Here is a 45,750-nt window from a genome sequence, read left to right on the forward strand (position 1 = left end):
GCCCGTCCTTTTTGGACGGGCGGGACGCCCATCCCACTTTCAAGAGTGCAAGTTATTTAATTCTCATTCCTAAGCATCGATTATCTAATTGTTTGCCGTCAGCTTTTGAAGCTTTTGAGGAGTTGCGTCAATCGATTTTAGATTTTAGATTTTAGATTTTAGATTTTAGATTGACTTGCGCGAGATAAATGCTCTTTCTTGAGGATTTTAGATTTGAGATTTTGGATTGATTCCACGGATAAATTACGTGGCGAGTACCACCTTTGAAATTCTTGGTCATCACGACAAACCGGACTAATTCTTTTTTAACAAAACTCGCTCTCATAAACTGCGGAGCATATAAATTGTATGTTGTGGCAATGGGGTGAAGGGGAGAAGATTTGATGCTTTTCCCGCGTTTGTGAAAGATGCTTAAAAAATGCGCCAGAAATCATAACTTGGAAGTTTTGTCTAATTTGCAGCTTTGGTGATAGGGATGTGAAAATTGGCAGCGGCTAAGCCAAAAATCGATCCAAAGCCGCTTTCAACTCTTCGATTTCCGTATCGATATTACCTTCTTTAGCGGCTCGGGCAATGCACTCGGTTAAGTGTTCGTCAAGAATGATTCTCGCTACGCGATCGAGCGCGCCTCGAACTGCAGCAACTTGCACGAGAACTTCGGGACAGGGACGGTTTTCTTGCACCATTGTTTTAATGCCGCGGACGTGTCCCTCAATCCGAGACAAGCGATTTACCAGCCGCCGCATGGATTCTTCATCGTGATGGTGAGGGTGGACTGATTCATCGTCGTGATGGTGGTGGGAATTTGAAGGCAAGGATTTGTCAGTAGAAGTATCAGATATAATCATCGGGGTTACGAGGGCCATTTTAAAAGTTAGAAAAAGTTAGAATTCAGAATATGTTGAGTTGGTGCGGTCTCATGACTCATGTATTGTAACTGTCAAAATATATTTAGGATCTTCATAGTGGCAGATTATTGAGTCCGCACGATCGCACACCCTTACCAGACTAACCCAGACTAACAAAGATTGACGCTATGCGACTATTTAAGTTTTTTCGGCCCGCACCTCGAACCGGTGCTCGTTGGTTCGCCCTAATTTTAGCAATGACGATCGCCCTGAGTGCGTTAACAATCACTCCTGCACCCGCTGCCGCTGATGGCACCACTCCGCCCAACTTACAGTTCCAGAGTTTCCCAGCCACCGCCGCGAATCCGCAACTGTTAGCGCTGCGGAGTCCTGAACTCCCAGGGGATACCGGAAGTTTTGTGACAGCGGCTGTCGATCGAGTCGGGCCAGCAGTTGTCCGCATTGATACCGAGCGCACTGTCAGTCGCAACCTCGACCCCTTAATGGAAGACCCATTCTTCCGCAGATTTTTGGGAGAAGATTTACGCAGCATGACCCCCAGACAAGAACGCTTACGCGGTCAAGGTTCCGGCTTCATCATCGACAAAAGCGGGATTGTTTTAACCAATGCTCACGTAGTTGACAAAGCCGATCGAGTGACTGTCACCTTAAACGACGGCAGGACATTTCCAGGAGAAGTGCAAGGTACTGACGAAGTAACAGATTTGGCTGTTGTCAAAATTAATACCAAGGAAGTTAACTTGCCCGTGGCAACGCTAGGAGATTCCGACGCGGTGAAAGTGGGAGATTGGGCGATCGCCGTGGGGAACCCCCTGGGATTTGACAACACCGTCACCTTGGGCATTATCAGCACCCTCAAACGATCCAGTGCAGCCGTCGGCATTCCCGACAAGCGGCTCGATTTCATTCAAACCGACGCCGCCATCAATCCCGGCAATTCCGGTGGCCCGCTGTTAAACAGCAGAGGAGAAGTGATTGGCATCAACACGGCGATTCGAGCTGATGCAATGGGTATTGGGTTTGCGATTCCGATCGACAAAGCCAAGGCCATCTACGCGCAGTTAGCCAAGGGAGAACAAGTCAGCCATCCGTTTTTGGGGATTCAGATGATTGCTGTGACTCCTGAAATGGCCAGAGAGAATAATTCTGACCCCAATGCTCCTTTAATTGTGCCGGAAGTGAAAGGGGTGTTAGTGATGCGAGTTGTGCCAAATACGCCTGCTGAGGAAGCAGGGATTCGCAAGGGAGATGTCATCGTTCAAATTGACGGCGAGGGAGTGACTGAACCCGAACAGTTGCAAAATTTGGTGGAAAACAGCAAAATCGGTCAAATTCTAAAACTGAAGGTGCGCCGCGGTGTCCTGATTAAAGAACTTGCGGTTCAAACTGCTCAATTGAGGGATTTTTAGGGAATAAGGGGAAGGGGGGAAACTGTTAGAAACCCTTTCCTTCTTCCTTCTTCCGACTTCCCTCGGACTGACATCCGTTACATCCGTTACATCCGTTACATCCGTTACAGAATCCGTTGCCGAACTTCCTTCCTCTATATGACACGAGTTCAACTTGCCTATCCCAAAATTCCCGATAGTAAAAATTGCCCTCATGAACAATGTATAGCTTTCGAGAAGTACGATGGTACTAATTTGCATTGGGTTTGGGAAGTTGAACTTGGTTGGTATGCTTTTGGTACGCGCCGCAGTAGATTTGATTTGGATGAGATGGGAATTGCAGAATTTAACGCTGCACATCCAGGTTTAGAAGCAGCACCTGAAATATTTAAGAGAGACTTTGCTAGTCCGTTAGAGTCTATCTTTCGAGAAAATGAACAGTATCACTGTGCGGAAATTACTGTGTTTACAGAGTTTTTTGGTGCTAGCTCGTTTGCGGGAATGCACCAAAAGGACGATCGCAAACAATTGGTGCTTTTTGATGTGGAAACCGATCGCGGTATGGTTGTTCCCGATCGGTTTATTCAGGATTTTGGTAAATTAAATATTGCGCGAGTGATTTATCGCGGCAAACTGACGGGCAAGTTTATGGATGATATTCGCCACGGAAAATACGGTGTGGATGAAGGTGTTGTGTGCAAGGGAGGCCGCAATGCTAATAATCTGTGGATGGTGAAGATTAAGACTGATGCGTATATGCAGAGATTACAGGAAGTTTTTAAGGATGATTGGGAAAATTACTGGGAGTAATATCAAACTGATAGATCAACTGTCACAAGCCAAAGTGGGAGATATCGGCAATCCCCTTGGATTTGACAATATCGTTGCGTAAGTCATCAGGAATTAAAGTATATTGGTCGTAAGCTGTGGAGCATTTAAAGCACTAACGAGGCTTGTATGGTGCGTCAGGAGTGAACACTTACAGGACTTGGGAAACACTTCTGTACTGACGCACCCTACTATCGTCTTTTAAATGCCGAACAGCTTAATCAATAGACAGCCAATAAAAAAATCAGGGAGGATTTAGTGATGACATCTGTGCAGCTTGAAAAAAAAGCCATGACTGAAGAAGAGGTGGTAAAGTTATGGGAAGCTTTTAAAGTATTTGACGCGGACGGGAGCGGTGCTATTTCATCAGAAGAACTGGGTCAAGTGATGCGATCGCTAGGCCAGAGTCCTAACGAAACCGAGTTGCGCGACATGATCAAGGAAGTGGACGTAGACTTGTCGGGCAGTATCGATTTTGAGGAATTCAAAATGCTGATGGTGTCCCAGCAGGGCGATCGCCAGAGTCGTCTCAAAATGGCATTTAGTGTATTTGATGAAAACGGTAGCGGTCAAATCACCAGAGACGAGCTGCACGGCGTGATGAGCCAGTTTGGGCTGACAGAGCAAGAACTCGATGAGATCATTAAAGAGGTAGATCATGACGGCGATGCCTCAATTGACTTTAAGGAATTCTGCAAACTGGTACCCGATGAGTCAGAGATCACAACAGGATATCAAGACTCGCCGGTTCCGATTGTCAGTACACAGACAACGGAGGTTTCAGATAGTACAGCGGCTGCGATCGCAACTACAGCAACTGCTATCAATGAGGCAGCTTCTGCCACTATTGAACCTAATTTACAAGAAGCACCCACCGATAGCAATCCAGAAATAGCGCGGCTAAAAGAACTACTCGCGCAACACCCACAAGCTGAGAGCAAGCGCGGTACCTCCCGCTTGCAGATGCAGATTGGTTTGTTTCGTCTGATCCAGGGAGCAGCCTACCGCAGTTTCCGCGAGAGTTTTTCCGCAAACCACGAGACTCACCTGCGCGTGAGAAACTTGCCATACAGAATCGTTGATTTTGTGCAATTTGTCAGGACTGCGATCGCGCTTTATAAAGGATTGGGTGTAGTAGAGTCGGCGTGCAACCCTTTACTGGATGCAGTAGTGAAGTCGATCGAAGATGAATATGCCCGACTGCAAGATCGCATCAAAAACTGGAAGACTATAGAAAAAACTCCAGAAATGTTGGCTGAACAAAAAGCCATGTTGGAGGCGCGGGGTAAGTCTGCAACTGCCAAGGAAAAGTTTGCGGCGGGAGTGGAGTTTGCCATCACCATCAAGAAGAAAAGTCTTAACTTGCGGGACATCGCCGAGGGCGTGCTTGCCGTCAACGAACTCAACCGATTGAGAAAAATGGAACTGAGTGAGGAAATGGCACCGCCACCAGCCAAATCTGAAGGAGATCCCAAAGAGTACCTGAAGAAGTGGAACCGCGTCATCCTCTCGGATGCCTCAGAGGAAATCGATGGTGCGATGATGCCAGTGGCATATTGGTATGAAGACTTTATGCCGAAGCTTTTGGCTGCCTTCAGCGTCAGCACAGCAGCAGACATCCCCTTGAACACGGTGCCTGACGAAGTGGCTTTAAACCAGTGGTACGAAGCTACCAAGGCGTCAGGGGAATTTGGGCGCTATGGGGCGGATGTTGTAGAAAGCTTTCCCAAATGCGCTCCAAAACAGAAGTTGATGCTTCAACAGGCATGGCGCTTGACGCACAACTACCTGAATGGGGTACAGAAACGGCGGGAACGCTTGGAGTTTGGGCGCGAGTCTGGGGAACTCTCGCAATATGTATCGTTCATTGACGTTTATATCGATCGCAGTGAAATAAAGAATTCACAAATGCGCGTCAGCTTCCCTTACTATATTGGCCCTGCGGTGTGGCGTTTCTTCCACACTACGGCTGAAATCGTCTCTACCAAGACCCCCCAACAGCAAAAAACTCTGGTGGCAATCTTCAAGGACTTCTTCAAGCTGTTTGCCACTATGTATCCCTGCCCCTACTGCCGCCACCACCTCAACGCCTACGTGGTGCAGAATAAAGAGGTGGAAATGTACCCTGTAGAGTACCTCGTGCTTGGGCGCGACCCGCGTCTGAATGACTTTGAGGTATCAATGGAGGCGAAGTTATCGACCGTAGTAGATGGCGCTTCCCTGCGCTTATTCTTCTGGAAGTTGCACAATACTGTCTCCTCATCAATTGCGCGATCGGAGGAGTGGTATCACAAGGATGAGAAAGCATTTTATACCACTCGTTATTGGCCCAGCATTGACTCTGAGCTAGCACGAGCCAAAGCCCTCAAACACATTAGCATTGCCACCGATCGGATGTACCGCCTCTACGGTATGCTCAAGCCCGCGGCACGACTGACAGGGGTGAGAGCAACTTTGCAAAAGCTGTTGGATAAGCGCGATGAGGAAGGCATCAAGGAGGCCTGTTTAGTTGCCCAAGATTACATCAAGGAGTTGGAGGAGGCGATCGTCACCGGACAATTTCTACAAGAGACATATTACTTTGATCCTGACCTTGTGGATCAAGCTCCAGTCTTTAGTCCTGAAGAAGAGGAGTTTGCTCGCAGCGGTGTGTTTGTAGAGGTTGCTTAGATATTAGTGAGTAAAAAGTTAAGTTTTTAAGCTTAACTTTTTACCGCTCCTAGAAAAAATTAAAATATTAACGATCGCTCAATGCCTAAGCCGAATACCCATGCCAAAAAGGCTCAAATCATTGAGGTACTAAAGCAGGATTATTTTCAAATGACCGCGCCGCTTCAGAGGAACTGGACACCAGAGCAACATGAAAAAAATCGATTGAGCCGTTCTTTGGCTGCATTTGCGATCGCCAATCTTGCCGATCTTACCCCTGCTCAAGCGGCTAACTCAATAGTCAATGGGGAAAATGACAATGGGATTGATGCCATTTATTTCGATCTGATGAAAAAATTGCTTTTGTTGGTACAGGCTAAGGCGGGGAATGCTCCGAATATGGGTGATAATAAAAAATTTTGTGATGGGATTAGAGATTTAGTCCATCAACGTTTTCAGAAATTTAATGATGGCTTTGCGCGGTTGCAGCAAGATGTTGAAGATGCTTTAAATACTAACGGGGTAAAAATAGTTGGCTGTAATATATATCTTGATGAAAGCCTGAGTTCTCATGTGATTACGGATCTTAATCAATTAAAAAGTGAACTGAATCAGTTCGATCAACGTTTTGAATGGCAAGATTTAAATATTAGCATAACACATGGTTGGTTGACCGCAAAACAAGCGATTGCCCCTGTTGATGTAGTCTTGACCTTGGAAAACTGGCATTGTTTAGATCAGCCACGTAGGGCATTTTATGGATTGGTTAAGGCTTCGGAACTGGCATCTTTATATCAACAGCATAATAAGTCGCTTTTTGAGAAAAATATCCGTTATTACCTAGGTGCAGAGGATGTTAACTTAGCGATTGCGGAAACTGTCAAAGAGCAACCATCTGAACTATTTTATCTCAACAATGGTCTGACGATTACTTGTTCGCTAATTAGTCTGCCATCAGGACATAAACAGGAATCAACTCAATTTACTTTAAAAGATTTTTTCGTCGTAAATGGCGCGCAAACGGTAGGAGCTATCGCTTCTGTTTATCAGGTTAGTGGCTCAATATCTGCTGATGCAAAGTTATTAGTTACAATTATTGAAGTGGGGACGGAGACTGATAATATTGGCGAAAAAATTACTGGGGCAAGAAATACGCAAAATGCTGTGCGCGATGTTTATTTTGCCGCGTTAGATTCCAATCAAGAACGTTTGCGACAGGAATGTATGGTATCGAATATTGTTTATGAATATCGACCATCGGCGGAGCGGAGTCAGGATGCGATTACGATTGAACAGGCGGCAGTTGCCCTTGCTTGTTTTAGCGGTGATACGGAAATAGTGGTTGCAGCAAAGAGAGAAATTAGTCAGCTTTATAAGCGTTATTATGATATATTGTTTAGTGATGGGATTTCAGGAGTTACGCTTTGTCGTTATGTGCGAATCTTTCAATATCTGGATGAAATTTTTTCGGCTTCAGAAAATGCTGCAACAGGTCAACAAAAGAAGTTTTATAAGCACGGTAGATTTTTTATTCTAGATATTCTTGCAAGACGCTATAAACCTTTGCTCAATAAGCATGAACTTTATTTGTCTGAATATGATAAAATGCAACTTTCACGAATTGGGTTAGAGCTTGCTGAGGTTGTTTACACTGTTGCTGAATCGAACTTTGCTAGTGACAATAAGGGATATCTTGCTATTTTTAGGAATATCACAGATGTTATGCCTTTAACGAGTGAAGTGATGCAGGAGTTAGATCGCAGGGATGCTCAGGCTTAAAATCCGAATATACCTACAGTTTAACTTGTGAGATAGATATTAATTATGAATAAGAAGCCGAGACTAGAATTAACCTGGATTGGTAAGGATATTCGCCCCAAGCTGGAGCCGCGAATTTTGCTGGAAGATCCAGAAATATCTTATCATGCTGCTCATCAGGTGAGTGAAAATGATATTTTTGATAATCGCTTAATTTTTGGGGATAATTTGTTGGCTCTCAAGGCTTTGGAGTCAGAGTTTACAGGAAAAGTTAAGTGTGTTTTTATCGATCCGCCATATAATACAGGATCAGCTTTTGAACATTATGATGATGGAATTGAACATTCTCTTTGGCTTGGTTTAATGCGCGATCGTTTAGAGATTTTGCGTAATCTATTGTCGAATGATGGTTCTTTATGGATCACAATTGATGATAATGAAGCGCATTATCTGAAGGTGATTTGTGATGAGATTTTTGGGCGCGTAAATTTTGTTGCGAATGTAGTCTGGCAGAAGAAGTATGCGGCATCGAATGATTCACTATGGTTCAGTAACGATCATGACCACATTTTAGTTTATGCAAAACTTAAAACCTCTTGGAAACCCAATAGACTTCCTCGAACTGAAAAATCAAACTCAGCATACAAAAACCCTGACAATGATCCTCGTGGTGCTTGGCAATCAGACAATTATACTTGTAACAAATCTATTGATGAGCGTCCTAATCTATACTATCCAATCACTAATCCAAATACTGGTGAAATTATTCTCCCTAAGAAAACGGCAGTATGGAGATATTCGCGTGAGAGACATGAAGATAATGAACAACAGGGCTTAGTGTATTGGGGAGTAGAAGGAAAAAACTCTGTACCTCGCTTCAAGAGATTATTAAGTGCGGTTTCTGACAAAGGAGGAGTACCACAAACAATATGGACATGGGAAGAAGTGGGTCATAATCAAGACGCTAAACGAGAGCAGTTGCAACTTAATTCACAAGAACCCTTTTCAACTCCTAAACCTGAAAAGCTACTAGAACGTATTCTTCAACTTGCCACTAATCCCAAAGATATTGTTCTTGATTCATTTGCCGGATCAGGAACAACAGGCGCAGTAGCGCAGAAAATGGGAAGACGCTGGATTATGATTGAACTCGGCGAACATTGTCATACCCATATCATTCCCCGACTCAAAAAAGTAATTGATGGCGAAGATATAGGTGGAATTAGCAAAGCATTTAACTGGAAAGGCGGCGGTGGGTTTCGGTACTATCGTCTTGCACCATCCCTACTAGAAAAAGACAAATGGGATAATTGGGTTATCAACAAAACCTATAACGCCGCGATGCTTGCCGAAGCACTCTGCAAAATCGAAGGTTTCACTTACGCACCATCAGATACCTTCTATTGGCAACATGGCTACTCCACCGAAAGTGACTTTATCTATGTCACCACCCAAAATCTTAGTCACGAACAACTATCCAAACTTGCAGACGAAGTAGGACAAGAGCGCACCCTACTTGTTTTATGTAGCGCCTTTCGAGGTCAAACCGACATCTTCCCAAACCTCACCGTTAAAAAAATTCCTAAACAAATCCTTTCACGGTGTGAATGGGGACATGACGATTACAGCCTCAAAATTGAAAACTTGCCAAAAGCACCTCCAAAGTTCGGACAACTAACACTATTTGACATGGATACCTATGATAAATAAACTGGTTAATAATATTTCTAATCGTCTCAGTCTGCGCCATCCCCAGCGCCAATCATTAGAAATTATCGATCGCATTTGTAAACTCTTATCCCTCCCAGACATCATAGATAGAGAAACAAGTTTAGTTGCCATCAAAAAAGAATTCCCAACGTTTACTGACTTCGAGCGCGACTTTCCATCCCTATGTTTTGCCCTAGCCACAGGTGTTGGTAAAACTCGACTCATGGGCGCTTTTATTAGTTACTTATACCTAGCATATAACATTAAAAACTTCTTTATCCTTGCCCCAAACCTGACCATTTATAACAAACTAATTACCGATTTCACGCCCAACACCTCAAAGTATGTATTTACGGGTATCTCTGAATTTGCGCTCTCTCCACCAGTCATCATCACAGGTGACAACTATGAAATGAATGCGCGAACGATCTTAGATCAACAAATTTCATGCAAAATTAATATTTTCAATATCTCAAAAATTAACTCAGAAGTACGCGGCGGTAAAAGCCCCAAAATCAAACGACTATCCGAATATATTGGCGAAAGCTATTTTGATTACCTGTCTCAATTAAAAGACCTCGTAATTCTAATGGATGAATCGCACCGATATCGCGCATCAGCAGGAGTTCGCGCTATTAACGAATTAAAACCATTAATAGGGCTAGAACTTACCGCCACACCCTTTATCGAAACCAATAAAGGTTCAGTAGCTTTCAAAAATGTCATCTATGACTATCCCCTCGGACGTGCCATAACCGATGGATTTATTAAAGATCCAGCAGTCGTCACCCGCAAAGATTTTAACCCTAGGGCAATGTCACCAGACGCGATCGAGCGTCTTAAACTAGAAGACGGCATCTATCTCCATGAAAATATTAAAGCTGAATTAGAAACCTATGCTATTCAAACTGGAAAACAAATTGTTAAACCCTTTCTGTTAGTGATTGCCCGTGACACTACCCACGCCTCAAAACTCATGGAACTCATTCAATCTGATGAGTTTTCCGAAGGAAATTATAAACATAAAGTTATTCAAGTTGATTCTAGTAAAACGGGCGCTCAAGAAGATGAAATGGTAGAGCGATTGCTCAAAGTAGAACATACCGATGAACCTACTGAAATAGTTATCCATGTAAATATGCTCAAAGAAGGTTGGGATGTCACCAACCTCTATACAATTGTCCCTCTGAGAGCCGCAAATTCTAAAATCCTGATCGAGCAATCTATTGGAAGGGGCTTGCGTTTGCCCTATGGAATGCGTACAGGTGTAGAAATTGTCGATCGCCTAAATATCGTCGCCCATGACAAATTCCAAGAAATTGTCGATGAAGCAAAGCGCCCAGAATCCCAAATCCGCCTGAAACAAATTATCCTCACAGATGAAGACTTACAGCAAAAGACACAAACAGTAATTTCCCGATCGCAACTAGCCCAAAATCTAGGACTTCACCCCGAACAACCCATTAATTTACCTGATAATTTACCTGCAACAGAACCCCAAAATATTCAACAATCCCTATTTCAATCACCTATAGAACAAAAGATTGCACAGCTTACATACCAAGAAATCCTAAAGCTTGAAAGCCGCCCCGAAGAAGTCCCAACCACCGCCCATCTTGCATCCCCAAAAGTTCAGGGAAGGGTGCGCGAAGCCGTAGCTAGAGAATATCAACCCGCACAAATGGAACTTGAAGGTATAATAGCACCTCCAGATATTGAAGCGATCGTTGCGAAAACAACGAATTTAGTTATCCAGCAAACCATCAATATTCCTAAGATTCTTGTTATTCCTAAAGGGCAAGTGCGATCGGGTTTCAGGTCTTTTGCCCTAGATATCACAGGCTTAAATTATCCCGTTCCCTCCCAAGAAGAATTACACATTCAATCGCTAACAACGAATAAAGTTGAATTTATGGGAATTATCAAAGAAAACTTTGAAGAATCACGGCTAGAAAACTATATTGTCAAAAATTTAGTCAACTTCGATGATATTGCCTATGACGAACACGCTGATTTACTCTATGACCTTGCGGGTCAAGTTCTTAGTCATTTTATGACCTACTTATCCGAAGAAGATACACACAAAGTTTTACGCTTTTACCAAAGGGAAATTGCCAATTTTGTCCATAGCGAAATGCAGCCAAATTTCTGGGAAGAAACAACAGGTTATGAAGTCGAAATCAGTAAAGGCTTTACAGCCCTAAAAGAGAGCGCCTACACTAAAAATGCTAAGAATTGCCTTGATTATCAATCTTCGCCACGAGACAAAAGCAATATGTCCAAATATCTGTTTACAGGCTTCTCCAAATGCCTCTATCGAGAACAGAAATTTGAATCGGAAGCAGAAAGAATACTAGCACTGATTTTAGAACGGGATGCAATCAAATGGTTTAAACCCGCAAAAGGACAATTTCAGCTTTATTACAAATGGCATGGAAAATATTCAGAATATCAACCAGATTTTGTGGCTGAAACAGAAGAAGTTATCTATATGCTGGAACCAAAAGCTCGAAATGAAATTGACAATCCTCAAGTGCTTGCTAAGAAAGATGTCGCAGTTCAATGGTGTCAATATGCTTCGGACTATATGCTAAAGCACGGTGGCAAACCTTGGAAATATGTCTTAATTCCCCATGATGAGATCAAAGAAAATATGACACTCCAAAAACTAAGCGATCGCTATACCGCCACTACTAAGGGTTAATTTCAGGGGCGATCGGGCTCTAAAAAGTAATCACTAGCCATGCTACCAACCGATGCCAAATGGCGAAATCTAGGAAAATATTTCAACTATCCAGAAATCCTTGATTACTTGATGCTATATTTTTAACCCTCCAGCTTTGGCCTTCCCCTACTCTTAAAGTTCTAAATATCGAGCTAAAATCAGTTGAATTTCTTGTATTTGTTGCAACTCCAATTGCCCAAGACAGCGCACAAGTCTGCGTTTATCAAACGTCATCGGATCGACGCACACGATAAAACTCTCGGTACTCAGACCATTGAGAGTCGAAGGAATCACAGGCAAAACAACAGCTCGTAAACCCTCGTTGGGAACAGCAGAAGTGATGGGTAGAACAGTTACCTTGCTGCGTTGATTAAAAGCAGTTCCTGAAATAATTACTGCTGGTCGAGTCTTGCGGATTTCTGTACCAACTGAGGGATCGAAATTCACGAGCCAGATGCTTCCCAGTCGGTAATCGCTGCTTGCTGCCATGCTTCATCCTCATCGGTTAATTGATCGCTCAGTTCATCCAGCAATAAACAGGCTTCTACCATTGCCTGCTGTTCTTGTTGTTTGCGCCACGCTTGCAATAAAAGCTCAATTAGCCGACTGCGATTTTCTACACGATCGTCAATGTAACGCACTAGCTCATCTGGCAAAGAGATAGATACTTTCATATTATTTATGCCACTTTTAATACTACCAATGGTAGCAGAAATATCGAGCAGATAGCAAACTTATGAAGTAGAGCAGCAGCAACGCCCATTCCGTCTGATTCCGATCGCCCCCTACACAAAATTAGCCGGATCTTGATCTCGCCGATGCTTCAGCAGAATCGGAGAACCTTGGCCATCACCCACCAAAGCCGCCGTTTCCTCCAAGGCTTCCCTCAGCCGCTTGGCCGCGTAGATCGACATATCCCGGGGCACATTCACCCGATCGCGCAAATACCGCAAAGCCGCATCAGAACCAGCCGGCGGCGTACAAACTTCGCCAGTCATCATCAAAGTTAAAGCACAACGCAAAGCCTCATCAAATAAGTTGTCATCAGCAGGATTGACTCGAACGATGTTGCGGTGGTGCTTAATGACGCGATGAAGTGCTTCAGCGCGGGAGGTTTCCGGTTCTGGATACATCACATCCGGCAGTCCAGCCCAAGGCCCATTATCCACGCGGGCTTTATTGAGTAGCATCTGAGGTTCGCCGTTTTCATAACACCCGCCCATCTGAGGTGGTAAATCGTGGACGTGGGTGTGAAAATCGCTCTGAGTGCCGCGATAGGTAGGGCGGGTTTCCATCGCCGCAAACCAGTCAGCAAAGCGCGGGTTTTCTTCCCGCATCGAGTAGCCTTTGTAGTAGTAAAGACTGGCATTCATCCGTTCGACGTAAGGCGTAAAGATGACATCTGCAGTGCCAAATTCATCGAGGAAATAAGGCCCCGGAGTGCTAGCCAGGGCCTTTTCTACCTGGGCGACGACGCTGATAAATTGGTTGCGGTTGTGCTGTTCTACTTTGGCTGAACTTGCTGGGTAGCACAGCCAAGAGCACCAGGCTCTAAATAGCAGTCGCTCTAACCGCCGCATGGGTATTACTGCCGGGTTTTCCATGCCCAAACCCAAGGGGCCGTAGACTCGTTCGAGGGCGATTAAAATGTCATCGCTTTCGGTGATGATGCGGCCGTCTAGTTCGATCGCCGGTAGCATTCCCGATGGCACTTTGCGCTTGTACCAGCTTTCTTTTTCCCCATAGCAGAACATAGTAACTTTCTCAATGCGGTAGGGGATTTGTTTTTCTTCCAGCCACAACCAGATTTTTTGGCAGTAGGGACACCAAGCATGGTTATCGCGGTACAGGATGACTCGCACATCGGATTCGGTTTTACCAAACAGGCGCAAGCGGGATTGAGCGTTGGTGGGGCCGTTTGTGCGATCGACTTGAAAGTCTGTAAGGGCTTCTAATTCTGTCCAGCTTAGTGGGGTCATGCGATTTTAGATTTTAGATTTTAGATTTTAGATTGGAGAATTGAAGACAGCGACTGCTTCGTGGCAATAATAAAACTTACGCAACAACTGTATCTGTAGGGTGCGCTGTGCGCGCACCTTAACGCTACCCATAAAGTATTCAACTATTTTTTGGTTTTACTCCTGAATAATATAGTTGGTTATCAGTTAAAAAAGGCTTTGAGGACTGAAGTCCTCACTACAAACTTAACTACAATTAAGGCGACAGTTGGGGAGGGGGTGGCGCGTCTTGAATTTTAGTCAGTGCTGCTTTCATTTCAGGAGTGGCTAGCAACTTTTGGGTATCTGCGATTAAACGATCGCCCCAGAGGTTTTCTTTGAGATATTCTACGGTAGCATAGCGTTTGTCAAGTTTCAGAGCTGCTTCTCCCATCGCTAATCCTTTTTCTTTGTCACCTTTGGTGTAGAATGCTACTGCTAGAGCTAGCATTGCTTCTGCTGCTTTGTCGTCGATCGCGATCGCCTGTTCCCAGCGTTTGATAGCGCCATTGGCATCTCCCATTTCGTATTTGACTAATCCGATATTGTTGACAGCAGGCCACAGGTTTTTTTCTAAAGCAAAGGCTTTTTCATATTGGGCGATCGCCTGATCAAACCGCTTCAGCTTATAAAAAGCATTGCCTAAATCAAATAATGCACCTGGAGTGTCTGGTTTGAGTTTTAATCCTGCTTGCAAATATTCAACTGCTTTCTCGTAGTTCGCTTTCCGAAAGTAAGCTTCTCCCAAGACAAATTTAATTGATGGATTTTCTGGTGACAGAGATTGAGCTTGTCCCAAAGCTTCAATGCCTTTGTCAAACTGCTCGACTTGAAGGTACAAGCTACCTAACAAAGTCCAAGTTTGAGCATTTTTGGGGGCTAACTGTGTGGCGAGTTCGGCTCTAGGTACCGCTAGTTGGTACTGCTGCAGTCTGGCTAGCTGGACGGCTTCTTCTGCAAGGCTCAAGGCCGTTTGGTCGAGCTGGGCTGAGTCGATTTGCAGGGTGTAAGGCAGGAGTGCCTGTGCGACAACTGGTTTGGGCATTGTCCACAAACCGAGTGCGAGCACCAGAGATAGTAAAGGAATGCGATTAGGCACTGTACAGCCCCAGAAAAAAATATAAGGGTTTCTCGATCGCCTATAATAACTCATATTTTTGAGTTTTGATATTGCTTCTTGACTCGGCACACTTCGGGGTTTTCATTTAAATATTTCTCAAATTATGTTTACATTCAGGCTTGTCGTTTTTATTCACTGTTTTAGACACGACTGATTACCTCACTACCACTAGGCAAACTTCTGAGTTATTAGCAACTTGAATCAGTTAATAAATAAGGCTTCGCGGTTGTCAGTTAAAGCTCTACAAAATTATGTTTTAGCTCATAATAATAGTTTATTTTTACTGATTTATAAACGAGTTAATTCCGCACTACAAACCTGGTAAATCCTTCATTTTCAAGAACTTGAGTGAGTTAATAAAGCCTGTTGAATTTTGTCTAACAATTGTGCTGCAGATAAGGAAGAAGGCAAAATTTTGGCAGATACTTCTTGCAGGAGAAAGTCGATCGCCTCGGATTCCGAATTTACAGCAGACCGATAATCCCAGACTAAAATTGGCAGTTTTACTGCCATTTGGCGCAAGTTCGATAGCGCCTGCAGCATAGCGGTTGATTCTGAGGGCGCATCTCGCAAACACAGCAAAACTAAGTCAACGCTTTGATATTGCAACTGCTGCAAAACTTCTGTCCAAAAGGGAGCGATCGACCCTCGAAATCCTGCGGTGTGGACGTACTGAATCAAAGCTTGAAAGTTGGGAGTAGAAAACTGGGAATTGGGGAGGGGAATCTCGGCCGCGGTCGATCGAGCGCAATGTTCCAATTCTCCCGTCGGGTTCCCCCCAGAAGAGGAGTGCAAATCCGGTAAAGTCGAAATGTCGGCAAATAAAATGCTGGGCTTCCAACTCATGCCCGCAGCAACTTGAATCACTTGCCACAAAGCACTTGGCATTAACCCGGTTGGTGAAGTTTCACTGTCGTCGGGACTGCTAGTGGCTAAACAGGGAAATACCGACAATCCTTTGACTTGATTTGCCAGTTGGGTAGTTCGAGGGTCTAAAGTCACCAAGGGGAGAGAACCCAAATTGCGAGACCGACTTAACTGTTCGATAAAAGCTAAGGGGTTTTGCAGTTGACTTGTACCATCCAAGACGATCGCGTCGGGTCGCCAAATTCGGGCCACGAGTTCTGCTTGGTCGAGGTCGTCTGCTTCTAAAACCCGGCAGTAGTTGGGGTTGAGCAGTAAAGCGGAACCTTGAGAGGAACTGTTTTGCGGGCTGAGCCACAATACGGTTAAAGAACTCCTCACTTTGCTGGTACTGGCATTACTGTGACCGATCAAGTCTGCCAGCAGCCTCCGCAAAGCGGGTTCTTCCACCGGCAAGCTCAAAAAGCCTTCGGCTCTGTTGACACTGGCCCGTTCTTTTTCGCCTCTGGTGGCCGTGACGATCGCCGGAATCGATCGGGTATCCGGGTCACTCTTGAGCAGCGTCAGCACGTCCCAACCGGACAGCAGCGGCAGCAGCGGGTTGAGGAAAATCGCTTCGGGACTGAACCTGCGGGCTTTTTCCAACGCTTCGGTGCCGGAACGGGCGACTATTACTTGGTAGCCCAAACCTGAGATGACGTTGGTTAAATCTTCGATATATTTGGGAACTGCTTCGACTATTAATACTAAACGAGAGCGAGAATGGGCGGTCAGAATCGGATATTGGGGTTTTAATAATTCTTCCTCAGCGGTTCCCGGTGTCGAGACTTCTTCACTGTTGTTTCCCGGAGGAGTTGGTGGCAGCAGCAGGGTAAATTGAGAGCCTTGGTTTTCGGAGGAAATAAACGAAACGTCTCCGCCGTGGAGCCGAGCTAGGCGTTGAGTTAGTACCAGTCCCAGTCCGGTTCCTTGAAAGCGCCTGGTGAGGGGGCTTTCTAGCTGTTGGAATTTCTGAAAGATTAGGTGCTGTTTGTCGGCGGGGATGCCGATGCCAGTGTCCCAAACTGTGAATGCGATCCAGCCTTCCCAAACATTTACTTTCAATCCGATTTTGCCACCGAGTTCGGTGAATTTTAGGGCATTGGAAAGGAGGTTAACCAGCATTTGCCGCAGTCGCAGTTCGTCGGCAATTAAGTGGCTCAGTCCCGGTTCTATTTCGAGTGTAAATTCAATTTGGGCGGAGGGTTCTGCGTTGGCTGTACCGTCAGTTTTGCTGGGGGCGGGAGGGTTTTTTTCTTCTTGCTGTTGCAGTTGTTTTGCTTGTTCAAAGGCTCTTTGGCAGGTTGATGCTATTTCGACTGCTTCGGGAATTAGTTCTAGCTGCCCGGTTTCCATCCGGGTCAAGTCTAATATATCGTTAACAATTGTCATCAAATGCCGCCCGCTTTTATGGATTAGTTTGGCGTAGCGTGTTTGGCGATCGTTGAGTTCTCCGATCAATTTATCTTTGAGGAGGCTGGACAAACCGAGGACGGCGGTGAGTGGGGTTTTTAGTTCGTGGCTGATGCAGGATAAAAATTCGTCTTTTAGTCGGTTGAGGTGGATTAAATCTGCGTTTTTCGCTGCTAGTTCTTTGGCGACTAAATGTTCTTCCGTGACATCTTGTCCCATTACTAAAATTAGCTGGTCTGAGAGCGGCTGTTTGACAAATTGCCAGATCCGTTCTTGCCCTTTTTGTACGGGGCACTCGCAAATGTAGGTGTCTGGTTTGCCGGCCATGGGACACCAAGCTGGAGCGGTTAATGTTGAGGGGGAGGCTGCAGCGTACAAGGGCAGCGGGCAACTGGTGGCTGCTGTTGAATCACGCGCGGCGAAGCTATCCCGCAGGGAATCGCCCGATCTACTTGCTCCTACTAGGCTCCTGCAGTCTTTGGTGATGGCCTCAAACTGCACGCTCTTGTATTCGCTTGTTAAATTGCTTGGTTTGCGGGGCGAGTGTTTACCCAAATTTGCTGCTGGTTCTGGAACTGGTTCTGGGCCTGCTCCCAGCAAAATCCGCCACGCTGCGTTTTGGCTGACTATTTGTGCGGTAGGGGTTTGCAATCTCAGGGGCAGGGGCAGTTTTTCCAACAGTTCCACTAGGGAGTTCAGGTTTTCCGAAGGTTTCAATCCTGCTTCTAGAAAGCGCACTTGAGCGCCTAGGGCCGTGGCGATGGCTTCGGAAATTGGTTTTTTTAATTCGATTTCTTTGACTGCTGTTCCCTGCTCTGTGAGGCTGCAGAGCGAGCTGCTGTTGAGTGCGGCGAATTGCAGCAGGCTCAGGCTGTCTAGCATTCCTAAAAATTGACCACTGGCATCTGTGAGGGCGATCGGGTTGTTTGATGAAATGCCTGCGGTTTGACGGTTGGGCCGGGCTGGGGTGTTCAGTTCGTCTGTTTGCAGGTACTGCCAGAATTCGCTGACGCTCATAGCAGCAGGTAATGCCCTGACTGGTTCGATCGCGATCGGGCTTTCTGACAAAGGTTGCTGCCCGTCGTTTGTGCGATCGGCCGCGCGGGCCCAAAGGCTGCGGAGGTAAACTAATCCCAGCGGCTGTAGCTGTTCGTTGACTACAGCGACTCGATCGCAGTTGCAGGAGCTGAAAATTGACTGCAGCGATTCTAGCGCACCCGTTTGGAGGCACAGCGGCACTGGCTCGATAAAATTTTTGAGACTGGGGGTGGTGAGTGGCATAACAAACCTGAGAGTCTGCTCGGGAGAGCAGTAATATTTTTGATGCTCAATGTAGCTGCGAATTTCTGTATCTTATTTGTTTTATATCAGTTCGCTATCAGGCTCGGTATCCGCACCGAGACGGGGGAGTTCGATGCCTACGCCTGATTTGAGGCGACTAGCAATTATTTTAAGGCTTAAGCTTAATTGCAGAAATCACGCTCAGGGTGCTTGACACCAACACCAAGGAGTACACTTTGATTCTTCCTCTGGTAGAAGCACATCACTTATTTTGCGGTTAAGATTGGTTAAAATAAATGTTGAGATGATTGTTAAAATGTTAAGTTTTTTGTAAAGGAGATATCAACTCTGAGCGATCCAGCACTTTCAGGCAACTTAGGTGGTGCACCTACAGCTTTGCTTCCTCAACTGTCTATCGGTATTTTTGTCCGCTCTGAGGAAATCGCAGCCTCTGCGATCGAGCTTTTGAGAGGCGAACGCTATGCTTTAACGCACATTAAGTCGGCAGTGGAGCTTTTGGGGTTCCTTAAGCACAATTATCACCTTGATTGTTTGGTTTTGGAGGTGGATGGGGATCTGCGATCGCTTCTGGGCAAGCTGCAAGAACGATCGATCTTTTTGCCTGCTGTGATTTTTTCGGCTCACGCGCACGTAGATGGAAGATCCGAAGCACCCTATTCAGATGGTTTTGAGGCCGCAGCCAGTACCGCCAACCAGAGTCAAGACGAAAGCTGTGCTTTTTTTTATCACCCTGCTGAGGTGCAACTGGCAATCGATCGATCGAGCTCCATAGCTGCCGGTATCGATCGGGCGATCGCACAATTTCTGAAGCTTTCAACTCCGGTTCCTGTCAACTACCAATCCGTAACGGTCGATGCGACAGCCCAATTGACTGCTCAAAGTTTGCTCAGCCGACAGCAGCGGCGGCTGGCGGAAAAATTACGGGAGCGATTAGGATACTTAGGTGTGTATTATAAAAGAAATTCCCAGATTTTTTTGAAAAATCTGTCGGCAACCGAGAAGCAAAAGTTTTTGGAGCAACTCAAGTCAAGTTATCGCGACATCGTTTTGAATTATTTTTCTCAAGATACTGCGGTCAACAATCAAATAGATGAATTTGTGAATTTGGCTTTTTTTGCTGACGTTCCCGTGACTCAAATTGTGGAAATTCACATGGAATTGATGGACGAGTTTGCTAAACAGCTAAAAATAGAAGGGCGCAGCGAGGAAATATTGCTCGATTACCGCTTGACTCTGATTGACGCGATCGCTCATATGTGCGAAATGTATCGGCGATCGATTCCGAAAGAGACATCTCAAGGTAGAATGTAGAAGGGATTCGGCATAATTGAAGAAAGAAAAGGTAGAAGGTAGAATCTAACAAAAAATAAAGGAGCCGACAAACGGTCGCGCGAGCGCTAGGCTGAAATTATTATAAAATAACAAAGAACAGCGGATTTAAGACAAATAACAACTACAACTAACATCTGACAACTAATACTCAACATTTAAAAAAGTTCATGAGTCCTCTGAAGAAAACCTACGTTCTGAAGCTATACGTTGCGGGGAATACTCCCAACTCAGTCCGAGCTTTGAAAACCCTAAAGGACATCCTAGAACAAGAATTTCAAGGTGTCTACGCGCTGAAAGTCATAGATGTTCTCAAAAACCCTCAGCTAGCAGAAGAGGACAAAATATTGGCAACCCCGACGCTGGCCAAAATCCTGCCGCCGCCGGTGCGAAAAATTATTGGCGATTTGTCCGATCGTGAGAAAGTTCTGATAGGATTAGATTTGCTCTATGAAGAACTTCGCGAAGAAGACCTGAATTCATAAGATAATCAGGTAAGAGTCAGTCGATTTTAGATTTGAGACTTCGGTTGGGCGTGAAACGTTCGGCGAGCGCGAGCGTCGAAGCGTCGAGTCGCGCGAGCGTCGAACGATTTTAGATTTGAGATTTACTCCACAGATGAATCTGGGATGTGGCACAAAAGTCTAAAATTTTTATCTTTCCACGACAGGAGTACGTGGCACGGTATCGGTTTTTGGGCGGGGTCATTAGTCAGCATTCAGCAGTCATTAGTTATTGAGCAAGAGCCAAAACTAAAAGCTGGGTACAAAGACTCATGATCGGCGGTTAATGAGTGACAACTAAAGAATACTGAGAGTTGACAAAAATCGACATGAATGAAATTAGTCAAACGGTTAAACGAGAAGGATTGGTAACGGCAGGAGTTGAAAAAATTCGCACGATGATTGAGGGTTTTGATGACATCAGTCACGGCGGAATGCCCATCGGCAGAACCACCCTAGTCAGCGGCACATCAGGAACGGGAAAAACTTTATTTGCCGTACAATTTCTCTATAATGGAATTACCCATTTTGACGAAGCTGGAGTGTTCGTAACTTTTGAAGAATCTCCGACAGATATTATTAAAAATGCTTGCAGTTTCGGTTGGGATCTGGCACAATTAATCGAGGAAGGCAAGCTATTTATTTTGGACGCTTCCCCCGATCCAGAAGGTCAAGATATCGTAGGAAATTTTGATTTATCAGCCTTAATCGAGCGAATTCAGTACGCCATTCGCAAGTACAAAGCCAAGCGGGTTTCAATAGATTCTGTTACCGCCGTATTTCAGCAGTACGATGCTGCATCGGTGGTGCGCCGAGAAATTTTTCGCTTAGTTGCGCGCCTCAAACAAGTCGGAGCAACTACAGTTATGACGACGGAACGGGTGGAAGAATACGGCCCGGTGGCTCGGTTTGGAGTGGAAGAGTTTGTGTCGGATAATGTGGTGATTGTTCGCAACGTATTGGAAGGAGAACGCCGCCGCCGCACCATCGAAATTTTGAAGTTGCGCGGTACAACTCATATGAAGGGCGAATATCCTTTTACTATGACTAATGACGGAATTAATATTTTCCCATTAGGGGCGATGCGATTAACTCAAAAGTCTTCCAACGTGCGGGTTTCTTCGGGCGATAAAACTCTCGACGAGATGTGCGGTGGCGGCTTCTTCAAAGACTCGATTATTTTGGCTACGGGTGCAACGGGAACCGGCAAAACGCTGTTGGTGAGCAAGTTCTTGCAGAATGCTTGTATGAACGGCAATCGGGCGCTGCTTTTTGCCTATGAAGAGTCCCGGGCTCAGTTGTTCCGCAATGCTTATTCTTGGGGCATTGATTTTGAGGAAATGGAACAGAAAGGAATGCTGAAGCTGCTGTGTACTTACCCGGAATCTGCTGGTTTGGAAGACCACTTGCAGACTATTAAATCAGAAATTGCGGAGTTCAAACCTTCTAGAATTGCTATAGACTCGCTGTCGGCATTAGCTAGGGGTGTCAGCAATAATGCTTTCAGGCAATTTGTGATCGGAGTGACAGGTTTTGCGAAGCAGGAAGAAATAACTGGCTTTTTTACGAATACAAGCGACCAGTTTATGGGTTCTAATTCGATTACGGACTCCCATATTTCTACGATTACTGACACGATTATTATGCTGCAGTATGTAGAGATTCGAGGAGAAATGTCGCGGGCAATTAATGTGTTTAAGATGCGCGGTTCCTGGCACGATAAAGGAATTCGGGAATACACAATTACTGAAAGAGGCCCACAAATTAAAGATTCGTTCCGTGGTTACGAACGGATTATCAGCGGTTCTCCGACTCGGATTACGATTAATGAGAAGAGTGAGCTATCGCGGATTCTCCAGGGTGTGCAAGGTCAAGATGACGAGGATATTTGAGAGTTAGCAGTAATTCGTTGTTAAAAGTAGGTTGGGTTGAGCTAGGAAACCCAACTTTTTTAATTTGAGGAGTTTGTGAACATTTATAGCAACCGCGACAATGTTTGGCAGGTTCTTAATTGCTGAAATATGAGCTTTTATTGCCTATCGATCCCAATACCTAGAGTTGTTACACAGCAACAATACCTTGGGTCAAATCCAATACCTTGGCGATCGCAAATCTCTTGAATTGTGCTTGGAAAGCCAATACTTGCTGTACGATCGACCTCAGCTCGATTGGCAAACAGGTAGCCTTGCTGGTGTTAAAGTTATAGTAGGAGTGTATTCTCCTGAACTAGGTTGGATTCATCGCCATCGATGTATTCCCCTCGCCGAAAAAACTGGATTGATGTGGCCCGAAGAGCAAATGGATTTTAGAGCAAGCTTGCTGGCAATATCAGCAGTGGCTAGCAGCAGGACTAATTCTTCCTAATATCGCGGTGAATCTGTCGGCACGTCAACTCACCCAACCGACTTTAATCGCTAAGAGCGATCGCATCCTCGATCGCACCGAGATGAAGCCGAAATATCTATAGCTACAGATTACGGAAACTGTAATGATGCTTAATGTTGACATTACATACCATGTTTTGAGCAAATTATCAAAGCATGGTATTGGGATTTTTGTCGATGATTTTGGGACTGGCTATGCTGCTTTTAATAACCTGAAAAATTTTCCGGTGAAGTCGCTCAAAATTGCTCGCTCATTTGTCCGCGATTTAGCCAGCGCTCCGAGCGATCGCGGACTTCACAAACCCATAGTTGTAATCACACATGGCTTAAATCTGAGCACAATTGCTGAAGGAATGGAAGCCCCAGCGAAATGGGAATCGTTACAAGCGATCGCCTAGGAAATCGGGCAGCGTTATATGTTGAGGAAGCCTGCCATTGCTGAGGTTGCCATTCAATTAATCCGACATCCTGAATTGTTATCTACCACTATGTGGAATCAGCAATCGTCCCTCATGAAAGCGCGCAAAAGTCTTATAATTAATTTAATGCTCGTCTCGCTCAAATGACTAAAAAAATTTTCTTACGGAATAATATAAAAGTGTTTGGACAAGGCGCCCAGACGATGATGTTTGCTCATGGATTTGGGTGCGATCAAAATATGTGGCGTTTCGTAACACAGGCCTTCGAGAAGGATTACAAAATTATCCTATTTGATTATGTAGGTTCGGGACAGTCTGATATTAGTGCCTACAGTTATGAACGTTACAGCGACCTCAATGGCTATGTTCAGGATGTCCTCGATATTTGTGAAGAATTGGCGTTGACTGATGTGATTTTTGTAGGCCATTCTGTCAGCAGTATGATCGGCCTTCTGTCCTCAATTCAAGCTCCTAATTACTTTAATCGCCTGATTTTCGTAGGGCCTTCACCCTGCTACATCAATGATTTACCAAATTATTACGGAGGGTTTGAGCGCAAAGATATTGAGGATCTCCTCGATATCATGGAGAAAAATTACATTGGTTGGGCAAGCTTTCTGGCGCCAATGGTGATGCAGAATCAGGATCGTCCTGAGCTAAGTGAGGAACTTGAGACAAGTTTTTGCTCTACCGATCCGGTGATTGCAAGTCGCTTTGCCGAGGTAACTTTTTACTCTGACAATCGCAGTGATTTACCCAAGGCATCAGTACCTACACTGATATTGCAATGCGCTGATGATGTGATTGCTCCCACCGAGGTAGGGCATTACCTTCAGCGCCACCTACCTAAAAGTACGCTACGGCTGATGAAAGCTACGGGACATTGCCCGCACCTGAGTCATCCACAAGAGACGATCGAGATGATTAAGGAGTATTTGAGTGCACCTCATACTACCTGATTTGTATGGCAAACATGACCTACCAGATAGACGAGCTACTCAACACGTCACCCTGTGGATTCCTCTCGTTTGCTGACGATGGTACGATCGTAATGGTCAACGCCACATTACTGCAATTACTCGGATACGAAACCGATGAACTGCGGGGACAGAAGATGGAGTCCATTCTGCCAATGGCCAGCCGGATTTTCTATCAAACCCATTTCTTCCCCCTGTTGAAGCTCCACGGTAAAGTAGAGGAAATTTACTTCTCATTAAGGTCAAAGCAGGGTAGTGATATACCGATGCTGATCAACGCTGTGCGTCGGGAGAAAGGAGGAAGCTTCGTCAACAATTGCATCTTGATCTGTATCCGCCAGCGTATCCTATACGAAGGTGAAATTATTAAAGCAAAAAAAGCAGCAGAGGCAGCTATTCTCGCCCAAAAGCAAGCGGAAATCGCCCTGCGGCAACAGTACGACAAGGCTATATTACTTCAAGAGATTACTCAACACATCCGTCAATCTCTTGATTTGTCTACAATTTTTGAGATTGCTTCGCAGGAGATTCGCTTGTTTCTTGATGCCGAGCGCGTCGGCATATTTAAGTTCGATCCTGATAGTAAATTTGGATATGGTGAGTTTGTTTCAGAATCCGTAGGCGAAGGATGTAAATTGGTAAGCAAAAATCAATTTAACGACCAGTGTGGTGGTGAACAAGGTCTTGATTCATATCAAGAATGGAGAACGCAGGTAGTAGAAAATATCAATAATATTGACCTTCAACACTGTTACCGCGCTCTTTGGAAACAATTTCCGGTTCGGGCTAATTTAGTTGCGCCGTTGCTCAATGGACAAGATTTGTGGGGGTTGTTATGTATTCATCAATGTTCTGCGCCTCGGCAATGGGAAGAATTTGAAGTTGACCTTGTTAAACAGATTGCTAATCAGTTAGCGATCGCCATTAAACAAGCGGATATTTTTCATAAGTTGCAGAAGGAATTGGCAGAAAGGCAGCAGGCTCAAGCGCGGATGAGAGAAATTAATCAACAACTGGCACTCTCTAACGAAGAACTAGCCCGCGCTACTCATCTCTTAGAACAAGTGGTAAATATTGATGGGTTGACTCAAATTGCTAATCGTCGCTGTTTTAATGACCGCTTAGAGCATGAATGGCAGCGGCTATACCGGGAAAAAAAACCTATTTCTCTTTTGTTATTTGATGTGGATTATTTCAAACGTTATAATGATTCCTACGGTCATCAAATGGGGGATAGTTGTCTGTTCAAACTTGCTCAGACGGTGCAAGAGGTGGTGTACCGTCCGGCGGATTTAGTGGCGCGTTACGGCGGAGAAGAATTTGCCATCATTTTGCCTAATACAGATCTTGATGGAGCGAGTTCGGTGGCCCAACGGATTCACGCTGCTATTCAAGCTTTACATATTCCTCACAAAACCTCTGATGTGAGCGATGTAGTTACTATTAGTATGGGTATCGCCAACTTGATTCCGATTTCGGAACTATCATCGGCTGACTTGATTGCGATCGCCGATCGTTCACTCTACCGTGCCAAGCAACAGGGGCGCAATCAGTCCGCGACCTGCGAGTACAGTGGCGATTCAATTTTTGACACTGACGCTTAAATCACAATAATTGAGGCCGAGGACAAAAATTTGTCCCCGGTCTATCAAAATCAGTCATTCTATAAATCTACATGAGCACGGAGCTATTGGAAAACTCGGCTCCGACCGTCGCAGAATTTCCAGAGCCAGCCGACCTGCTCAACCAGTTGAAAGCGCGGCGCAAAAAGTCCGGCGCAAACTTGGCAGATATGGAGGTGGTTTTGGAGATACTTGGAACAGATGGGAGCGAAAGTTGAGCGGAAAAGAGGACTATCGGTAATACAATTAACCTGAAACCCTTACCCCGCAAAAGACATAGAAAGTGAGCACGGAGGGATTTGAACCCCCGACCCTCAGGACCGGAACCTGATGCTCTATCCACTGAGCTACGTGCCCTCGACTTTCTGAAGTATAACACGTCTTGCGGAAAATGGCGAGTGCCGATCGCAAATTTCCTAGCCGGCCTCCAAATCGCTTGGCCTACCGGGGTTGAACTCGGCCCCGCGATCGCGTTTATTAGGTAGTTCTCGAAGCCAGGGACTAAAAATTCTACCTAAATTATCAAAATAATACGACAATGGGGTAAAATAACAGCCTTTAATATAGCAAAAATTAGGTTCACATTCGATCGGGGTCGAGCATCTACCAAAGCTAAAATAGCCCGCATCAATTCCCCCCAGCTAAGCGGCAGTAAATAAATGGTGCGGCAGTTAAGACAGGTTGTGCAAATACGGTTCTAGGCTAAGTTCACCAAACCTCTGAATCTTATGGTTTCTAAAATTTTAGACAAATTACCGCTGCGAACTGTTCTCATAGTTCCATTTATACTGCAAATCCTGGGAGCCGTGGGACTCGTAGGATATCTGTCTTTTAGAAACGGACAAAAAGCAGTTAATAACCTTGCCAGTCAGTTAATGACCGAGGTGAGTTTGCGTGTCGAGCAAAACCTGCAAATTTACCTGAAAACTCCCCATCAAATCAATCAAACCAAGCTGGATGCTGTCAAGCTCGGCTTGTTAAAGATGGAAAACTTATCAGCTTGGGAGAAATATCTTTGGCGGCAAGTACAATTATATCCCTATATCAATTTTACCTCGGTTGGCAACAAGAAGGGAAATTATAGAGGCGGTCAACAACTTTCTAACGGCTCCCGAATGATTAATGTGATAGACGCCTCTACTGGGTTAAATTTTAATTCTTACAATACGAACGCTCTCGGCGATCGCACTACAGTTACCACCCTTGCCAAAAACTATGATCATCGGCAACATCCTGCGTACCAAAAAGCCGTAAAAGTGGGCAAACCTACTTGGAGTTCGGTTTTTGTTTCATTACTAGAACCGACATTACTTATCAGCGCTATCCAACCCGTATACAGCGACATGAATCAGCTAGAAGGAGTCTTATTTACTGCCTTGCGTCTCGACCATCTTGGGAGATTTCTCAATAGTCTCAAAGTTGGAAAATCCGGTCAAACATTTATTATCGATCGCCAGGGTACCTTGTTAGCAACTTCCACAACAGAAAAACCGTTTCGCACTAAAGGTAATGAAAGACAATTGTTTAAAGTGGAAGAAAGCAGCAACCCTTTTACTCAAGCGACAGCTAAATATTTGACGGCAAAGTTTAAAAAATTAGACCACATTAAAAAATCCGAGTTATTGAGCTTTGAAATAGATGACAAGCGACAATTTTTAAAAGTCTTGCCGTTCCAAGACGGCAAAGGTTTAGACTGGCTGATTGTCGTAGTTGTTCCCGAAGCAGATTTCACCAAAGAAATCGATGCCAATACCCGCACAGCGGTTTTGCTTTGTTTCGCAGCTTTAGGAGTAGCGGTGGGGATCGGCATTCTGACTTCTCAGTGGGTGACAAATCCTATCTTGAGCTTAAATACAGCCGCCAAAAATATTGCTAAAGGTGAATGGGACAAAACAGTAGAAAGCGAACGAGCAGACGAATTGGGGGAATTAGCCAAGTCATTTAACAGCATGGCTCAACAACTGCAACAATCTTTTGAAACTTTAGAACAGCGAGTGCAAGAGCGGACGGCAGAATTGGCTATAGCTAAAGACAAAGCAGAGGTAGCGAATCAAGCTAAAAGCACTTTTCTTGCTAACATGAGCCACGAATTGCGATCGCCTCTCAATGCAATTCTCGGCTTTTCCCAACTGATGACTCGCAGCCAAACTCTATCCCCCGAACATCAAGAAAATATTAGCATAATTAGGAGCAGCGGAGAACACCTCCTTACCCTGATTAATAACGTGCTGGATTTATCTAAAATTGAATCGGGGCGCACCACCCTCAATCCCCATAAAATAGACCTCTATCGCCTGCTCAATGACTTGGAAGATATGTTTCAACTCAAAGCAGATGACAAGCACTTGCAGTTGGTTTTTGACCGCAGTCCCGATGTGCCACAATACATAGAAACTGACGAGTTAAAGTTGCGGCAAATCTTAATTAATCTGCTCAATAACTCTCTTAAGTTTACCCATGAGGGCGGTGTAGCGGTCAGAGTTAGCAAGGAGTCATTAGGCAGAAATCAGCAGGCAGAAGGGGGAAATATTGAGCACTCCGAAGTATCACCAAATACAGAACTTTCCGCCATTAATGGTCTTAAAATATCTCAATTCAGTCAGTCGAACAACCAGATCATTGCCACCCCAAATGACGATTCAGCTTCAACCTCTTCCTTCTTCCTTCATTTTGAAGTGGAGGATACTGGCCCCGGTATTGCTACCAAGGAATTAGACGATCTTTTTGAACCTTTCGTGCAAACCAAGACAGGCAAAGATTCGCAAGAAGGTACCGGCTTGGGATTGCCAATCAGCCGCAAATTTGTGGAATTAATGGGCGGCAAAATGAGCGTCTGTTCTACTGTTGGTAAGGGAAGTAATTTTAAGTTCGACATTCAAGTTATTGCGGTCAATGCGGCTGATATTGAAAGCCCAAAACCGAGCCGGAATGTTATTGCGCTGGAACCCAACCAACCCACCTATCGAATTTTGATAGTAGACGATAAACCGCTCAACCGCCAACTGTTAATTAAAATCCTCTCTCCTCTGGGTTTTGAACTAAAAGAAGCTACTAACGGTCAAGAAGCTATTGAGATTTGGGAGAGTTGGGAACCGCATCTCATTTGGATGGACATGAGAATGCCTGTGATGGATGGCTACGAAGCTACGCAATACATTAAAAGCACTATTAAAGGTCAAGCTACTGCGATTATTGCGCTGACAGCGAGCGTTTTGGAGGAAGAACGGGCAGTTATTTTATCGGCGGGCTGTGATGCTTTTATGAGGAAGCCTTTCCGGGAAGCCGATATTTTTGATGCTATGCACAAACATATCGGAGTGCGCTATATTTATGAAGATCCGGCTCAAAGTGATTTATCGGCAATCAAAGAGGGCGATCGCGCTATGAGTGCGGCTGATTTCGTAAAATTGCCTGATTCACTGGTAGCTGATTTAAAGCTAGCGATACTGAATGCAGATATGGATTTAATTGATACCTTGAGCGAGCAAATTAGATTAAAGGATGCAGTAACGGCAGGTGCGATCGCAAATTGTATAGAAAATTTTGAGTACGACAAAGTTTTAAATTTAATCTCTGAAGCAATATCACATGAATAACGACCTTCTTAGCACCGATCGCGGTAATATTTTAGTAGTTGACGATACCCCAGCTAATTTGCGGCTGCTAGCCGGAATTTTGAACAGCAAGGGCTATAAAGTTCGCCCGGTACCTAGCGGTGAGTTAGCGCTTTCGGCGGCAAAAGGTATGCCTCCAGATTTGATTTTGCTGGATATTATGATGCCCGAAATGAATGGGTATGAAGTTTGCGAAAAGATCAAAGCTGATGAACGAACTTGCGAAATCCCGGTAATTTTTATTAGCGCGATTAATGACGTACTTGATAAGGTCAAAGCCTTTGCTGTGGGCGGGGTAGATTATATTACCAAGCCCTTTCAGGTGGAAGAGGTTCTAGTGAGGGTAGAAACCCATTTAGCAATGTGCCAGTTGCGAAAAAAACTCCAACAGAAAAACCATGAACTTACAGTTACTTTAGACCAACTGCAAGCTACTCAGAATCAATTAGTGCAATCGGAAAAAATGGCGGCATTAGGGCAACTGATTGCGGGCATTGCTCACGAAATTAATACGCCCTTGGGGGCAATTCGGTCGTCGATTGGAAATATTACCAGCTTTTTGGATAACAATCTCGAAAGTTTGCCAGTTTTTTTTAAAGAACTGTCAGCAGAACGCCAGCAGGATTTCTTGCGTTTGATGTACAGTTCTAGCCAACAAAATTACTCTTTATCTACTCGAGAAAAACGGGTATTGAAAAAAGGCGTGAAGCAACAACTACAGTCGGAAGGCATTGACAATTCTGACAGCCTTGCTAGCATTTTAGTCAATATCGGATTGCAGGAAAATCTGCAAGAATTCTTGCCGTTGCTCAAAGCTCCTGACAGCGAAAATATTATAAAAACAGCCTACGACTTTGCTAGCATTCACAGAAGCGCCCGAACCATTGCTACCGCTACTGAACGCGCTGCAAAAGTCGTCTTTGCTCTGAAAAATTATGCGCGTTACGATGTCAATGGGGAAAAAATACAGGTGAATATTACGGAGGGAATTGAAACTGTATTAACTCTTTATCAAAACCAAATTAAGCAGGGTGTGGAAGTCGTCAGAAAGTATCAAGCTCACTTGCCGGCGGTTTTGTGTTATCCCGACGAACTCAATCAAGTTTGGACAAATTTAATTCACAATGCCTTACAAGCGATGGACAATCAAGGGACTTTAACAATTGACGCGGTACAACAAGATACCAGCCTGTTGGTAAAAATTATTGACAGCGGTAAGGGGATTCAACCCGATATTATTCCTAAAATTTTTGAGCCTTTTTTTACTACCAAACCTGCCGGAGAAGGCAGCGGGTTGGGACTGGATATTGTCAAAAAAATAATTGAAAAACATCAGGGTAAAATTGATGTGGAGTCGAGGCCCGGTAAAACAGCATTTACCGTGTCTTTGCCGATTAATTTAACTGAGTAGGTACAGCGCCGGAGACTGAAGTCTGGGGCGAAAATTTGCAGTCTACCCGCGCAGAATGTAGAATTTGGAAAACGGTGTGCTGCCCAGGAGGGTGCACCCTGCCACACTAAAGAAGGAAACTAGCGATGTCTAAATCAGCAATTTTGTGTGTGGACGATGAAGTAGGAGTGTTGGAAAGTCTGGAAATTGAACTGCAACAGGCATTTAACGGTAAATATCTTTGCGAATTTGCTGAAAGTGCTGCCGAAGCCCTGGAAATTATTGAAGAGCTATGTGAAGCTGAGGTTAACATTTTAGTAATTGTCTCTGATTGGTTGATGCCCGGAATGAAAGGAGATGAGTTGCTGATTAAAATTCATCAAAAATATCCACAAATTGTGACAGTGATGCTGACAGGACAAGCAGACCAAGAAGCAATCGAACGCACAAAAAATCAAGCTAATCTTCATGCTTTCATAGAAAAACCTTGGCAAAATCAAGAATTAATTGAAGCGATTAAGTCTGGTCTAGCAAATTTATGAAAAAACCAGTCATTATTTGTGTCGATGATGAGCAGACTATACTCGATAGTCTGGAAATAGACCTGCTAAAAGCCTTTGAAGATAAATATTTAATTGAAACGGCCCAAAGTGGCGAAGAAGCTTTAGAGCTACTGTCAGAACTTTTAGCAGACCAGTATGAAGTTCCTTTGGTTATTTCGGATCATATCATGCCTAGTATGAAAGGAGACGAACTATTAAGGAGCGTTCATGCTATCTCGCCGAACTGTCTCAAGATCATGCTGACGGGGCAGGCAGATTTGGATGCGGTAGCCAATGCTATTAACTATGCTAAATTGTACCGATATATACCTAAACCTTGGCAATGTGATGACTTAAAATTAACTGTCACTGAGGCAATATATAGATATTTTCGAGATAAACAATTAGCGGAAAAACAAAAAGAACTTCACGAAATGAATCAGGAGTTGGTAAAATTAAACCGCAAGCAGGCGATGCTGATTGCCAAACTCCATGAAAACGAAAGTCGCTTGACGCAATATCTAGAAGCTATGCCATTGGGCGTGTGTGTGCTTGATGCAAACGGCCAATCTTTCTACGCTAACCAGAAAGCGCGGGATGTATTTGGCAAAGGCACTGTGCCGCATATTAATTCCGAGCAAAAAGCAGCACTTTATCAATTCTATAAAGCCGGGACTAATCAAAGATGCCCAGTTGAAGAATTGCCAATTATGCGGGCGCTTAGGGGCGAAAATGTGCGGACTGAGGGTGTAGAAATTCGTACAGCTAATAAGATTATTCCTGTAGAGAGTTGGGCAACTCCAATTTATGATTCTACAGGCGACATTTCCTATGCGATTATTGCTTTTAGTGACATAAGTGAACGCAAGGAAGCTGAAGCGGCGCTAATTCAAGCTGAAGAGAAGTATCGCGGGATATTTGAAAATGCTCTAGAAGGTATTTTTCAGACGACACCGGACGGACATTTTATCAGTGCGAATCCTGCTCTGGCGGAAATTTACGGCTACGATTCTGCGTCAGAATTGATAGAAAGTATTAATGATATTCAGCAGCAATTGTACGTGGAACCGAACCGCCGTCAAGAGTTTCTGGCGCTGATGAAACAGCACGGTACTCTGTGTGAGTTTGAGTCTCAGGTTTACTGTCGAGATGGCAGCATTATCTGGATTTCTGAGTATGCGCGCACCGTTTATGATGCTAACGGTGAAGTGCTTTACTATCAGGGTTTTGCTAAGGATATTACTTTGCAAAGACAGGTGGAAGTAGAACGAATCAGGTTTACTAATGATTTAGAAAAAGCTTTGGCAGCCGAAGAAAAGTTAAATGAGGCACTGTCAGAAAACGAAAGCCGATTGACTCAATTCCTAGAAGCGATGCCAGTGGGAATATTTGTTGTCGATGGTAAGGGTAAACCTTTTTACATGAATTCTTGGGGCGAAAGGATACTAGCCCAAGGTTTAATTTTTGATGGGGGTACTGACCAATTTCCTGAAGCTTATCATTTTTACGACGCTGGAACTAATCAATTGTATCCGAGGGATAGCCAACCGATTGTTCGGGCGTTGCGGGGAGAATTTGTGCGTATGGACGATCTAGAAATTCATGGGTCGGATCGGATTGTGCCGATCGAGGTTTGGGCGACTCCAATCTACGACGAACGAAAAAACATAGTTTACGCCATAGCTGCTTTTCAAGACATCACGGAACGTCTAGAGGTAGAAACCGAGCGCCGCCAATTCACAGACGAGTTGCAAAAAGCTTTAGCAGCGGAAGAAAAATTAACAGATGCTTACGGGCGGTTTGTACCGCACGAATTTCTCCACTTTCTGGGATATGAAAGTATTCTGGAAGTCAAATTAGGCGATCAGGTACAGAAAGAAATGTCGGTGCTGTTTTCAGATATCCGCGATTTCACTTCTCTTTCGGAAAGGATGAATCCCGAAGAGAATTTTCAATTTCTTAATGCTTATTTGTCGCGGATGGAACCGGCAATTACTAACAATTTTGGTTTTATTGATAAATACATTGGCGATGCGATTATGGCGCTGTTTGATGGCAGTGCGGACGATGCTGTGAAAGCGGGAATTGCAATGCTAGAAGAGCTTAACGACTATAATATTAGTCGTACTCAGGCCGATTGCCCGCCGCTGCAAATTGGCATTGGCATCAATACGGGTTCTTTGATGTTAGGCACGGTGGGTGGCCAAAGCCGGATGGACAGCACGGTGATTAGCGATGCGGTAAACTTAGCGTCCCGCGTGGAAAGTTTGACGAAAGAGTATGGAGTTTCGATGTTAATTACTCACAATACTTTTATACAGTTGAACGATATTTATGATTTGAGGTTGATCGATCGCGTAACAGTTAAAGGCAAATCGCGAAGGGTAACACTTTATGAAGTATTTGCGGCCGATCCGCCAGAGTTACGACAGAAAAAGTTAGAGACAAAGACAATCTTTGAGCAAGCTTTGGTACTCTACTATAGTGACAAGTGTGGCGAAGCTAAAAGATGGTTTTCGGCCTGCTTGGAAATCAACCCTAATGATAAGGTAGCTCAAATTTATATGCAGCGGTGTGCGAAAGGAGCGATCGCTCCTGCATAATACCATTTGAGAGTTTATATTTGATAATTGGGAATGATTTATGCCATAAGGGTTGGGAGTTTGCCTACACTTGTATTCTTTTTTGAAACTGGTATAATCATTGTTTAGACAGGCAGGGAAACGCAAACTATGGTTTCTTGTTGCGGCAAACTTTCTATTTTAAATTCTCCTCCGTGCAATTCTGCAAGGCGTTGAACAATAGCCAGCCCCAATCCCAAACCTGCTTGTTGGTAAAGTTTGCGATCGAACTGCCTGTAAGCTTCTAGCTGTGCAATCTGATCGGTAGTCATGCCGCGGCCTTGGTCTTTGACAGACAGAATAAAAGTCTGATTTTCGACGAAAGTGCTTAATAAAACCGGCGTTCCTTCTAAAGAAAATTTGAAGGCATTGTCCAAGAGTTCTTCAACAATTTTTGCGAGTCTGACAGAATCCATAGCTACCGACGAATCTTGCAAGTTTAATTGTAAATCGTCGGTTCTATTCGCGTGTTTTGCTTGCTGCCGAGCTTTTTGACTCAGCAAAGATTTTACACAGCTAAATTCGCTGTTTCGCATCTCCTTTAGCAGTTCGGGATTTGTGGCTGCTATCTCCAGTTCTGCATACAGCAAGAAGTTCTGAATCAGCCGATACAAGCGATGGCCGGAAGTTTGAATTTGACCGATCATCTCTAAGATATCTGATTCCTCTAAGACCTTGTATTCTGACAGAATCAGCTCAGAAAAACCCAGAATTGCATTCAAAGGAGTCCGCAATTCGTGGGGTAGCGACATACTAATATTAGTGCGTAATTCGTCTAGCGTCTTTTGAGATTGTCGGCTAATTGTTTTTTGTTTTTCAAGTCTAATAGCAATGGCTTTTAGCAGTTCTTGCGGCGTACACGGCTTAGTAATGTAATCGTCAGCTCCCAGTTCCATGCCCGTGCGAATGTCAACTTTATCGGCTTTGGCTGTGAGGAAAATAAACGGAATTGTGGCAGTCAAGGGTTCGGAGCGCAAAGCTTTGATGACGCCGTGACCGTCTATTTCCGGCATCATCATGTCGCACAAAATTAAATCAGGGATTTGTTCGATCGCCAATTTGATGCCGACTTTGCCGTTAATCGCTCCTATTCCTTCAAAATTCTCGGCTTCCAGCAACTCTAAAATATTCTCTCTAATCGCTTCTTCGTCTTCTATTACCAAAATCTTAGCCACGGTGATAGCTCCTTTTAGTTAGTAGTTGGTTGGAAAATTCTGGGTTCAGACACTTGATAACTTTGTTTGTTAGGCGCTTAATTAATCGTTAAATACCGGATATGTATAGTTGATAATTCAGTTGTTATTGACAGGGAGGGCAAATTAGAGGCAAGGTAATAGTGAAAGTTGTGCCTTTTCCTTCTTGACTGTCGATCGCAAGTTGGCCGCCGTGAAGTTCCACAGCCCTCTTCACAATTGCTAAGCCGAGACCTGTTCCCGAAATAGTGCCGACATTTGGAGCTCGGTAAAAAGTTTCTAATATCCGCTCTCGATCGGCTTGGGGAATGCCGATGCCCTGGTCTTGAACTTGGAAAACAGCTTCTTTGTTTTGACAGTTGAGGTGCAAGGAAACTGTACTGCCGATGGGGGAATATTTGATGGCATTTGAGAGGACATTTCCCAAGATTTGCTGCAGCAGTTTTTCATCCATTTGAGCCTCGCAGTTGTCGCCTTCGTATTGAAAGGCGATCGGGTGTTGGTTGCTGTCGTTGAGCTGCTGCTCTTCTACCAGTTGACGGCAAAATTTTTCAAGGTTTAAGGAAACCGGTTGAAACTGCAAGGTATTGGCTTCGATTTTGCCAATTACGAGGATATCTTCTAATAACTCTGTCATGCGTTTAATTGCTAATTGAATCCGCACAAAATGAGTAGATTTTTTATCTTGGGCCCACTGAGAACTGTAATCTTGCAGCAATCCAGCGGAAAATTGGATTGTTGTCAAAGGGGTGCGGAACTCGTGGGAAACCATTGTGACAAATTTAGCTCGCAGTTGTGAAAGTTCCTTTTCTCGTGCGAGGGCTTTGAGAATTTCCGCTTCTGCTCGTTTACGATCGCTAATGTCACGGGCTTCGGCAATCAGCAGCAAAACTTGTCCTGTTTCATTTTTAACAGGTTTCAGTGAGAAATCAACTGTCATAATTTGGCCACTTTTGCCTAACAAGTCGATTTCGCTGCGGAAAAACTCGCCGCGACTTGCTTTGCCGATCGCGCATTGCAATTGTTCGGAAACCTGTGGCGACTGGGCCCACATCGCCATATCCCAAATCGGGCGGCCCACAATACCCTCCGATCGCAATCCGGCAAAATCGAGGGCTGTCTCGTTCACTTCCAGCACAATTCCTTCGGGAGTCAGCAGCTTGGTTAGCTGAAATGATGAGTCAAAAATCGCCCGAAAGCGGCGCTCGCTTTCCCGCAGCATTTTAAATGTTTGAGATCGTTCGATCGCGTAGCGGATCGTCCGCACTAATAATTGAGTAGTAATTTGACCTTTAACAATATAGTCTTGAGCTCCCAAGCGAACTGCTTCTAGGGCGATCGCTTCATCATCCAAGCCTGTCATTACCACCATGGGCACATCAGGAGCAACTTCTCGCAGGCGAGTTAGGGTTTCCAAACCGCGGCTGTCGGGCAAAGAAAGGTCGAGCAAAACTACATCAAAGGGTTGTTTACACAGTTGTGCGATCGCCTCATGGAGGAACTCAACAGACACCAGTTCCCACTCGACGCCCACAGATACTTCTAACAGTTCTGCAAGTAAATCAGCATCAGCAGGATTGTCTTCTACTAACAGAATCTTAATCCACATAGCTTAGACGTTTTTGACTGTAAACTTTTTACTCTACCAATCTTAGGTTAAACTTTTTCGCTTTCCCATGCCATTTTCAACTTGAAAATTATTATTTGGGAACTGTCACCACCACCAGCCACCAATCCTCAATCCATCTCACCAGCTTAGCGACTTGACTAAAGTCGATAGGCTTAGTGATGTAGCACCGGGCTGACAAGGCATAAGACTTGAGCATCTCTTGATCGGCTGCTGAGGTTATCATAATTACCACCGGAATCATTTTTAACTAGAGTGCGGAATTGATTTATATTAATATTTACCAACCGTTTTGTTATACAAAATCAAGTCAAGCAGAATTAAATCTGGACGCAAACCCGAACAGAAAAGCCTTCTTTATTCAATAAATTTATTGCTGATACCATATTTCCTACTCTTATGCAAATTGTTGAAAATTGGCTTGTTGCCAGCTTTTATAAATCCCAGTTTGCATCCCTGATCAAATCATCCACCAGCAGAATTTCCATAGGTTAAAAACTTTTAGAGCATTCATAAGCAAAGCATCTATTCGTTTAATTTAGAGGAAGTTTGACGACTGCCAGCCAGAATTCCTCAATTAACCTAACTACTTTAGTAAATTCAACGAAGTCTACAGGTTTTGTTATGTAACAGTTGGCGTGGAGGGAGTATGACTTAAAAATATCTTCGGGCGCTGCTGAAGTGCTGAGAATCACTACAGGAATTAATTTTAAGTTTGGGTCAGTTTTAATTTCTTCTAGCACTTCAATACCGCTTTTTTTCGGCAGCTGCAAATCGAGCAAAATCAAATCGGGACGAGGTACCCTGAGATAAGGTTCTTTTCGGCGCAAAAACTTGATTGCTTCGACTCCATCCTCCACAAAATGTAAGTTATTCAATATTTTACCCTGATTGAGGACTTCTATTGCCAAATCGGCATCGCTGGGAGAATCCTCAATCAGCAGAATCTCTATAGGTCTAACAGTGCTTCGATCACTCATAACCGGCGTATCCCTTTGAGTATAAAAACAAAATTGAATTTTGAGGCTTCAGGTACTAATTATAGGAATAGTGAAGTAAAAAGTCGCTCCTTTTCCCTCCTGAGATTCCACCCAGATCCGACCGCCGTGGCGTTCAACAATGCGCTTGCACATCGCCAAACCTATGCCAGTACCGGAATATTGGCGGCGGGAGTGCAGGCGCGCAAAAATGATAAAAATGCGATCGGCATACTGCGGATCGATGCCAATGCCGTTATCGCGGACACTGAACACCCATTCGCTCTCTTGCCTGCGGGCAGCGATATGAATCAACGGGATATCTTGGCGACAAAATTTGATGCTGTTGGCGACCAAATTTTGGAATAATTGCACCAGTTGAAATTCATCCGCCATCACGGTTGGCATCGCGTCGCAGGTGATTACAGCTTTTGTTTCGGCGATCGCAATTTGCAAATTGCACATAGTTTGCTTAACCACAGCGTTGCAGTCCGCCTGCTCAAACTCCTGACCCCTCGTTCCCAGGCGCGAATACGCCAACAAATCGTTAATTAACTGCTGCATTCTCGTGGCGCCATCGACAATATAATGAATATACTTATCTGCGCGATCGTCCAAATTTCCTTGATAGCGCTGGGCCAGCAATTGAGTGTAACTGGTAACGGCTCGGAGCGGTTCTTGCAAATCGTGGGAAGCCACATAAGCAAATTGTTCTAATTCCTCGTTGGAACGCTTCAAATCTTCTGTCAGTTGCAGCAGTTGCTGCTCTGCTTCTTTGCGGCTTGTAATGTTGTAAACCAAGGCGCAACAAGACAGCAAATTACCCTGGGAGTCCATGACTGGACTGGTAGACATATCAGTCCAAATATCTTTGCCATCCTTGCTTTTGAATTTAAATTCGTGTTGTTCACCAATACCTTGCTTGCGCCGCTCGACATTTTCAATAGCTTGTGGTTTTTCCCGTTCGTCCATGAAATCAAAAAGCGGCCGGCCGAACATTTCTAATTCACTATAGCCGAGCATTCGCGCCATTGCGTGGTTTACGTAAGTCGTGAGGCCATTTCTGTCAATTACCCAAATACCTTCTTCTGCTAATTCAACTATTTGCCTGTACTTAAATTCGCTTTCCTGCAAAGCTGTTTCAGTTAGTTTGCGCTCGGTGATATCTTTCATAAAACAGTGGTGGCCGTTAAATATCCCTTGTGCATCGCAAGCTTTTACCATCGTTAATTGCTTGTAAAAAAACGAGCCATTTTTCCGAACGCCTCTAGCTTCAACTTCTACTTTGCCAGAAATTAGCATTTCCTGATAAGCTGAGAGCATCATCTCAACATCGCCCGGATGTACGGTAAGCTGCCATTTCATGCCAAGCATTTGTTCCGGTTCGTAACCGCATTTATGAGCGTAAGCTCGGTTAACCTTCACGTAGCGCCCCTCAATATCGAGCCGTGAAATGCCTTCCACCGCATTTTGCATGGCACTGGTTAGGTCACGCAGCTCTTTTTCAGCTTGTTTGCGATCGCTAATATCCTGACCGATACCCAAAAAACCGTTAATATTTCCATTACTATCAAATAAGGCAGTCACCGACAGCATTACCGGAAACCGCGAACCATCTTTGCGAATGTAAGTCCATTCATTTTCGTCCGCGATTTCCCGGCACGGCAAGGCAACAAAAGCTTCAATTCCCGGCTCTATTTTCACTCCCAATTCTTGAGAAAGAACTTCAGCTCTTTGAGCGACCTCCAGAGGATCGTGAATTATTTCTACCGTGACTTTCCCCACCACTTCTTCTAGCGAATAACCTAAGAGTTGTTCAGCCGCCCGATTAAATGTTTTAATTGTACCGTCGGTATCTGTAGAAATAATGGTGTAGTTAGCGCTATTAAGAATTGCATTTTGCAGTTGCGTCAATTCCAACAAAGTGAGAGCAATTTTTTCCCGGTAGGCTATTTCTTTTTGCAATTTGTGGTTAGAAATTTCGATTTGAGCCGTGCGCTCAGCAACTCGATGCTCCAGAGTTTCATTGAGCAGTCGATTTTCCTCTTCTACCTGCTTGCGTTCTGTAATATCAGTAATAGTACCAACATAACTTTTTGTCTCCCCATTTTCTCCGATTTGACCGACAAGTTGACCGACTATCCAACTGATTTTAGTGTTATTAATGTCTAGAAAGCGGTACTCAGATTTAAACGGCAATTTCTCCTGCGCGGCGCTATACCATTCACTAAAAACCCGATCGCGGTCGTCTGGATGAATGCCTTGCAACCACCCTTTGCCCAAAGCTTCATCACAAGTTATTCCCGAAATTTGACACCAGCGCTCGTTGACATACAAGCAGTCTCCTCCAGCATCTGCATAAAAGATTCCTACCGGCGAAGCTTCAGTTAAAGTTTGATAGCGAGCTTCCGTTTCTCGGCGTTCAATTATTTCTTTTTGCAGTATTAGATCGATCATCCCTAATTGAGTTGGACTCATCAGAGTTAATGCTTGGGGAACGAAAGGAATTAATGCAAAAGCAGTGTAACCAGAAATCGCGGCGGTAATAATTTTCAGACTGCCAGAAACCCAATAAACAGGATGCCAAAGCGTCCAAACTTCCATCACATGAGTAGTGCCGCAGGAGATAATAAAGGCTGCAAACAGCCAAAAGATATTGCGAAAGGGCAAGTCTTTTCGCTGAAATAGAAAATAATAAATTAACGAGAGGGGTATTGAATAGTAAGCCAGGGCAATGATAGAGTCTGACACTATGTGGAGTGCTACTAGCTCTCGCTGCCAAAGGTAACAGTGACCGTGAGGAATATAATTTCCCGTGAATAACAGGTGATTTAAAAACTTCCAAATCATAAACGGAATGACAAATGGGGAAGGAGTAATTTAACGCAATAACTTATAACTTATCTTAACTCTCTGAAATATACTGTTCTGGAGGCACGGGGGGCTAAAAACCCGGTTTCTTCATAAAGGCCTCATTGCCAAACCGAATATTGTGGTAGAAACTGGTTTTTCTTCCGTAAGTCTTAATATAGCAATTCTCAATGATTCGCAAGCTGTAGCGAGCTCTAGGTTGGGTATAACTTATATGTTGCACCATTCTCAATCCTTTTATGGACAGGCAAGATGCCTGTTCCACAAGAAAATTCATCTCTTGTGGAACAGGCATCTTGCCTGTTGCTGACAATGGTGCAAGATGTGAGCTATGACGAAGTGAAACCCTATATGCCGATTGGAGATTTTAGGATTTTAGCTTTTTCTTCCTTCTTCCTTATCTTCTAAATAACTAAAGCCTTCTTCCATCCATCCGTTACATCTGTTACATCGGAAGAAAGAGAATCCGTTGCCGAACTTCCTTCTGCTATAAAAAATGGGGCGAGCTCGAAGCCCGCCCCACCCAAAATTATGCTGCTGCTATTAGCCCAACAGCGCCTGAGCCTTAGCTACCACATTATCAACTGTGTAGCCAAACTTTTCTAAAGCAACGGGGCCCGGTGCAGAAGCGCCGAATCTGTCAATACTGAGGCTATCGCCTTCAGAACCCAAATAACGTCCCCAGCCGAAGCTACAACCTGCTTCAACTGCCAACCGTTTAGTAACAGCTTTCGGCAGTACAGATTCGCGGTAAGCGGCATCTTGTAAGTCAAACAATTCCCAGCAAGGCATCGAAACTACGCGCACTTTATTGCCTGCAGCGCGCAATTTTTCAGCGGCATCAACGCAGAGGTAGGTTTCGCCACCGGTGCCGATTAAAATGATGTCGGGAGTGCCGCCGTCGTCGGACAAAATGTAAGCGCCTTTGGCTGTTCCTTCGATCGAACTTCCAGCCAAGTTAGGCAAGTTTTGGCGCGACAAAGCCATTAAAGTTGGGCGAGTGCGGCTTTCAACTGCCACTTTGTAAGCGCCGGATGTTTCATTACCATCCGCAGGGCGCATTACCAACAAATCGGGAATTACGCGCAGAGAAGCGATGGTTTCCACGGGTTGGTGAGTCGGGCCGTCTTCGCCCAAGGCTACGGAGTCGTGAGTCATTACGTAAATAACGCCAGCTTCCGAGAGTGCAGAGAGGCGAATTGCTCCCCGCATATAGTCAGCAAATACCAAGAAAGTGGCGCAGTAAGGAATTAAACCGCCGTGCAGAAGCATACCGTTGGCGATCGCACCCATGCCGTGTTCCCGCACACCAAACCGCAGGTTACGTCCTTCGTACTGACCTTTTTGGAAGTCTTTTTCACCCTTGAGCAAAGTCATGTTAGAAGATGCCAAGTCAGCGGAACCGCCGATCAGTTCTGGTAACACACTTGCCAAAGCATTCAAACATTTTCCAGAATGATTCCGAGTCGAATCGGCCTTATCTTCTGCCTTGTATGTCGGCAAAACTTTATCCCAACCTTCGGGAAGTTTGCCGGCCACCGTGCGCTCGTATTCTGCTGCTTCTGCAGGATATGCTGCTTTATAAGCATCAAAAGCTTTCTGCCATTCTTGCTCAGATTGAGCGCCACGTTCGACTGCTTTGCGGAAGTGCGACAAAGCATCATCAGGAATCTCAAACGGTGCGTGTTCCCACTTCAAGAAATCGCGAGTTGCTTGCACTTCATCGCTACCCAAAGCAGCACCGTGAGCGCTGTAGGAATTGCGCTTGTTTGGAGAACCGTAACCAATGATGGTACGGACTTTAATCATGGACGGTTTGTCCGTGACTTTTTTGGCTTCTTCAATAGCTTTGTGAACTGCTTCTAGGTTAGTATCTTGGTCTAGAGCGGTATTGTCTACTGTAATAACGTGCCAGTTGTAAGCTTCAAAACGCTTGCCGACATCTTCAGTAAAGGCCAAGCTTGTGTCGCCTTCAATAGAAATGTGATTGTCATCGTACAAGGCAATTAATTTGCCGAGTCCGAGGTGTCCGGCCAAAGAACAAGCTTCGCCAGAAACGCCTTCCATGTGGCAGCCGTCACCCATGATGACATAGGTGTAGTGGTCAACAATGGTGTGGTCGGGCTTGTTAAACTTAGCAGCGAGGTGAGCTTCTGCCATTGCCAAACCGACGGCATTAGCAATTCCTTGTCCCAGGGGGCCGGTGGTAACTTCTACGCCTTCGGTGACGAAGTTTTCGGGGTGTCCGGGGGTTTTGGATTCCCACTGACGAAATTGCTTGATGTCGTCGAGGGTGACGCTATCGTAGCCTGCCAAGTACATGAGGGCGTACTGTAGCATACAGCCGTGGCCGGCGGAGAGGACGAAGCGATCGCGATTAAACCACTTGGGGTTTTTGGGGTTGAACCGCATGAACCGATCCCACAGCACGAAGGCCATAGGGGCAGCGCCCATCGGCAGTCCCGGGTGTCCTGATTTTGCTTTTTCTACCGCATCGATGGCCAGAAAGCGGATAGAGTTGATGCAGAGTTCTTCGAGTGATTGGGTTGCAACAGCCATAATTATGGTTTTTATATGTTAAGAGAGAGTGTGTGTGGTCGATTCTGACAGAGGAGCGATGAGTCGAGTTCGATCGCTCGCGTTTCTGCTGTTCAGTTTCGATGGAACTGCCGTGAGGCTGCACTACATATCATCTCACCTGTTGCGATCGACAGACAACTTAATTTTTTAATGTTTCGGTCGCTTTGTGCAGTCGATCGTAAATTTTTATCGGAAATATTTCTGGGGCGAGTGCGGATCTGTGCGATCGGGGTACGAGAGGGTGTAACTTATTTATTTGGCAAATTGGCTCTCAAAACCACCCTGTTATGATAGAGTTTGGTGTTTCTGACATTTTGCAGCTCGATCGCGAACAGGCAAGATGCCTGTTCCACAAAGAGGAATTTTCGTGTGGGGCGTTGATTTGAGCAACGCTCGATCGCACGATCGCCAGAATAGTGCAAGATGTCAGATATTTGTAATTTTAATCAGGCAATAACTAATGACTCTCAGTGAAGCCGAAGTCCGCAGTCAAAAAGTAGAGGAACTGCGATCGCAAGGCATAGAACCGTATCCCAGTGAATCCTACGCGCGATCGCACACAGCCAAGCAAGTTCGCGAAATATTTAGTCAGCCGGGAAAAGAACTCGAAAACGGACAAAGTGACCCCGAAGAAATTTCCCTGCGATTAGGAGGCCGCATCACTTCCAAGCGAGACAGCGGCAAAATTGGTTTCATCGATTTAAAAGACGCCACAGACAAAATTCAACTCAAAATCGAGAAAGCAATCGTCACCGGCGAAGTCGGTTTGAGCTTTGAACAAATTAAAAAATTGCTCGATGTCGGCGATTTTGTCGGCGTCGAAGGTATCGGCTGCCGCACCCCCAGGGGAGAACTTTCTATTTTAGTGAGGGAATTAAAGCTTTTATCAAAAGCTACCATTCAATTTCCCGATTCTTATTACGGAATTAACGACCCCGAAGTTTGCCGCCGTCACCGCGAAATGGATTTGGCAAGCAACCAAGATGCGCTCAACCGTTTTATGCTTCGCAGCCGCATCGTTCAAAGCATCCGTTCCTATCTCTGGCAAGCAAATTTTTACGAAATAGAAACGCCAACACTGCAAGCTATTTACGGCGGTGCTGCTGCTAAGCCATTCATCACCCACCACAATGCTTTGGAGGTGGATTTGTATTTGCGAGTGGCTCCCGAATTATTTTTAAAACGGGCAATTTGCGGCGGTTTCGAGCGAGTATTTGAACTAGGGAAAGCATTTAGAAATGAGGGGATTGACAGCACCCACAATCCAGAGTTTACCTCTTTAGAAGTTTACCAAGCTTATGCTGATGTTTTCGACATTTTAGGAGTTGTCGAAGACGTGATATGTTTCGCAGCGGCAGCGGTATTTGGGGATGTCAAAGAAATTGAAAATCAGGGGGAAACGATTAGTTTAGAACGCAAGTTCGACTACAGCGAAAAATATCCCGGTTTCAGCGGCAAACACTGGCAAGTGAAAACGATGGTAGAAGCTGTCAGAGACGAGTTTGAGCTGGATTTTGACAGTTTGGATTTGGAAAGTGCGAGATCCTCTGCAACCAAACTAGAATTGCACCTGTCTAAGTTAGAACAACAGAGTTTAGGCTACGTGCTGTATGCAGTTTTTGACAAATTAGTTGTTCCCAAACTAATTCAACCTACATTCATCATCGACTATCCTGTCGAAGTCAGTCCTTTAGCAAAAGGACATCGCAACAAGCCGGGATTTGTAGAACGTTTCGAGCTATTTATCAACGGTACAGAATACTCGAACGGATTCTCAGAATTAAACGATCCGAAAGAGCAAAGAAAGCGGTTTGAGGAACAGTTAGCGCAGAAAAATGCCGGCGATGACGAAGCGCATCCAATGGATGAAGACTTTATTCAAGCGCTATCTTTGGGAATGCCTAACTGTGCGGGAATGGGTATCGGCGTAGACAGATTGGTGATGCTTTTAACTAATACTCAAAGCATCCGAGATGCCGTCATGTTCCCGACAATGCGGCCTGTTAAAGATTGATTCGGAATTTTTTGTAGGGGCGGGTTTTACAAACAATATCTAACTCAAACAAACAGTCTCTATAAACCCGCCCCCACCCGACAAATAACCTACATCAACCTTGACTTCGATCGAATACGAAAAATGTGCATTGCGATTTACCCTTGGGCGGGGGCGGGTTTATTTATATCGTCAATTATTGGCAATATTGTTGGTGAACCCGCCCCTACAATTATGCAGAAAATGTGCATTCCGATTTACCGTTGGGCGGGGGCGGGTTTATTTATATCGTCAATTATTGGCTAATATTGTTGGTGAACCCGCCCCTACAATTATGCAGAAAATGTGCATTCCGATTTACCTTTGGAGGGGGGCGGGTTTATTTATATCGTCAATTATTGGCTAATATTGTTGGTGAACCCGCCCCTACAATTATGCAGAAAATG

General features: G+C 44.7%; 33 protein-coding genes and 1 tRNA gene. 21 read left to right on the forward strand and 13 right to left on the reverse strand.

Annotated elements, in window-relative coordinates:
- Nucleotides 1-494 precede the first annotated feature (494 nt).
- Entirely contained in the window at nucleotides 495-848 is a 354-nt protein-coding gene (locus tag QUB11_RS17255; protein ID WP_333205205.1) for a metal-sensitive transcriptional regulator, read from the reverse strand.
- Nucleotides 849-1,036: 188 nt separating this feature from the next.
- Here QUB11_RS17255 and QUB11_RS17260 point away from each other — a divergent pair, with 188 nt between their 5' ends.
- The 6 genes from QUB11_RS17260 (at nucleotide 1,037) to QUB11_RS17285 (ending at nucleotide 11,906) form a co-directional block, all read left to right on the forward strand.
- Nucleotides 1,037-2,278: an HhoA/HhoB/HtrA family serine endopeptidase gene (locus QUB11_RS17260; RefSeq protein WP_333205126.1), complete on the forward strand. Its 1,242-nt coding sequence runs from the start codon at nucleotides 1,037-1,039 to the stop codon at nucleotides 2,276-2,278.
- Between the two features lie 138 nt (nucleotides 2,279-2,416).
- Complete coding sequence (locus tag QUB11_RS17265) at nucleotides 2,417-3,067, forward strand: RNA ligase family protein (protein ID WP_333205128.1); 651 nt, start codon at nucleotides 2,417-2,419, stop codon at nucleotides 3,065-3,067.
- Nucleotides 3,068-3,376: 309 nt separating this feature from the next.
- Nucleotides 3,377-5,755 carry an EF-hand domain-containing protein gene (locus tag QUB11_RS17270; protein WP_445300854.1) on the forward strand — a complete coding sequence of 793 codons (2,379 nt, stop codon included), beginning with the start codon at nucleotides 3,377-3,379 and terminating at the stop codon, nucleotides 5,753-5,755.
- Between the two features lie 81 nt (nucleotides 5,756-5,836).
- Nucleotides 5,837-7,513: an AIPR family protein gene (locus QUB11_RS17275; protein ID WP_333391250.1), complete on the forward strand. Its 1,677-nt coding sequence runs from the start codon at nucleotides 5,837-5,839 to the stop codon at nucleotides 7,511-7,513.
- A 45-nt stretch (nucleotides 7,514-7,558) separates the two neighbouring features.
- Nucleotides 7,559-9,202 (forward strand): site-specific DNA-methyltransferase, encoded by a 1,644-nt coding sequence (locus QUB11_RS17280; RefSeq protein WP_333391252.1) that lies wholly within the window; start codon nucleotides 7,559-7,561, stop codon nucleotides 9,200-9,202.
- Nucleotides 9,192-11,906, forward strand: a complete 2,715-nt coding sequence (locus tag QUB11_RS17285) for a DEAD/DEAH box helicase family protein (protein WP_333391253.1) — start codon at nucleotides 9,192-9,194, stop codon at nucleotides 11,904-11,906. The genes QUB11_RS17280 and QUB11_RS17285 overlap by 11 nt, the downstream gene beginning before the upstream one ends.
- A 153-nt stretch (nucleotides 11,907-12,059) precedes the next feature.
- On the opposite strand, the gene QUB11_RS17290 is transcribed toward QUB11_RS17285, so the two are convergent.
- From QUB11_RS17290 to QUB11_RS17310, 5 genes are all read right to left on the reverse strand, one after another.
- Nucleotides 12,060-12,416 (reverse strand): type II toxin-antitoxin system PemK/MazF family toxin, encoded by a 357-nt coding sequence (locus QUB11_RS17290; RefSeq protein WP_333205136.1) that lies wholly within the window; start codon nucleotides 12,414-12,416, stop codon nucleotides 12,060-12,062.
- Nucleotides 12,371-12,601 carry a ribbon-helix-helix domain-containing protein gene (locus QUB11_RS17295; protein WP_333205138.1) on the reverse strand — a complete coding sequence of 77 codons (231 nt, stop codon included), beginning with the start codon at nucleotides 12,599-12,601 and terminating at the stop codon, nucleotides 12,371-12,373. The genes QUB11_RS17290 and QUB11_RS17295 overlap by 46 nt, the downstream gene beginning before the upstream one ends.
- Nucleotides 12,602-12,712: 111 nt before the next feature.
- Complete coding sequence (locus QUB11_RS17300) at nucleotides 12,713-13,906, reverse strand: glutathione S-transferase family protein (protein ID WP_333205140.1); 1,194 nt, start codon at nucleotides 13,904-13,906, stop codon at nucleotides 12,713-12,715.
- Between the two features lie 235 nt (nucleotides 13,907-14,141).
- Nucleotides 14,142-15,023, reverse strand: coding sequence for a tetratricopeptide repeat protein (locus QUB11_RS17305; RefSeq protein ID WP_445300783.1), 882 nt, complete (start codon nucleotides 15,021-15,023; stop codon nucleotides 14,142-14,144).
- A gap of 357 nt (nucleotides 15,024-15,380) precedes the next feature.
- On the reverse strand, nucleotides 15,381-18,641 hold the full coding sequence (locus tag QUB11_RS17310; RefSeq protein WP_333391255.1) for an ATP-binding protein: 3,261 nt from the start codon (nucleotides 18,639-18,641) through the stop codon (nucleotides 15,381-15,383).
- A 396-nt stretch (nucleotides 18,642-19,037) separates the two neighbouring features.
- On the opposite strand from QUB11_RS17310, the gene QUB11_RS17315 reads away from it, so the two are divergent.
- The 8 genes from QUB11_RS17315 to QUB11_RS17350 all read left to right on the forward strand — a co-directional run bounded on the left by QUB11_RS17315 (nucleotide 19,038) and on the right by QUB11_RS17350 (nucleotide 26,114).
- On the forward strand, nucleotides 19,038-19,973 hold the full coding sequence (locus QUB11_RS17315; RefSeq protein ID WP_333391257.1) for a circadian clock protein KaiA: 936 nt from the start codon (nucleotides 19,038-19,040) through the stop codon (nucleotides 19,971-19,973).
- A gap of 188 nt (nucleotides 19,974-20,161) precedes the next feature.
- Nucleotides 20,162-20,476: a circadian clock protein KaiB gene (kaiB, locus tag QUB11_RS17320; protein ID WP_006632119.1), complete on the forward strand. Its 315-nt coding sequence runs from the start codon at nucleotides 20,162-20,164 to the stop codon at nucleotides 20,474-20,476.
- A gap of 347 nt (nucleotides 20,477-20,823) precedes the next feature.
- Nucleotides 20,824-22,386 carry a circadian clock protein KaiC gene (gene kaiC, locus QUB11_RS17325; RefSeq protein ID WP_333056794.1) on the forward strand — a complete coding sequence of 521 codons (1,563 nt, stop codon included), beginning with the start codon at nucleotides 20,824-20,826 and terminating at the stop codon, nucleotides 22,384-22,386.
- 187 nt (nucleotides 22,387-22,573) lie between these two features.
- Nucleotides 22,574-22,858 (forward strand): hypothetical protein, encoded by a 285-nt coding sequence (locus tag QUB11_RS17330; protein ID WP_333391258.1) that lies wholly within the window; start codon nucleotides 22,574-22,576, stop codon nucleotides 22,856-22,858.
- Nucleotides 22,859-22,967: 109 nt separating this feature from the next.
- Nucleotides 22,968-23,276, forward strand: a complete 309-nt coding sequence (locus QUB11_RS17335; RefSeq protein WP_333205207.1) for an EAL domain-containing protein — start codon at nucleotides 22,968-22,970, stop codon at nucleotides 23,274-23,276.
- Nucleotides 23,277-23,440: 164 nt separating this feature from the next.
- Nucleotides 23,441-24,256: an alpha/beta hydrolase gene (locus QUB11_RS17340; RefSeq protein ID WP_333391260.1), complete on the forward strand. Its 816-nt coding sequence runs from the start codon at nucleotides 23,441-23,443 to the stop codon at nucleotides 24,254-24,256.
- A gap of 5 nt (nucleotides 24,257-24,261) precedes the next feature.
- A complete protein-coding gene (locus QUB11_RS17345; RefSeq protein ID WP_333391262.1) occupies nucleotides 24,262-25,878 on the forward strand; it encodes a diguanylate cyclase domain-containing protein in 1,617 nt (538 codons plus the stop codon).
- Between the two features lie 71 nt (nucleotides 25,879-25,949).
- A complete protein-coding gene (locus QUB11_RS17350) occupies nucleotides 25,950-26,114 on the forward strand; it encodes a hypothetical protein (RefSeq protein WP_333391264.1) in 165 nt (54 codons plus the stop codon).
- A 66-nt stretch (nucleotides 26,115-26,180) separates the two neighbouring features.
- On the opposite strand, the gene QUB11_RS17355 is transcribed toward QUB11_RS17350, so the two are convergent.
- Nucleotides 26,181-26,253, reverse strand: a tRNA-Arg gene (locus QUB11_RS17355).
- Between the two features lie 371 nt (nucleotides 26,254-26,624).
- Here QUB11_RS17355 and QUB11_RS17360 point away from each other — a divergent pair.
- The 4 genes from QUB11_RS17360 to QUB11_RS17375 all read left to right on the forward strand — a co-directional run bounded on the left by QUB11_RS17360 (nucleotide 26,625) and on the right by QUB11_RS17375 (nucleotide 34,045).
- On the forward strand, nucleotides 26,625-29,492 hold the full coding sequence (locus QUB11_RS17360; protein WP_333391265.1) for an ATP-binding protein: 2,868 nt from the start codon (nucleotides 26,625-26,627) through the stop codon (nucleotides 29,490-29,492).
- Nucleotides 29,485-30,921 carry a response regulator gene (locus QUB11_RS17365; RefSeq protein ID WP_333205158.1) on the forward strand — a complete coding sequence of 479 codons (1,437 nt, stop codon included), beginning with the start codon at nucleotides 29,485-29,487 and terminating at the stop codon, nucleotides 30,919-30,921. Before QUB11_RS17360 ends, QUB11_RS17365 begins: the two co-directional genes overlap by 8 nt.
- A gap of 125 nt (nucleotides 30,922-31,046) precedes the next feature.
- Nucleotides 31,047-31,442, forward strand: a complete 396-nt coding sequence (locus tag QUB11_RS17370; protein ID WP_333205160.1) for a response regulator — start codon at nucleotides 31,047-31,049, stop codon at nucleotides 31,440-31,442.
- On the forward strand, nucleotides 31,439-34,045 hold the full coding sequence (locus QUB11_RS17375; protein WP_333205162.1) for a PAS domain S-box protein: 2,607 nt from the start codon (nucleotides 31,439-31,441) through the stop codon (nucleotides 34,043-34,045). The genes QUB11_RS17370 and QUB11_RS17375 overlap by 4 nt, the downstream gene beginning before the upstream one ends.
- A gap of 104 nt (nucleotides 34,046-34,149) precedes the next feature.
- Here the strand turns inward: QUB11_RS17375 and QUB11_RS17380 are convergent, their stop codons facing one another.
- The 5 genes from QUB11_RS17380 to QUB11_RS17400 all read right to left on the reverse strand — a co-directional run bounded on the left by QUB11_RS17380 (nucleotide 34,150) and on the right by QUB11_RS17400 (nucleotide 40,710).
- Nucleotides 34,150-35,238, reverse strand: a complete 1,089-nt coding sequence (locus tag QUB11_RS17380; RefSeq protein WP_333205164.1) for a response regulator — start codon at nucleotides 35,236-35,238, stop codon at nucleotides 34,150-34,152.
- A gap of 124 nt (nucleotides 35,239-35,362) precedes the next feature.
- Nucleotides 35,363-36,865, reverse strand: coding sequence for an ATP-binding protein (locus QUB11_RS17385; RefSeq protein ID WP_333205166.1), 1,503 nt, complete (start codon nucleotides 36,863-36,865; stop codon nucleotides 35,363-35,365).
- Nucleotides 36,866-36,956: 91 nt separating this feature from the next.
- Nucleotides 36,957-37,109 carry a hypothetical protein gene (locus tag QUB11_RS17390; protein WP_333391267.1) on the reverse strand — a complete coding sequence of 51 codons (153 nt, stop codon included), beginning with the start codon at nucleotides 37,107-37,109 and terminating at the stop codon, nucleotides 36,957-36,959.
- Between the two features lie 307 nt (nucleotides 37,110-37,416).
- The gene (locus QUB11_RS17395) at nucleotides 37,417-37,863 is read right to left on the reverse strand and encodes a response regulator (protein WP_333391269.1); all 447 of its coding nucleotides are present in this window, start codon (nucleotides 37,861-37,863) and stop codon (nucleotides 37,417-37,419) included.
- Nucleotides 37,864-37,911: 48 nt separating this feature from the next.
- On the reverse strand, nucleotides 37,912-40,710 hold the full coding sequence (locus tag QUB11_RS17400; RefSeq protein ID WP_333205171.1) for a PAS domain S-box protein: 2,799 nt from the start codon (nucleotides 40,708-40,710) through the stop codon (nucleotides 37,912-37,914).
- Between the two features lie 273 nt (nucleotides 40,711-40,983).
- Here QUB11_RS17400 and QUB11_RS17405 point away from each other — a divergent pair, with 273 nt between their 5' ends.
- Complete coding sequence (locus tag QUB11_RS17405) at nucleotides 40,984-41,139, forward strand: hypothetical protein (RefSeq protein ID WP_333205173.1); 156 nt, start codon at nucleotides 40,984-40,986, stop codon at nucleotides 41,137-41,139.
- Between the two features lie 135 nt (nucleotides 41,140-41,274).
- On the opposite strand, the gene tkt is transcribed toward QUB11_RS17405, so the two are convergent.
- On the reverse strand, nucleotides 41,275-43,290 hold the full coding sequence (gene tkt, locus QUB11_RS17410; protein ID WP_333205175.1) for a transketolase: 2,016 nt from the start codon (nucleotides 43,288-43,290) through the stop codon (nucleotides 41,275-41,277).
- A gap of 34 nt (nucleotides 43,291-43,324) precedes the next feature.
- Between tkt and QUB11_RS17415 the strand changes: the two genes are divergently transcribed.
- Together QUB11_RS17415 and lysS are read left to right on the forward strand one after the other, a co-directional pair.
- Nucleotides 43,325-43,462, forward strand: coding sequence for a hypothetical protein (locus QUB11_RS17415; protein WP_333205177.1), 138 nt, complete (start codon nucleotides 43,325-43,327; stop codon nucleotides 43,460-43,462).
- A gap of 309 nt (nucleotides 43,463-43,771) precedes the next feature.
- Nucleotides 43,772-45,325, forward strand: a complete 1,554-nt coding sequence (gene lysS, locus QUB11_RS17420) for a lysine--tRNA ligase (RefSeq protein WP_333205179.1) — start codon at nucleotides 43,772-43,774, stop codon at nucleotides 45,323-45,325.
- The last annotated feature ends 425 nt before the right edge of the window (nucleotides 45,326-45,750 follow it).

The sequence above is a fragment of the Microcoleus sp. B6-A1 genome (assembly GCF_036705085.1).
Classification (GTDB): domain Bacteria; phylum Cyanobacteriota; class Cyanobacteriia; order Cyanobacteriales; family Microcoleaceae; genus Microcoleus.

Bases quoted from the DNA above. Each gene is read 5' to 3' on its own strand.
- QUB11_RS17255 (WP_333205205.1), bottom strand. From the start codon at position 848: ATGATTATATCTGATACTTCTACTGACAAATCCTTGCCTTCAAATTCC.
- QUB11_RS17260 (WP_333205126.1), top strand. From the start codon at position 1,037: ATGCGACTATTTAAGTTTTTTCGGCCCGCACCTCGAACCGGTGCTCGT.
- QUB11_RS17265 (WP_333205128.1), top strand. From the start codon at position 2,417: ATGACACGAGTTCAACTTGCCTATCCCAAAATTCCCGATAGTAAAAAT.
- QUB11_RS17270 (WP_445300854.1), top strand. From the start codon at position 3,377: ATGACTGAAGAAGAGGTGGTAAAGTTATGGGAAGCTTTTAAAGTATTT.
- QUB11_RS17275 (WP_333391250.1), top strand. From the start codon at position 5,837: ATGCCTAAGCCGAATACCCATGCCAAAAAGGCTCAAATCATTGAGGTA.
- QUB11_RS17280 (WP_333391252.1), top strand. From the start codon at position 7,559: ATGAATAAGAAGCCGAGACTAGAATTAACCTGGATTGGTAAGGATATT.
- QUB11_RS17285 (WP_333391253.1), top strand. From the start codon at position 9,192: ATGATAAATAAACTGGTTAATAATATTTCTAATCGTCTCAGTCTGCGC.
- QUB11_RS17290 (WP_333205136.1), bottom strand. From the start codon at position 12,416: ATGGCAGCAAGCAGCGATTACCGACTGGGAAGCATCTGGCTCGTGAAT.
- QUB11_RS17295 (WP_333205138.1), bottom strand. From the start codon at position 12,601: ATGAAAGTATCTATCTCTTTGCCAGATGAGCTAGTGCGTTACATTGAC.
- QUB11_RS17300 (WP_333205140.1), bottom strand. From the start codon at position 13,906: ATGACCCCACTAAGCTGGACAGAATTAGAAGCCCTTACAGACTTTCAA.
- QUB11_RS17310 (WP_333391255.1), bottom strand. From the start codon at position 18,641: ATGCCACTCACCACCCCCAGTCTCAAAAATTTTATCGAGCCAGTGCCG.
- kaiB (WP_006632119.1), top strand. From the start codon at position 20,162: ATGAGTCCTCTGAAGAAAACCTACGTTCTGAAGCTATACGTTGCGGGG.
- kaiC (WP_333056794.1), top strand. From the start codon at position 20,824: ATGAATGAAATTAGTCAAACGGTTAAACGAGAAGGATTGGTAACGGCA.
- QUB11_RS17340 (WP_333391260.1), top strand. From the start codon at position 23,441: ATGACTAAAAAAATTTTCTTACGGAATAATATAAAAGTGTTTGGACAA.
- QUB11_RS17345 (WP_333391262.1), top strand. From the start codon at position 24,262: ATGGCAAACATGACCTACCAGATAGACGAGCTACTCAACACGTCACCC.
- QUB11_RS17350 (WP_333391264.1), top strand. From the start codon at position 25,950: ATGAGCACGGAGCTATTGGAAAACTCGGCTCCGACCGTCGCAGAATTT.
- QUB11_RS17360 (WP_333391265.1), top strand. From the start codon at position 26,625: ATGGTTTCTAAAATTTTAGACAAATTACCGCTGCGAACTGTTCTCATA.
- QUB11_RS17365 (WP_333205158.1), top strand. From the start codon at position 29,485: ATGAATAACGACCTTCTTAGCACCGATCGCGGTAATATTTTAGTAGTT.
- QUB11_RS17370 (WP_333205160.1), top strand. From the start codon at position 31,047: ATGTCTAAATCAGCAATTTTGTGTGTGGACGATGAAGTAGGAGTGTTG.
- QUB11_RS17375 (WP_333205162.1), top strand. From the start codon at position 31,439: ATGAAAAAACCAGTCATTATTTGTGTCGATGATGAGCAGACTATACTC.
- QUB11_RS17385 (WP_333205166.1), bottom strand. From the start codon at position 36,865: ATGTGGATTAAGATTCTGTTAGTAGAAGACAATCCTGCTGATGCTGAT.
- QUB11_RS17390 (WP_333391267.1), bottom strand. From the start codon at position 37,109: ATGATAACCTCAGCAGCCGATCAAGAGATGCTCAAGTCTTATGCCTTG.
- QUB11_RS17395 (WP_333391269.1), bottom strand. From the start codon at position 37,863: ATGAGTGATCGAAGCACTGTTAGACCTATAGAGATTCTGCTGATTGAG.
- QUB11_RS17400 (WP_333205171.1), bottom strand. From the start codon at position 40,710: ATGATTTGGAAGTTTTTAAATCACCTGTTATTCACGGGAAATTATATT.
- QUB11_RS17405 (WP_333205173.1), top strand. From the start codon at position 40,984: ATGCCTGTTCCACAAGAAAATTCATCTCTTGTGGAACAGGCATCTTGC.
- tkt (WP_333205175.1), bottom strand. From the start codon at position 43,290: ATGGCTGTTGCAACCCAATCACTCGAAGAACTCTGCATCAACTCTATC.
- lysS (WP_333205179.1), top strand. From the start codon at position 43,772: ATGACTCTCAGTGAAGCCGAAGTCCGCAGTCAAAAAGTAGAGGAACTG.